Source organism: Paenibacillus sp. FSL R7-0163, assembly GCF_037969975.1.
In the GTDB taxonomy this organism is placed as follows: domain Bacteria; phylum Bacillota; class Bacilli; order Paenibacillales; family Paenibacillaceae; genus Paenibacillus_AQ; species Paenibacillus_AQ odorifer.
Map to the genome: position 1 here is coordinate 1,326,442 of NZ_CP150224.1, position 57,671 is coordinate 1,384,112.

Annotated in this window: 66 protein-coding genes (2 of these 66 only partly in view); 54 read left to right on the forward strand and 12 right to left on the reverse strand. The window is 45.9% G+C overall.

All coding sequences use genetic code 11. The features are described 5' to 3' along the window. The 13 genes from dxs to NST45_RS05745 form a co-directional block, all read left to right on the forward strand. Nucleotides 1-921 carry the final stretch of a 1-deoxy-D-xylulose-5-phosphate synthase gene (gene dxs / locus NST45_RS05685; RefSeq protein WP_038572528.1) on the forward strand. 984 nt of this gene lie to the left of the window's left edge, so only the last 921 of its 1,905 coding nucleotides appear in the window; its start codon lies off the left edge, out of view; its stop codon occupies nt 919-921. A gap of 45 nt (nt 922-966) precedes the next feature. Then, nucleotides 967-1,869, forward strand: a complete 903-nt coding sequence (locus NST45_RS05690; RefSeq protein WP_036682815.1) for a TlyA family RNA methyltransferase — start codon at nt 967-969, stop codon at nt 1,867-1,869. A gap of 265 nt (nt 1,870-2,134) precedes the next feature. Then, nucleotides 2,135-2,608, forward strand: a complete 474-nt coding sequence (locus NST45_RS05695; RefSeq protein WP_235219482.1) for a hypothetical protein — start codon at nt 2,135-2,137, stop codon at nt 2,606-2,608. A 31-nt stretch (nt 2,609-2,639) separates the two neighbouring features. Then, the gene (gene argR, locus NST45_RS05700) at nt 2,640-3,089 is read left to right on the forward strand and encodes a transcriptional regulator ArgR (protein WP_036682813.1); all 450 of its coding nucleotides are present in this window, start codon (nt 2,640-2,642) and stop codon (nt 3,087-3,089) included. A 46-nt stretch (nt 3,090-3,135) separates the two neighbouring features. Continuing rightward, the gene (gene recN, locus NST45_RS05705) at nt 3,136-4,863 is read left to right on the forward strand and encodes a DNA repair protein RecN (protein ID WP_038572526.1); all 1,728 of its coding nucleotides are present in this window, start codon (nt 3,136-3,138) and stop codon (nt 4,861-4,863) included. A gap of 114 nt (nt 4,864-4,977) precedes the next feature. Continuing rightward, nucleotides 4,978-6,114 carry a SpoIVB peptidase gene (gene spoIVB / locus NST45_RS05710; protein WP_036682809.1) on the forward strand — a complete coding sequence of 379 codons (1,137 nt, stop codon included), beginning with the start codon at nt 4,978-4,980 and terminating at the stop codon, nt 6,112-6,114. 197 nt (nt 6,115-6,311) lie between these two features. Continuing rightward, nucleotides 6,312-7,127, forward strand: a complete 816-nt coding sequence (gene spo0A / locus NST45_RS05715; protein ID WP_036682806.1) for a sporulation transcription factor Spo0A — start codon at nt 6,312-6,314, stop codon at nt 7,125-7,127. Nucleotides 7,128-7,427: 300 nt separating this feature from the next. After that, nucleotides 7,428-8,372: a tyrosine-type recombinase/integrase gene (locus NST45_RS05720; protein WP_076214634.1), complete on the forward strand. Its 945-nt coding sequence runs from the start codon at nt 7,428-7,430 to the stop codon at nt 8,370-8,372. A gap of 449 nt (nt 8,373-8,821) precedes the next feature. After that, nucleotides 8,822-9,160: a hypothetical protein gene (locus NST45_RS05725; protein WP_076214491.1), complete on the forward strand. Its 339-nt coding sequence runs from the start codon at nt 8,822-8,824 to the stop codon at nt 9,158-9,160. A gap of 48 nt (nt 9,161-9,208) precedes the next feature. Beyond that, nucleotides 9,209-9,643, forward strand: coding sequence for a hypothetical protein (locus NST45_RS05730; RefSeq protein ID WP_076214494.1), 435 nt, complete (start codon nt 9,209-9,211; stop codon nt 9,641-9,643). Nucleotides 9,644-9,842: 199 nt separating this feature from the next. Continuing rightward, complete coding sequence (locus NST45_RS05735) at nt 9,843-10,079, forward strand: DUF3850 domain-containing protein (RefSeq protein ID WP_076214499.1); 237 nt, start codon at nt 9,843-9,845, stop codon at nt 10,077-10,079. Between the two features lie 254 nt (nt 10,080-10,333). Next, nucleotides 10,334-10,486, forward strand: coding sequence for a hypothetical protein (locus tag NST45_RS05740; RefSeq protein WP_179086377.1), 153 nt, complete (start codon nt 10,334-10,336; stop codon nt 10,484-10,486). Between the two features lie 265 nt (nt 10,487-10,751). After that, nucleotides 10,752-11,222, forward strand: a complete 471-nt coding sequence (locus NST45_RS05745; protein WP_076214503.1) for a helix-turn-helix transcriptional regulator — start codon at nt 10,752-10,754, stop codon at nt 11,220-11,222. Nucleotides 11,223-11,793: 571 nt separating this feature from the next. Here NST45_RS05745 and NST45_RS05750 read toward each other — a convergent pair. From NST45_RS05750 to NST45_RS05760, 3 genes are all read right to left on the reverse strand, one after another. Then, nucleotides 11,794-12,030, reverse strand: a complete 237-nt coding sequence (locus NST45_RS05750; RefSeq protein ID WP_256721482.1) for a hypothetical protein — start codon at nt 12,028-12,030, stop codon at nt 11,794-11,796. Nucleotides 12,031-12,377: 347 nt separating this feature from the next. After that, nucleotides 12,378-13,010 (reverse strand): hypothetical protein, encoded by a 633-nt coding sequence (locus NST45_RS05755; RefSeq protein WP_076214507.1) that lies wholly within the window; start codon nt 13,008-13,010, stop codon nt 12,378-12,380. 206 nt (nt 13,011-13,216) lie between these two features. Next, on the reverse strand, nt 13,217-13,444 hold the full coding sequence (locus tag NST45_RS05760; RefSeq protein WP_076214510.1) for a helix-turn-helix transcriptional regulator: 228 nt from the start codon (nt 13,442-13,444) through the stop codon (nt 13,217-13,219). Nucleotides 13,445-13,784: 340 nt separating this feature from the next. Here NST45_RS05760 and NST45_RS05765 point away from each other — a divergent pair, with 340 nt between their 5' ends. The 9 genes from NST45_RS05765 to NST45_RS05805 all read left to right on the forward strand — a co-directional run bounded on the left by NST45_RS05765 (nt 13,785) and on the right by NST45_RS05805 (nt 20,676). Then, a complete protein-coding gene (locus NST45_RS05765) occupies nt 13,785-14,078 on the forward strand; it encodes a hypothetical protein (RefSeq protein WP_076214514.1) in 294 nt (97 codons plus the stop codon). Nucleotides 14,079-14,181: 103 nt separating this feature from the next. Continuing rightward, nucleotides 14,182-14,430, forward strand: a complete 249-nt coding sequence (locus NST45_RS05770; protein ID WP_076214519.1) for a hypothetical protein — start codon at nt 14,182-14,184, stop codon at nt 14,428-14,430. Next, the gene (locus tag NST45_RS05775; RefSeq protein ID WP_076214522.1) at nt 14,408-14,725 is read left to right on the forward strand and encodes a hypothetical protein; all 318 of its coding nucleotides are present in this window, start codon (nt 14,408-14,410) and stop codon (nt 14,723-14,725) included. Before NST45_RS05770 ends, NST45_RS05775 begins: the two co-directional genes overlap by 23 nt. A 966-nt stretch (nt 14,726-15,691) precedes the next feature. Next, the gene (locus NST45_RS05780) at nt 15,692-16,054 is read left to right on the forward strand and encodes a hypothetical protein (RefSeq protein WP_076214527.1); all 363 of its coding nucleotides are present in this window, start codon (nt 15,692-15,694) and stop codon (nt 16,052-16,054) included. 36 nt (nt 16,055-16,090) lie between these two features. Continuing rightward, entirely contained in the window at nt 16,091-16,915 is an 825-nt protein-coding gene (locus NST45_RS05785; protein WP_076214532.1) for a BRO family protein, read from the forward strand. A 67-nt stretch (nt 16,916-16,982) separates the two neighbouring features. Further along, nucleotides 16,983-17,960, forward strand: a complete 978-nt coding sequence (locus NST45_RS05790) for a hypothetical protein (RefSeq protein ID WP_076214535.1) — start codon at nt 16,983-16,985, stop codon at nt 17,958-17,960. A 337-nt stretch (nt 17,961-18,297) separates the two neighbouring features. Then, nucleotides 18,298-18,960, forward strand: a complete 663-nt coding sequence (locus NST45_RS05795) for a DUF2726 domain-containing protein (protein WP_076214539.1) — start codon at nt 18,298-18,300, stop codon at nt 18,958-18,960. A 210-nt stretch (nt 18,961-19,170) separates the two neighbouring features. After that, on the forward strand, nt 19,171-19,692 hold the full coding sequence (locus NST45_RS05800; protein ID WP_076214543.1) for a hypothetical protein: 522 nt from the start codon (nt 19,171-19,173) through the stop codon (nt 19,690-19,692). Between the two features lie 591 nt (nt 19,693-20,283). Then, entirely contained in the window at nt 20,284-20,676 is a 393-nt protein-coding gene (locus tag NST45_RS05805; protein WP_076214546.1) for a helix-turn-helix domain-containing protein, read from the forward strand. Between the two features lie 151 nt (nt 20,677-20,827). Here the strand turns inward: NST45_RS05805 and NST45_RS05810 are convergent, their stop codons facing one another. Next, on the reverse strand, nt 20,828-21,388 hold the full coding sequence (locus NST45_RS05810) for a site-specific integrase (RefSeq protein ID WP_076214549.1): 561 nt from the start codon (nt 21,386-21,388) through the stop codon (nt 20,828-20,830). A 791-nt stretch (nt 21,389-22,179) separates the two neighbouring features. Here NST45_RS05810 and terL point away from each other — a divergent pair. Continuing rightward, nucleotides 22,180-23,547: a phage terminase large subunit gene (terL, locus tag NST45_RS05815; RefSeq protein WP_305953814.1), complete on the forward strand. Its 1,368-nt coding sequence runs from the start codon at nt 22,180-22,182 to the stop codon at nt 23,545-23,547. Between the two features lie 8 nt (nt 23,548-23,555). Here the strand turns inward: terL and NST45_RS05820 are convergent, their stop codons facing one another. Next, nucleotides 23,556-23,903, reverse strand: coding sequence for a hypothetical protein (locus tag NST45_RS05820; protein ID WP_076214552.1), 348 nt, complete (start codon nt 23,901-23,903; stop codon nt 23,556-23,558). Between the two features lie 70 nt (nt 23,904-23,973). On the opposite strand from NST45_RS05820, the gene NST45_RS05825 reads away from it, so the two are divergent. The 20 genes from NST45_RS05825 (at nt 23,974) to NST45_RS05920 (ending at nt 42,592) form a co-directional block, all read left to right on the forward strand. Then, on the forward strand, nt 23,974-25,545 hold the full coding sequence (locus tag NST45_RS05825; protein ID WP_256721484.1) for a phage portal protein: 1,572 nt from the start codon (nt 23,974-23,976) through the stop codon (nt 25,543-25,545). Beyond that, the gene (locus NST45_RS05830) at nt 25,545-26,375 is read left to right on the forward strand and encodes a phage minor capsid protein (RefSeq protein ID WP_076214555.1); all 831 of its coding nucleotides are present in this window, start codon (nt 25,545-25,547) and stop codon (nt 26,373-26,375) included. The genes NST45_RS05825 and NST45_RS05830 overlap by 1 nt, the downstream gene beginning before the upstream one ends. A gap of 103 nt (nt 26,376-26,478) precedes the next feature. After that, the gene (locus NST45_RS05835) at nt 26,479-27,261 is read left to right on the forward strand and encodes an LAGLIDADG family homing endonuclease (protein WP_143763159.1); all 783 of its coding nucleotides are present in this window, start codon (nt 26,479-26,481) and stop codon (nt 27,259-27,261) included. Between the two features lie 118 nt (nt 27,262-27,379). Next, entirely contained in the window at nt 27,380-27,994 is a 615-nt protein-coding gene (locus tag NST45_RS05840; protein WP_076214563.1) for a hypothetical protein, read from the forward strand. 97 nt (nt 27,995-28,091) lie between these two features. After that, entirely contained in the window at nt 28,092-29,180 is a 1,089-nt protein-coding gene (locus NST45_RS05845; protein ID WP_076214568.1) for a DUF5309 family protein, read from the forward strand. Between the two features lie 15 nt (nt 29,181-29,195). Continuing rightward, nucleotides 29,196-29,414, forward strand: coding sequence for a hypothetical protein (locus NST45_RS05850; protein ID WP_076214571.1), 219 nt, complete (start codon nt 29,196-29,198; stop codon nt 29,412-29,414). A gap of 14 nt (nt 29,415-29,428) precedes the next feature. Continuing rightward, entirely contained in the window at nt 29,429-29,815 is a 387-nt protein-coding gene (locus NST45_RS05855) for a hypothetical protein (RefSeq protein ID WP_076214576.1), read from the forward strand. After that, nucleotides 29,815-30,135, forward strand: a complete 321-nt coding sequence (locus NST45_RS05860; RefSeq protein ID WP_076214579.1) for a hypothetical protein — start codon at nt 29,815-29,817, stop codon at nt 30,133-30,135. Before NST45_RS05855 ends, NST45_RS05860 begins: the two co-directional genes overlap by 1 nt. Before the next feature lie 44 nt (nt 30,136-30,179). Further along, nucleotides 30,180-30,512, forward strand: coding sequence for a minor capsid protein (locus NST45_RS05865; RefSeq protein WP_141118509.1), 333 nt, complete (start codon nt 30,180-30,182; stop codon nt 30,510-30,512). Between the two features lie 69 nt (nt 30,513-30,581). Next, nucleotides 30,582-31,112 (forward strand): hypothetical protein, encoded by a 531-nt coding sequence (locus NST45_RS05870; protein WP_076141597.1) that lies wholly within the window; start codon nt 30,582-30,584, stop codon nt 31,110-31,112. A gap of 59 nt (nt 31,113-31,171) precedes the next feature. Then, nucleotides 31,172-31,606: a hypothetical protein gene (locus NST45_RS05875; protein WP_036679098.1), complete on the forward strand. Its 435-nt coding sequence runs from the start codon at nt 31,172-31,174 to the stop codon at nt 31,604-31,606. 309 nt (nt 31,607-31,915) lie between these two features. After that, entirely contained in the window at nt 31,916-32,317 is a 402-nt protein-coding gene (locus tag NST45_RS05880; RefSeq protein WP_076179866.1) for a hypothetical protein, read from the forward strand. Beyond that, a complete protein-coding gene (locus tag NST45_RS05885; protein WP_076214587.1) occupies nt 32,314-36,081 on the forward strand; it encodes a hypothetical protein in 3,768 nt (1,255 codons plus the stop codon). Before NST45_RS05880 ends, NST45_RS05885 begins: the two co-directional genes overlap by 4 nt. Then, nucleotides 36,078-36,875, forward strand: a complete 798-nt coding sequence (locus tag NST45_RS05890; RefSeq protein ID WP_076214590.1) for a phage tail domain-containing protein — start codon at nt 36,078-36,080, stop codon at nt 36,873-36,875. The genes NST45_RS05885 and NST45_RS05890 overlap by 4 nt, the downstream gene beginning before the upstream one ends. Nucleotides 36,876-36,890: 15 nt before the next feature. Continuing rightward, complete coding sequence (locus tag NST45_RS05895) at nt 36,891-37,259, forward strand: hypothetical protein (protein ID WP_076214593.1); 369 nt, start codon at nt 36,891-36,893, stop codon at nt 37,257-37,259. Nucleotides 37,260-37,276: 17 nt separating this feature from the next. Next, the gene (locus NST45_RS05900) at nt 37,277-37,957 is read left to right on the forward strand and encodes a hypothetical protein (RefSeq protein ID WP_076214598.1); all 681 of its coding nucleotides are present in this window, start codon (nt 37,277-37,279) and stop codon (nt 37,955-37,957) included. A gap of 11 nt (nt 37,958-37,968) precedes the next feature. Next, complete coding sequence (locus NST45_RS05905) at nt 37,969-39,489, forward strand: SGNH/GDSL hydrolase family protein (RefSeq protein WP_076214603.1); 1,521 nt, start codon at nt 37,969-37,971, stop codon at nt 39,487-39,489. A gap of 261 nt (nt 39,490-39,750) precedes the next feature. Then, nucleotides 39,751-41,754 carry a phage tail protein gene (locus NST45_RS05910; protein WP_339825157.1) on the forward strand — a complete coding sequence of 668 codons (2,004 nt, stop codon included), beginning with the start codon at nt 39,751-39,753 and terminating at the stop codon, nt 41,752-41,754. A 45-nt stretch (nt 41,755-41,799) separates the two neighbouring features. Beyond that, entirely contained in the window at nt 41,800-42,336 is a 537-nt protein-coding gene (locus NST45_RS05915) for a hypothetical protein (RefSeq protein ID WP_076214611.1), read from the forward strand. Between the two features lie 85 nt (nt 42,337-42,421). Next, nucleotides 42,422-42,592, forward strand: coding sequence for a hypothetical protein (locus NST45_RS05920; RefSeq protein WP_339825160.1), 171 nt, complete (start codon nt 42,422-42,424; stop codon nt 42,590-42,592). Here NST45_RS05920 and NST45_RS05925 read toward each other — a convergent pair. Then, nucleotides 42,589-42,903, reverse strand: coding sequence for a hypothetical protein (locus NST45_RS05925; protein WP_076214615.1), 315 nt, complete (start codon nt 42,901-42,903; stop codon nt 42,589-42,591). The genes NST45_RS05920 and NST45_RS05925 overlap by 4 nt on opposite strands. Nucleotides 42,904-42,973: 70 nt before the next feature. On the opposite strand from NST45_RS05925, the gene NST45_RS05930 reads away from it, so the two are divergent. The 4 genes from NST45_RS05930 to NST45_RS05945 all read left to right on the forward strand — a co-directional run bounded on the left by NST45_RS05930 (nt 42,974) and on the right by NST45_RS05945 (nt 44,418). Next, a complete protein-coding gene (locus NST45_RS05930) occupies nt 42,974-43,168 on the forward strand; it encodes a hypothetical protein (protein ID WP_036679177.1) in 195 nt (64 codons plus the stop codon). A gap of 86 nt (nt 43,169-43,254) precedes the next feature. Further along, nucleotides 43,255-43,482, forward strand: a complete 228-nt coding sequence (locus NST45_RS05935; RefSeq protein ID WP_143763160.1) for a hypothetical protein — start codon at nt 43,255-43,257, stop codon at nt 43,480-43,482. Between the two features lie 2 nt (nt 43,483-43,484). Then, nucleotides 43,485-44,195 carry an N-acetylmuramoyl-L-alanine amidase gene (locus tag NST45_RS05940; RefSeq protein WP_076214623.1) on the forward strand — a complete coding sequence of 237 codons (711 nt, stop codon included), beginning with the start codon at nt 43,485-43,487 and terminating at the stop codon, nt 44,193-44,195. Nucleotide 44,196: 1 nt separating this feature from the next. Then, on the forward strand, nt 44,197-44,418 hold the full coding sequence (locus NST45_RS05945; protein WP_076214629.1) for a hypothetical protein: 222 nt from the start codon (nt 44,197-44,199) through the stop codon (nt 44,416-44,418). 61 nt (nt 44,419-44,479) lie between these two features. Here the strand turns inward: NST45_RS05945 and NST45_RS05950 are convergent, their stop codons facing one another. Both NST45_RS05950 and NST45_RS05955 read right to left on the reverse strand, forming a co-directional pair. Next, nucleotides 44,480-44,836, reverse strand: a complete 357-nt coding sequence (locus NST45_RS05950) for a hypothetical protein (protein WP_076106878.1) — start codon at nt 44,834-44,836, stop codon at nt 44,480-44,482. 108 nt (nt 44,837-44,944) lie between these two features. Beyond that, nucleotides 44,945-45,976 (reverse strand): tyrosine-type recombinase/integrase, encoded by a 1,032-nt coding sequence (locus tag NST45_RS05955; protein ID WP_076141580.1) that lies wholly within the window; start codon nt 45,974-45,976, stop codon nt 44,945-44,947. A 915-nt stretch (nt 45,977-46,891) separates the two neighbouring features. Between NST45_RS05955 and NST45_RS05960 the strand changes: the two genes are divergently transcribed. Further along, nucleotides 46,892-48,052: a YrpD family protein gene (locus NST45_RS05960; RefSeq protein WP_076141570.1), complete on the forward strand. Its 1,161-nt coding sequence runs from the start codon at nt 46,892-46,894 to the stop codon at nt 48,050-48,052. 60 nt (nt 48,053-48,112) lie between these two features. After that, nucleotides 48,113-48,556: a stalk domain-containing protein gene (locus NST45_RS05965; protein ID WP_076141569.1), complete on the forward strand. Its 444-nt coding sequence runs from the start codon at nt 48,113-48,115 to the stop codon at nt 48,554-48,556. A 366-nt stretch (nt 48,557-48,922) separates the two neighbouring features. On the opposite strand, the gene NST45_RS05970 is transcribed toward NST45_RS05965, so the two are convergent. The 3 genes from NST45_RS05970 to NST45_RS05980 form a co-directional block, all read right to left on the reverse strand. Further along, a complete protein-coding gene (locus NST45_RS05970) occupies nt 48,923-49,777 on the reverse strand; it encodes an IS3 family transposase (RefSeq protein ID WP_339824775.1) in 855 nt (284 codons plus the stop codon). 20 nt (nt 49,778-49,797) lie between these two features. Next, the gene (locus tag NST45_RS05975) at nt 49,798-50,487 is read right to left on the reverse strand and encodes a helix-turn-helix domain-containing protein (protein WP_036683516.1); all 690 of its coding nucleotides are present in this window, start codon (nt 50,485-50,487) and stop codon (nt 49,798-49,800) included. Between the two features lie 163 nt (nt 50,488-50,650). After that, nucleotides 50,651-52,393 (reverse strand): ATP-binding cassette domain-containing protein, encoded by a 1,743-nt coding sequence (locus NST45_RS05980; RefSeq protein WP_076141346.1) that lies wholly within the window; start codon nt 52,391-52,393, stop codon nt 50,651-50,653. A gap of 386 nt (nt 52,394-52,779) precedes the next feature. Between NST45_RS05980 and NST45_RS05985 the strand changes: the two genes are divergently transcribed. The 4 genes from NST45_RS05985 (at nt 52,780) to NST45_RS06000 (ending at nt 55,573) form a co-directional block, all read left to right on the forward strand. Beyond that, the gene (locus NST45_RS05985) at nt 52,780-53,253 is read left to right on the forward strand and encodes a hypothetical protein (RefSeq protein WP_076141345.1); all 474 of its coding nucleotides are present in this window, start codon (nt 52,780-52,782) and stop codon (nt 53,251-53,253) included. Between the two features lie 418 nt (nt 53,254-53,671). Beyond that, nucleotides 53,672-54,448, forward strand: a complete 777-nt coding sequence (locus tag NST45_RS05990) for an RNA ligase family protein (protein WP_076141344.1) — start codon at nt 53,672-53,674, stop codon at nt 54,446-54,448. Nucleotides 54,449-54,486: 38 nt separating this feature from the next. Beyond that, nucleotides 54,487-54,840 carry a cyclic-phosphate processing receiver domain-containing protein gene (locus tag NST45_RS05995; protein ID WP_076141343.1) on the forward strand — a complete coding sequence of 118 codons (354 nt, stop codon included), beginning with the start codon at nt 54,487-54,489 and terminating at the stop codon, nt 54,838-54,840. A gap of 337 nt (nt 54,841-55,177) precedes the next feature. After that, on the forward strand, nt 55,178-55,573 hold the full coding sequence (locus NST45_RS06000) for a DUF488 family protein (RefSeq protein ID WP_051490895.1): 396 nt from the start codon (nt 55,178-55,180) through the stop codon (nt 55,571-55,573). 277 nt (nt 55,574-55,850) lie between these two features. On the opposite strand, the gene NST45_RS06005 is transcribed toward NST45_RS06000, so the two are convergent. Then, nucleotides 55,851-56,270, reverse strand: a complete 420-nt coding sequence (locus NST45_RS06005; protein ID WP_036675981.1) for a hemerythrin domain-containing protein — start codon at nt 56,268-56,270, stop codon at nt 55,851-55,853. Between the two features lie 386 nt (nt 56,271-56,656). Here NST45_RS06005 and NST45_RS06010 point away from each other — a divergent pair, with 386 nt between their 5' ends. Continuing rightward, nucleotides 56,657-57,671, forward strand: partial view of a nitrate reductase subunit alpha gene (locus tag NST45_RS06010; RefSeq protein ID WP_036675985.1) — the 5' portion only. The gene runs 2,660 nt beyond the window's last position; only the first 1,015 of its 3,675 coding nucleotides appear in the window; its start codon is at nt 56,657-56,659; the stop codon falls past the right edge of the window.

The following is a 57,671-nucleotide window of genomic DNA, read 5'->3' on the forward strand; positions in this document are numbered from 1 at the left end:
CGTGAAGATTCGCGCCTGATTGCAGTTACCCCTGCGATGCCAGGCGGTTCAGGGTTGTTTCCTTTTGCGAAGGAATTTCCGGATCGCATGATTGACGTCGGTATTGCCGAGCAGCATGCAGCAACCCTGTGTGCAGCTTTGGCTATGGAAGGGATGAAGCCGGTATACGCCGTGTATTCTACCTTCATGCAGCGTGCCTATGATCAGATCGTCCATGATATTTGCCGCCATAACGCCAATGTTATGTTCGCCATTGACCGTGCTGGATTTGTGGGTGCGGATGGTGAGACTCATCAGGGTGTGTACGATGTTGCTTTTATGCGCCATATCCCTAATATGGTGATGATGATGCCGAAAGACGAAAATGAGCTGCGTCATATGATGAAGACGGCACTTGAATATAATGACGGTCCAATTGCTTACCGCTATCCGCGTATTAACGGAACAGGCGTGGCAATGGATGCTGAACTGCATACCCTTCCTATAGGATCATGGGAACGACTGCGTACAGGAGAAGGATATGCTGTGGTGGCATGTGGTCCTATGGTTCAAGTGGCTGAAGAAGCCGCTGATTTGCTGAAGCGGGAAGGGATTCAGGTGGGTATTGTGAATGCGCGTTTCCTGAAGCCGCTTGATAACTCCATGCTTCTTGATTTGGCTCATGCTGGAACCAATATGGTTGTTATTGAAGAGGCTTGCCAAGCGGGAAGTCTCGGCAGTGCGGTATTGGAATTCTACGCGGAGCATGAAATTTATGACGCTCGTGTACATCTGATGGGTGTGCCCGACATCTTCGTGGAGCATGGCTCCATTAAAGAACAACGTCAGCAAACAGGCCTTACCGTAGAAGCGTTATGTGCACGTATCAAGTCCATGATGGCTCTAAGTGCTTATAATTACAAAACGACTTCGTCTTCCTAAGTGGAAGCCGGAAATTAGTAACCCTTGAACGATCGGGAGATGACCATGGAACACCGTAAAGAACGGATTGATGTACTGCTTGTGGAGCAAGGTTTTTATGAAAGCCGGGAGAAAGCTAAAGCTGCTATTATGGCAGGGTTGGTGCTCGCGGATGAGGAACGTATTGAAAAAGCTGGCATGAAGGTCTCGCGGGAGTCTACCCTTAAGGTTAAAGGCTCTGTGCATCCGTATGTCAGTCGTGGAGGCCTAAAGCTGGAGAAGGCTCTTCGCCAATTTAATATTGATCTTACCGGACGGAACATGCTGGACATTGGTGCTTCCACTGGCGGCTTCACAGATTGTGCGCTTCAGAATGGTGTAAGCCATGTGTATGCCATTGATGTTGGCTATAACCAGCTGGATTGGTCACTGCGTAATGATGAGCGAGTGAGCGTCATGGAGCGTACGAACTTCCGGTATATGACACCTTCAGATTTGCAGGGTCCTGTTCCGGACTTTGCCAGTATTGATGTTTCTTTTATATCCTTAAAAATAATTCTCCCACCCCTCAAAGCCTTGCTGCAACGTCCAGCAGATATCGCTGCACTCATCAAGCCGCAATTTGAGGCTGGGCGTGAGAAGGTTGGAAAATCAGGTGTGATTCGTGATTCCGCGGTCCATAAAGAGGTATTGATTAATGTACTGACTATGGCTGCAGAGTTAGGATTCGGTCTACATGGATTAACCTTTTCACCAATTACAGGCGGAGAAGGCAATATTGAGTTTCTTGCTCACTGGAGACTGACGCCAGAAGTGGTGGAAGGCGAAGAAGTATCCGTACAGCCGGCAGCTGCTGTTGCAGCAGTCATTCCAGTGGAGGACTTCGCTTCCCTTGCTGATGAAGTGATTAAGCAGGCTACGAGTACTTTTAATGTGAGTTCTACTCATGGAAACTCCCCGCGCCGCTAGAGCTTTATGAACACCCCGTCAACCTCAAATGGTCAGCGGGGTGTTTTGCAGATTTGCTCAAATGGATTGAATTTATTAAAATAAAGACCCGGTATAAAATCCGGGTCTTTATATTTTGAATCTTTTTTGGATTTACTGTGCTCGTTGTAATTGTAAAATGCTGAATTAGCGAATAATATCAATTATGCGGAAAGCTCGTAAAAAAACAGCTTAGAAGCAGGATTTACCAGGGCTTCACGCGAATAAATCACCGAGGTGATTGATAGTGGCGGGTAGCTCTGACAAGGTCGTTATGGCGTTTATTGGGGTAGCATTATCGATTTTTATAATATATCGGGTATATGTATGGCTGCAGAGTTCTCCGCGTTCTTTTATGAAGGATCAGATTCCGTTCAATAAAGTGATTATTCCACATCCCTCTATTGATATACTTGAGGATGAAGGATATGAGGTCGTTGGAGGGAAATTAAAAATCCCCTTGTCTTTCAACGTAAATGGGGCGCAGATGTATAGCCGGTTATTTATAGATTATGTGGCGACAAAAGAGGAAGGATCGTTATATTTAGTTATCCTTTCCAGACCACGCAAGCCTTTGGATTTCACTGGCAGCGGCTTACGTGATACCTTGCTTCCCTACCTGCTGATCTATCCGGAATGCAGCGGCGTTCTATATGTTAATGTAGCAACAGCATCGATCCATGTAATTAAGCTTGGCAAAGACGATGGAGAATCAAACTGAGTCCATATTTTTTATATACCAGGAGGCAACAATGAAGGGACAACGACATATTAAGATTCGTGAAATTATTACACAAAAGGATATCGAGACACAGGACGAGCTTGTGGAAGCCTTGCGTGAATCAGGTTTTCAAGTTACTCAAGCCACAGTATCTCGAGATATAAAAGAGCTGTTGCTCATCAAGGTACCCATGGATGATGGAAGATATAAATATTCACTTCCAACGGATCAACGGTACAATCCCATTCAGAAGCTTAAGCGCGTTCTTGTGGATAATTTTGTGCAGATCGATTCCTCGGCTAATCTTGTGGTGATGAAATGTTTACCAGGTACGGCTAACTCTGTCGCTGCTTTGATTGATAATATTGACTGGCCGCAAATTATGGGAACCCTTTCTGGTGATGATACAATCCTTATTATTTGCCGTTTACCTGAGGACAGTAAGACTGTAATTTCACAAATCATGGGTTATATTTCTTAATTATAATTAATCAGATGCCTGTCATCTTCTCGGAGGTGCTCTATTAGTGTTAGAAACCTTGTCTATACGCAATCTTGCCGTCGTTGAGGCGGTTGATGTGCATTTTTATCCTGGCTTCCACGTGCTTACGGGAGAGACCGGGGCAGGTAAATCCATTATTATTGATGCGCTTGGATTGATTGTTGGAGGCCGCGGTTCAGCGGATTCCATTCGTTATGGTTGTGAAAAAGCGGAGATGGAGGCGCTCTTCAGTCTTCCCAGCGGTCATCCCGTTTGGGAGACTTTGGAGCGTCTTGGCATTGAGGCCCAGCGCGAGGAGCATCTTATTATACGACGCGAGCTTACCTCTCAAGGTAAAAGTACATCACGTGTAAATGGACAGATGGTCAATCTTACCATGCTTCGCGAGATCGGCGAGCAGCTGGTTAATATACACGGCCAGCATGAGCACCAGAACTTGCTGAAGGCGGAACGGCATCTGGGACTGCTGGATACATACGGAGAACCGATTATTGGTCCGCTAAAGGCAGTTTTTCAGGAAAGGTATTCTGCCTTCGCGAAGGTGGAGAAAGAGCTGCGAGAGCTGCAGGAATCCAGCCAGAAGGCATACCAAATGCTCGACTTATATCGTTTTCAGCTTGAAGAAATTTCATCCGCCGGATTAAAACCGGGAGAAGATGAATTACTTACCGAAGAACGGGTCAAACTATCCCACAGTGAGAAAATGATGGATTCCGTATCGGGTGCATATGAGCTGCTTTACGACAGACAAGGCTTGGAATCGATCGGTAATGTCATTTCCAGACTTGAGGATGCAGTTCGTTACGATGAGAAGGGTCTGCGAACAGTGCTCGAACAGCTGCAGTCCTCATATTACCAGCTAGAGGATGCTGCTTTTCAGCTTCGTGATTACCGGGAAAATATCGAGTTCAATCCGATGCGACTTGAAGAAATCGAGAATCGTCTGGATTTGATCACTGGACTCCGACGTAAATATGGAGAGAGTGTAGAACAGATTTTGGCTTATTATGAACAAATTCACCGGGAAACTGATTTGCTTGAGAATAAAGATGAATATCTGGAGAAACTGACGGCGAAGCGCGATTCGCTGCTGTCTGTATTAATGGAAGCAGCTACGGAATTAAGTGAAGCACGCAAGCTTTGTGCTGCTGATCTGGCCACCCAAGTGGAGGGTGAGCTTAAAGACCTTCAAATGGAAAGAACCTCGTTGCAGGTCAAATTAGACACGCTGGAGGACCCCCGTGGAGTGGAATACAATGGTCGGCGTATTCGCCTCACAAGACAAGGGATAGACAGCGCAGAATTTATGATATCCCCTAACCCGGGCGAACCCCTGAGACCTCTTGGCAAAATCGCCTCTGGTGGTGAGCTGTCGCGTATTATGCTGGCAATGAAAAGTATTTTTGCGCGCCATGATGCAATTCCAGTTCTGATTTTTGACGAAGTGGATACCGGTGTCAGCGGCAGAGCCGCTCAGTCCATCGCAGATAAGCTGTTTAAGCTATCCTCTACCTGTCAGGTGTTCTCCATTACTCACTTGCCGCAGGTGGCTTGTATGGCTGACCATCAGTACTTAATCCGCAAAAAGGTTGAGGATGGAAGAACCATGACTGAAGTGGAATCCCTAACAAACGATGGACGTGTAATGGAGCTGGCCCGGATGCTGGGTGGCGTAGAAATTACCGAAAAAACATTGCATCACTCGCAGGAAATGCTTAATCTGGCCGAGGCAAGTAAGGCTGCAACAAGCTAAGCGGAGCAATGATTGACAGTAATAAAAGCCTGGGGGCAAGGTTATCTTATAGGTACGCAATTGGCGACCACCTTTTTCGTCAAGCGAAAGAAGCAAAAGGGAGCGTGACAGCCATTGAAGCCTAACCTCAGGAAGTTAATGCCAGGCCTTTTATTTGCCTTCTTTCTTAGTTTATCGGGCATAACGGGAACAAATCTAAGTTCTGCTGCACCACTGCATGGTGAACCAGCCAAGGTGACTGCACAAGGAATTCATTCCGAGCTTAAGGTGATCCCGGGAGGTCAAACGATCGGTGTGAAAGTGAAATCAGCAGGTGTTTTGGTTGTTGGTCATCATCTGATTGAAGTATCAGAGAAATCTAAGCTTTCCCCAGGAGAGGTCAGCGGTTTAGTGCCGGGTGATCTGATGATCTCCATGAATGGTGAGAAATTGGATGAGTTGTCCAAGGTGGCCAAGCTGGTGGATCGTGCTGGTAAAGCGAATAACCCCTTGACCATTGTCTTCAAACGCGGGGGTAAAGAGCATACAGCTAAGCTAAAGCCCGCGTATGACATTCATGACAAAGTGTGGCGGTTAGGCCTGTACATTCGTGATTCAGCAGCGGGTGTCGGCACATTAACTTTTTATGCTCCCGAGCAAGGTGTATATGGAGCTTTGGGACATGTGATTACAGACATGAATACCGGTACCCCAATTGTTGTAGGCAGTGGTCATATTGTTCAGTCCAGTGTAACCTCCATATCCAAAAGCCAGGATGGCGATCCGGGCGAGAAACGAGCGCATTTTTTGAAAGAAAGCCAAGTGCTTGGAAATGTGGAGAGTAATACTGACTTCGGCATCTTCGGTAAAATGAGCTCCAATCCCGAGCACAGTCTTTACAAAGAACCGATTCCCGTGGCGATGAGTGATCAAGTCAAGGAAGGTCCTGCTGAGATCCTAACTGTAGTTGACGGACAGCAGGTGGAGCGGTTTAAGGTTGAGATCATTCATGTAGCACATCAGCAAACGCCAGCCACTAAAGGAATGGTGCTGCGAATCACCGATCCACGTCTTATCGATAAGACAGGCGGTATCGTTCAAGGCATGAGCGGAAGTCCTATCGTACAGGATGGCCGTCTCATAGGGGCGGTAACTCATGTATTTGTAAATGATCCTAAGTCCGGTTATGGGTGCTTCATCGAATGGATGCTTCAAGATTCAGGTGTGACCAAACAGGAGAATAGGTATTCATTAAATCTTAAGGCGGTTTAGCCTTAAGATTTTTTGTCGAACGATTACGAAGAACCTCGAACATTGAGATAAAATATTTAATTATAATCCAACGCAGAAAAAAAATAAAGAAAAATAATTTTCGACAGAAGGGAATTCGATCTCCATGTCGAAAACGTAAGAGACAAGAAAAAAATGTTATTTTCGAATAGCAGATATAATTAAGGAGGAAGCAGCCAGTGCAGAATATTGAAGTGTTGTTGGCCGATGATAACAGGGAATTTACGAATTTGCTTTCCGAGTACATTTCTGAGCAAGAAGATATGACCGTAACGGGTATCGCCTACAATGGTGAAGAAGTGCTTCAAATGCTTAGCGAAGCGCGTAAAATTCCCGATGTTCTTATTCTTGATATCATCATGCCGCATTTAGACGGCCTAGGTGTATTGGAACGTCTACGTGATATGGATCTGAATCCTCAACCGAAGATCATCATGCTGACTGCTTTTGGTCAGGAGAACATCACTCAAAGAGCTGTACAGCTTGGTGCATCCTATTATATTTTGAAACCGTTCGATATGGAGGTCCTGGCAAATCGTGTACGTCAGCTTGTCGGCTCTCAAGGCAGCATGAGCTCCTCCTCCAACATGTACAATTATTCGTCGACGTCCAGATCGAATGTAGTGCCGCTCTCTAAGGGCAAGAACCTCGACGCTAACATTACCTCGATCATCCATGAAATCGGTGTCCCAGCGCATATCAAGGGCTATCAGTACCTGCGTGAAGCGATCACCATGGTATATAACAATATCGAGATCCTTGGTGCGATTACGAAGACGCTCTACCCAGCAATCGCTGAGAAGTTCAAAACCACGCCTTCACGCGTAGAACGCGCGATCCGCCATGCGATTGAAGTGGCTTGGACACGTGGCAACATTGACTCCATTAGCCATTTATTCGGCTACACCATTAATATCTCCAAATCTAAGCCTACTAACTCGGAATTTATTGCCATGGTAGCGGACAAGCTGCGGATTGAGCATAAGGTTAGTTGAAACGCTGGTGTTACGCGGAATAAGGACGTTTGATAGAACGTTTGTTCACGTCAACTTGTACGTTCGTTGATCGGAGATTCCGATAAACTATCGGTGTGCGACTCCGTTAAACTTTCCGTATTCGCCTAATGTAGAAGCGCTAATTTATCGGACGTTTAGCTAAAGTAAATCTTAACGTAAGTTCAGGGTATATACAAACATGCGTCAATCTCTCCGGAGGTTGGCGCTGTATTTATGTTAGGGGTTGTCGTCAAATTTAACGACATCTTTAAATATCAGAAGGCGGAGGTGGGGATACTAATGTCACCTATAAAACGTTCAAATCCAAAAAGTAATCGTCCGTTGCTTGAGCTTCTCGATGAGTTTATGCAGACAAAGAAGTTACAAGGAATTAGTCCACATACATACGATGACTACGTACGTAATGTTAATTTGTTTATTAAACGATACCCTAGCGCATGGAGTTCTCATATCGCTCTTAAGGCGTCTTTAATAGAACACCTTTCTCAAGAAGGAATTGCCCCCTCAACATTTAATAACCGACTTGTCTATTTAAGGACATTCTTTAAGTGGTGTGTTGGTGAAGGGTACCTTAAAGAAAATCCTTTAGGTAATATAAAAAAGCGTAAAGAATGCTCTCGAATTGTAGCTATCGATTTAGAGGTCTTACAGGAACTTCTGAGTGTGCCTGATCAATCTACTTTTGTAGGTATGAGAGACTACACTCTTATATTGTTAACTTTGGATACAGGAATAAGGCCTTCTGAAGCACTCGGATTGTTACCAGACAACCTTAATTTAATGACGGGGAGTATTTATATACCTGCAGCAAAAGCTAAAACGAGGGTAGCGCGCACATTAAGCATTTCCGAAGTAACAAAAAATGCACTAATAAGACTCGTTCAATTACGTCCGAGGTTTTGGGCAAATAAAGTACCCGTATTTTGCACCGAGTCAGGAAACAAGCTTAACCGTCACGTGTGGGGTGATCGTCTTGAGCAGCATAGTAAGAGTCTTGGTGTTCATATCCGCCCTTATGACTTAAGACATGCATTTTCACTAGAGTTTATACGTAATGGTGCGTCAGCCTTTTCGCTACAAAGAACGCTCGGGCATGTTGATATTACAATGACTAAACGATATGTAGCATTAGTAGACGATGATTTGAAGATAGAGCACGCAAAGGCAAGTCCCGTTATGAAACTAGTGGATACGAATAAACGGAATTCTAAGGTTAAAAAGTAGGATGAGCGCTGGTCTCTTTGGAGGTCAGCGTTTTTGCCGATATCATCGAGCATTATACGAAGCGAGAGTGTAGTTAATGGGGCAGTTAACTAACGAAGATATATCCGTGGGTTTAATCTGTAGTTAAATGATAATCCACGTTATCAAGTGTTAAGCTGGCGTGATGCAGTCATGGTATTTCAAGAAAAGTGTAAAAATGAAAATGTGCGTGCGGCGTAGTATTCGGGAGTAAACGGGAGAAGAACGGTATTTCGTACACTGCGGAATTGTACGGAAATATTAGATTAAATAGAACGAAAGGAACATTGAGATGACAAAAATGTACAGTGAATCGTACAAATACGCGGTTTTTCGTACTCTACGTAAATCATGTATAGAACACTTAATCGCCGAATTTGGCGTTTTACGATTCGCAATCTATCAATTTATAATCGGAGGTGCCTAGCGGAATGACGAAACGATTGCCATTCTTTATCGGTTATCGACCACAGTTTTATTTCCGGACTACTCAGGAGAAAGCAAAAAGCGACGAGTTGCGTGCGTGGTTTGACGAAGAGGCATGCGCACGATGTGGGCTCAATGCTCCCGTTGCTGGATACGACTGGTGCGTAGAGTGTCGCCCGGAGTTACTACCTAAAAGTAAGGAACAAAGAGGTAACACACAGCTACGTAAAATCGTGTTAGTCTTGAAAAGAGGGTGCAAAGAGGGTGCACACGGTTTGGTTGCTGGGTGGTATTATATTTTTATCGACGACACTACGAGGCTGCGAAAGAGAGTACAAAGATAGTACACAAGGCAAAGTTTTAACATGATAATATTGTGAGGTGAACTACAAATGGTGACGAAGAAAGCGCCGCCTAAACCGAAGATTACCGCAGAGCAACGTAAAGACTGGCGCAATCTACCTCTCGCGGATTGGAATACGCTGACCTGCCATACGATGATTATCGAATTGAACGCGGAGAAGTTCGGTGTGGAGAAATACGTACCGATGTGCGGCTGGCAGTTCGAGCAAGGCGTCCTCAAGCGCGCACTTACGCTGTACGGTGCGGAGGCTCTGCGTGAAACGATCGAACGTGCCTTCGCAGAACATCGCGTAACAGCGCAGTATCCGCAGTTGACGGCGGGATTTTTGATAACGTACATGTTACCAAGAATAATGCCGCAAGTCCTGGCGGAAAGGGCAAAGACGCAGCAACGTAAGGAACGGACGGAGCAAGCGGTAGTAAATGGCGGGATGACTGCGGAGGAATTGGCGGAGTTTTTGTAAAAATACGCAATAGGAAGTTAATTCTATGACACATTATTTGGTAAATATGGTTGTGATAGAGCTCATTTTATTCGATTTAAGCCTAAAAGCGCTAAAAATAGCTTAAATATGGGCTTGTCAAGCTACAATTTCAAACCATATTTGTTGAATGACAGTTGTTTATATCTGAGATAAAGTAAATACAGAAGGAGGCCGCGTAATGATACACGGGTTGAAACTCGTACAACCGCATTTCGACGCTGTATGGGATCGCCGCAAGACATTCGAAGTACGCAGGAATGACCGCGATTATAACGTAGGTGATGAACTTTCGCTTAGCGAATATGACCCGGAAACTCAAACGTATGGTGAGCGGACGGCTATCCGCGAGATTACGTATATTCTTAGCGATCCAGCGTACGTAAAAGAAGGCTACGTTATTTTAGGAATGGCGTAATAAGGCGCATGAACGAGCATCAGAGAGATTTTTCCACACTGGGGCTTGCCCCGATGTAAGAAAATCGGCGTATTTTGAAGGATGCATATGCCAGATCGAAATGATATATTATGGCTACGAAAAGGAGGAACGCTATGTCACACGCTAAAAACTGCATACTATCCGCGCAGTGTACGTTGCGGATACCGCCGGAGTAATTAACTCGTATATTATCCGCCATTATATCGGATTTCACCAATGAAAAGGGGCAACCGTTGGAACGTCCGGCTTACTTTTTCGATGTGAATGCGCTCCTGGAGTTATATACAGAGTTATCCTACCAAAACCGTACCATCGCGGTTCTTGATGAGATCGGAGTTCGCGTAGCTTCGGACAGATTCCACACAGCGGAATTAGTTATCGTGTGATGAACAACGTGCCGGCTGTATGCTTTCGAATATAGCGGTCGAAGATTTAACGGAGGTATTCGACGCGAGTTTAGCGGATCGTATACCTTCCGAATTGGGGCATCGTACAGGAAACGGATTTAGCGGATGAGGCTGCGAAGTTTACGGAGGCTAGTGGATTTTGATTATTTCTGTGTCCTTGACGAAACAATGTGTTTACAAATGACACAAACCGGTGTATTCTGTGTTCATGAGGAAACACGATTGTTAGGGAGGACACAGAGCGATGGGCAACCAGTTCGGGGAATATATCAGATTGACGCGTAGTATGAGAGGATATACACTCCGGGAATTAGCGGAAAAGTCAGACATCAGCTTCTCGCAACTAAGCAAGATAGAGCGGGGAGAAAGCGCACCTTCTCCGGCTACTGTAGAGAAGATAGCTTACGCATTTAACGAAAATAAGTACGAGCTGCTCACGATTGCCGGTTACCTGGACGCAGAGGTTTTGGAAGACATATCTCAGCCCAACGTCAGGCCGTCAGTCCTCGTCCCTATTCGTAGGAGTAAGGAACAAAACGGGAGTAAGCAGTTTTTTGAGGCAAAGCGCGTCAGTCTGACGGAAGCGTTATTTGAGTGGGCGATAATCAATGAGGATGATCTTGATCCCGGCCAATTGGCCGACCTTTTACAAGAGCTCGAAACTTATTATGAGGTTCGAAAAAAGTTTATGCTCTCAAGGAAAAATGAAAGTTAAAACCGAGTTTAACCGCTACTTATTTTAGCGCAGTGGAGGTGAATTTATGATCGTAATTAATCACGAACTTTTTCTCGCAGCCGTCAAACGCTATCCCTGGCGCAATCTCCTTTACGCCGACGACCGTCTAACTTCTGTCAGAGCGTAACATCAAGTATTACAGTATCGTCGGATTATGTTGCTGAAACAAGCGTAGGATTCTTTATGGGATTCAATTAACAACGAAGATTCGTGCTAATTAAAGGGGGTGAGGAAGATGTTGACTATAAACGAGGCTCTAACGTTAATGATATCATTCGCTTCATTGGTATTAGTTATTGACAGAAAAAAGCGGAGTTAAGATAACCGACCATCCGACCAAAGATTCCGGTAATCACTCCACTATTTAATACTTAAAGCCATTTTACGCTTATTTCTCGTCACACACAACAGGGAGCGTCAGGAAAACGGAGAGATAGTCCGTGAAACTGGCGCTCTTTTAACAATCCTTACAGATGCTGAATACGTGTGAAAATACGAAATTGGACTCGCGCAGGTATGTTGCGGAGTCCGGTATTACGGAGTTTATCGTTTAGCTGGCGTATTTAAACGTGCAGGTATCGCGCATATAATACTCGCCGCGTACCCTAACGGAGGCTGACGTAATATCTTCGATTACTCCGCTGCACATAAGTTCGTTGTCGACGAACACGACGATCGGTACGCGCTCAAGCTGCGCGGTATAAAGTTGAACGTTAGAGGTTAGCGGCTTCATAAATCGGCTCATAAGCGCAGTCCTTTCGTAGGTTAGTCCGTACACTTTCGACAAAATAGCGCCATTTCCTTCCGGGGAGGTGGCGTTTTTATTTGCGAAAAGGGGATCGTTTGTGGGTGTGTTCGTTTCTCAGGGGAGAGCATTGTAATTTCGTAGATTGTTACTAGGACGCATGCTAACATGGTGAGAGTTGGACATATCGAAGCAACATGAATGTTAGGCTATCCAGTTAATACAATCTTCAACTAATGAAATCAGGCCGGAAAGCCTACGCAGGCCAACCGGCTTTTTTCGTTCTAAGAATCTCTACGCAGGCTGACGCGAATACTCGCAGTCACAGAGCGTTACTTCTTGCGCTGTCGGGGCACATACAAAAAATCGCGTTAATATCCTCGCTTATTTTATGCGATTTCGTATTCCTTACCATCTTTGAAGTTTAAGAAAACTACATGGTATCCATCCTTTTTAACTTGGTTAGATATTTGTTTCTTATTAGGCATGTCAATGAAATCATAGCAACGCACACCCTCAGAGTTCGTTGCGTAATAAACGCCGTCACGCCCACTCAAAAACTCTATGGCTTCATCAAATGAAAAATGCTTGGAATAGTAAGGGCTTTTTGAAGATACGAGTAGAGCTTGGCCCATTCGATGGCGGCTGCTTTCGCTCATATCTAAAGCAAATATCAATCGGCTTTCTCCGTGTGTATCTAAAAGATGGCGTACATGTTTAATTTCATCATCGGACGGAACTATTTTATATAGCGTTTCGAGTATATTTACTACGGTTTGAAGCTCCTCTTCGGAGAACAGGTGTGGATAACACTCATTTATAAGGAGAATAACTCCATGCTTAGCATACAATGCTGTTAAAATACTATCTTTATCTGCTTCTGAAACGTAGTTACTTGCAACTGCTTCACCTTGTTCGTTTAGAATTTCTATTGAAATTCTCTTATTTAAAAATTGTTGGGGGAGCCCGCCTGTGTTTACGTCTACCCAGCCGTACGTTGCCCCTCTTATGTAACTGTGCATATGTTATCCTCCTAATCGTTATCAATCCGTCTGTAATTTCTACAGTAAAGGTAATATTCGCCAGATTGGTTCAGTTTCCTTCCAGGAAGAAGTGAGTTTTACGTTATGTGCGTACGTTCATTAGCTCCCCTTGGTTACGTTTTGGTTTGGTAGAGTAAAAGAAAGACCGCAACCTCTATCCGGCGCGGTCTGCAAAACATCATATTTCATTCACCGTTAGAACTTGCTTCTTCTTCATCCACATATTGGATCAATTCTCCAGGCAGTACCTTTAGTGAGCGGCATAGTTTGTCTAGCGTCGGAAAGTCGATCCGGTTATTCGCGTTATTAGCGAGCGCCTTAATAGTATTGCGATTTATGCCAGAAATTTCGACGACGTCTTTCTGTTCGAGTCCCCGTTCTTTCATGAGCTTATCCAAAGAAAATTTAATCACAAAAATTCCTCCAATAAATTCCTGTAAACTAGTTGACTTCATTACCGATAAGGGGTAATATGAGTACAAGTTAACAAGTAATCTAGTTTACATGATATCTAGTTAAGTATTTATACGCAGAGTATAACACAAACGTTCCAAAAATATAAAGGAGGATTCAAAATGTCTACTAATATCATTGAAGTTTACCCATACCCAAGCCGTGCACTTTCTAGGAGTGCCATTCGAAGCCGTCGCTCGATGCTTAAGTACGCTATTTGGCCGTTCGTAAAAGCCTTCGTTACTCTCAGCGCAATTATTATAAAAGAAATATTCCTATAACAACGGAGGGAATGCGCAGATGAATAAAGTAACTATTGTCACCCAAATGTGCGATGCACACGAAGGATCAATCCGATATGAATATCCCGGTATTCTAGTTGATGCTTGCCACGCGTTTTATCTCGACGCTGAATACAACACTGTTATCCTTGAGCGCGTTAACCGTGTCTATGGCGAGTACCACACAACCGGTGGTCCTGGTGCAGTCGGATTTGATCTAATCGTTGACGACGCTACCTTTTTCGAACGGATTACGGAAATGTCAGCCGTTGAGCTCTTGTCTGCGCTGATTCGTCGTAACATCTCCGCTTGATAAGCTGCCGGAGGGATACCGGCCGAAACGTGTAACGGCGTCGTTACACTTCGCGGAAATCCGCAAAGCAATAATACAAACCATATTAGGGAGGCTTCATCGAATGAACGAAATCGGATACTGCATCTGTGCCCGTAGCGGCAATTACATCGCAACATGGATCAACGCCCCACGGCGTCCCCAACAAATCGTAGTCCTCACACGTGTTTTTCTCCGCAATTTCCCCACAACAGACCGCCGCGTCATCAGCGGCAGGCATCTTGCAAAAACATCTCAACTTGAAGACCTGGGATTCCTTGTTCCACCAGTAGAAACGGAGGCAACTGCCTATGAATACGCCGTTTCAGCATAAACCGATTAAAATTCTCTGGGAAGCGGAGCCAGATAGCGGATGGGATGACGAATACTTTGACGGTATCCTCGTACGCGATAACGGAGCGCTATATCACTATAAAGGTAACGCCTGTCTCGCGATCGTTGCACCGACGGAGACTGACGGCCTATATCGTATTGATGGTGCTGACTTGCCACTATTCTCAAAGAAACCGCTTAAGGAGATATTCCGGATGCTAAGCGAAATGTCTGCGTTGGATTTCCTACTGAAAGTGATGCCTTACGTTATGTTGCCGGATGAAATGCCAATATGATCGGAGGTGAATGTAGATGAAGTATTCGCGTAGACTCGCCCGTAAAGACCGCCGCCGACTGTACATCCGCGAAGTTAACGATAAGTGGGCGGAGATTAAACTCAATCCCGTAGGTGTACGCCTCGGATAACGCTTATGTACTTGCCTTCGATGAAACTCGGGATCCCGTAATCCCAAAGGCGCGTCAACGCCATATGTGGAGAAGATGTTCGATAATTTGATTGCGCCAACGCTATGTGAACGTCCGTGTCCTGCGACTTGAAACGTGGGAACCGTCACTCGGACAACTGTTTTACCCCGTACTGTCAGCGCTAACTGACGGACCGTCATGCGGGTTGCTTTGCCGAACTGCGCTAACAGTTCGTGTAACGACCGTACGTAGCGCCAACTACTGCGGAACACTTGCGGATAGCTCCTTTTATCGGGCGGGGGCTGTCCGTTTTGGTTTATACAGGGTTATACGGAATGAGGGGAACATACGTTTCATAATAAACTTAAGTTCACAATTTGTACACAAATATCGAGAAAAGCACGCTCCAACTTATGTAATTAACGTCCCTATATACAGTATAGGTTTTTATTTTCCGTAGAAGGTGCGGGAAGCCTCATAGACTACGAATAATATAGTATAAGCATTTTATTCTCCGTAATAGGTGCGCGGCGGTGTGCAGCCTTTCTATATTAACGAAGAAGGTGCGCGAGGCCGAAGTCATTACGGATATTTTCGCAGAGTGCGTGCGGATCGCTTGAGTACGTCGGCTGTATATATATGACGTCTGTACGGAATGCGGTCGACCCACCTTATATCAATTATATGGATAGTGTGCGAAAAAGTAGTCTGCGGCACCAAGTATAGTAAGGGCGCGATTTTCTCCGAAGGGTGCGGGAGGGTCGGCGTTTACATTGATAATCATAGGTAGAGGTTATCCGCTATCTATAAAACTAACGAGAAGGGAGGACGCTACTTTGAACAATAATCATTGCGTTGTTGGACGTTTTGGCTCGGCGACGTTTACGTTAGGACAAGCTGCACTAGTGCTCGGATGGGACGAGCGTACCATGCGCGAGTTTCTGTATAGACGCAAGGTGCTGCGTAAAAAAGGTCTGCCACTAAACCGTTACGTTCCTAAGTACTTCGTAATCCACGAGTTTGAAGTAACGGAGACGCCAGAACCTCCGTTCATTATGCGTTACACGGGCGTGACTCCTGACGGCGTCCTTCTAATACGGAAAGTACGCGAGGGCGAGGACGTTAACGTGCGAGATGATAGTGGGGAGATTCGGGTTGTGGCGGATCAAATACCGATTCGGCTACCTTCCGTGGCTTAGTCGTTTATATACAACCAAACAAAAGGAGGCGTCGTAATGGAGCAATTGGCGAAATTATTTACGCATGAGAGATTTGGGAACGTTCAGCTATTAATTATCGAAGGGAAGGAGCTGTTTGCAGCGTCGCAGGTTGCATCCGCACTTGGATACTCAAACCCACGTGATGCACTTGCAAGACATTGCCGTGAGGAGGGCGTCGTGATTCACGACATCCTTACAGATGGCGGTGTTCAGAAAACGAAGTTCATAAACGAGGGTAACGTCTACCGCTTAATTGTTCGCTCAAAACTACCGGAAGCCGAGCAGTTCGAGCGTTGGTTATTCGACGAAATACTCCCGACGATACGCAAAACAGGCGGTGCGGTGGTAAATGACGCGCTCTTTATCGACACTTACCTGCCTTTCGCAGATGCGGCTACTCGCGCGATGTTCGCGGCGACACTCGAGACTGTCCGGAAACAGACCGAACATATTGCGGTTATACAGCCGAAAGCGGACAAGTATACGGAGTTTCTCGATTCCGAGGGATTAACGGCGTTTACAACGATCGGTAAACACTTCATGGGCGGGGCAGTTGGTGCGGAGGAAATCACGACTTTTCTACAGAAGCACGGCGTTCTTTACTCACGTAAAATTGACAGATGCTTTCCGCCGCGTAAAGGTTACGAGAAGTTTTTTCGTGTAGTTCCTTATTTCAAGGGCGGGTTTCTACTTAATAACACCGTGAAGGCTACTGCAGAGGGAATAGACTTAATTGTTGATATGTATCAACGTGTTCGGGACGGGTCACCCGCGGTATCCAAACCGCCAATCTCACACATATCACGGCCTATGAAGGTTAGCCTGCGCTTGAATGCGTAACTAATAAGAGAGGTATCGGCTACTTTGCGGTGCCTCTATTTCATAAACAAACGGAGGAGGAATACGGATGGAATTTGTCCAGGCAGTAACCGCGTACCAAATGACCGGCGATCGCCACATAATCGACGTAATACTAGAAGATGTCGAAAAGGATTTCTTAGCGAACACTTCACGTAGATATAAAACGAACTTCACGCACGACATTTCGATTAATCTGACAAGCCCGGAGGAATATATCGCTTATCGGATAAAGGCGATCCGCGAGAAAGCCGTCAAGCGCGTGTTCTATATCCGTAAAGATTCCGGATGGGCTCACTCGGAGATTAACCGTTATTTATCCATAATGGTACTAGATTTACGTATGCGTATCCCATTCAAACCAGTGCGCCATAACGATTTCGGCTATGAGTACACGTTAACTCCCGAAGTTACCGCCTGGCTAAGAGAAAAGAACGACCGCATAGAGCGAAGATTCCGCGAAGAAGGATTCGGCAGTTCATTTACGCAGTACCAACGCGCCCTAGACGTTGCGGAACGTACTGAACGCGAAGCCGTGATTGAAGAAACGCGTATACGGGCGGAAGTTATGACGGACATGGTCGGCGCACTAGAATACGCGATAAAACACGTCGATGTTAGCCGCAGTCCGAGGGAGATCGTCACTTACGTAAATAAGGCGCTGTTAACGCGTTACTATGAAGCCCAAGCGCGCCGAAATGGGATGCGGAGAGTCACCGTAGACGGACGCCGTAGAATGATCGCGCCTTATTATGAGGGGGCTATTCGAACGATATTGGGCGTTAACTCTACGGAAGATTACGTATATAGACGCGTATCCAGTAAACAGGCGGAATTCATGCGTGAGCTCATCAGTATTGTCGAAACGGACATGGCTGCGGGGGATTGCTCGGCATATCACGTACTTCCAAACGGGGAGTACCGTCTCTCACGAAAATACGCGGCGGAGAAGCTCGGATTACCTTACTTAACCGTGAAAATGCGGCTATTAAGAATCCGAAAATTAATTACGGAAAGGGTCGCGTAAATGTATCTGTAAGGATGTATATTTTGATACTTTGCAGGAAGAAATAAGGGAGATCGCTGCCGCAAAACCCCCGCATAAACCAAAGGGATAAAAGGCGAACGAGTCATGCGGCGGATTACGTTTAAGTTTATTTCTTCCGAAGGTTGCTTTTATGTGATTTCTTATCGGGAGACATAGAAAGGCACATTTATTTTTTTGATACCTGTATTTTGCGCGCACAGTTACACACATATATGAAAGGACTGCTTTCGAGCGGTCTAATTCCGTTTGGATTACGAATGTTGCGGATATGCTCCGCACGTCCTTACGTTATTTTAACGATGGAGGGGATGGTAGAGTGGGAGCTTTAGAGAAGACGATAGAGGTGAGTCTAGTGTTCAACAACAGACAGTACTACATAGACAAAGGGTACTTTATAGGACCTGGCGTAAAGAAGCTAGAGGTATTGGTAGAAGACTTACCGCGAGGGTGCGAAAAGTTAGTTACACCTATATGTGATGCTTGCGGTATGGTAGGGAGACCTCGGAAATGGTCTTTTGTTAGAAGAGATCGCATGTACGGCACCGATCTATGTGCAAAGTGTATGTACGATATAAATGTCATCATTGATCATGGCGATAGTGAGTCTGTCGGTGAGAAAACAGTAAAATACTGGTTAGACTATTACCAGTTAGAATATAGAACGCAAGTGCGCAGAAAAGGTGTTACTGGAGTTTGTAGGAGACCTCTACTATTCGACTTCGCAGTGCTTGGCCTCTCCGGAGAGCCTATCGCGTTTATAGAATACGATGGGGAACAACATTACCGTCCGGCGGTATTTGACGGGGGAGACCCAAGTAAGGCCTGCTATAACTTTGCGTTCCAGCAGGAGTATGATCGGATAAAAAACAGATATTGTGCAAAGGCGGGCGTCCCCATGATTCGCATAAAATACGCACTGTCTGTACAAGAGATCGGAGAAGTTATAAGAAGTTTGAAAGGGGAGTTGCGCGCTGCCTAGTAATTACCTTTATTGTTATTCGCCTGCTATGTTCCATTTCTTACGTTCTGAAGGACACCGTTATATCTGCGTAGGGATTAACGAAAAGACTGGTGGACGCTTCTGGCTATACGCAAAGGATGACGCGGTTAAGCGTACGCTCGACGAATATGACGCAATTAAGTAAGTGCAAGTGATCGCAAATAAACGTAGCAAATGGAGGTTATACAAATGACTGAACAGGTGAAGCCGCTACCCAACGATAAGCGCGATCTATTAGACGGACCGGGCGGATACGAGACGTACAACCGAGAGCTCATTCGTAAAGTTTTTCCGCGCATCATTAACGAGGCGTACGACGAAGTGTTTGCGTCCTCTAGACGTAAGCCGGAAATACGCGATATTGTTGCGCTATACTTTCTACTACAATCGTACATTGACGGAAATCACATGCGCGCAGACGGGACGTATAACGACCGTTTTGGCGCGTGTTTCCTTTCGTATGAGGCGATTATGAGTGCGCTGCGTATCGACAGACCACGCGTTAAGTTGTTGGCGGATATCCTTGATACTAACGGGATTATACGGACGGCGAGCCACTACGAGGGTACGCGGCGGTTTAAGTGGTACTTTCCGAGTTACTGTCCGCGGATTACAGAGGACGGGTATATTGTGGACGAGGACGGGGTTATTATACGGCCGGATTTATCCGTGTATAAGCCGAGACGTAGAGCAAAAGAAGATGCCGCTTAAGTAAGGGTAAATCACAGTAGTATGTCCAGGACACACGACCGGTAGTATGCGCAGGACACATCACGGTTAGTATGTCCTAGACACACGGTAAAGATAGAAAGGTGTAAGAGAGAAAGCTGTAAAAGAGAAACAAAACATTACCGCATCGGATTAATTTGCTACGCTCATGAATCCTCGCGGAGCTTATATAATTAATAGATTAATCGCGTATAAAGATAGTTTCGAGGGAACATTAGTGACTGAGATAGGTTTTGCAAAGGACTGAACTCTTACCTATTCATGATGATTAATCAAAGCAGAATCTCATGTAGGCAAAGACATGGAATAGCGCGGATGTTAAGAAACGTAGTTTACTTCGCATGTATAGCGCTATGTATCGAACTATTAAGCGCTAGTATTACGTTAAGAATCGGATATGCAACGCACATAGATAGCGCTATTCTTACGCTTTGCTCGGGCGTAGGAATAGCGCTATTTAAGTGCATATTTTTATCGTTAGATATACGTTCATATAGGCGCTTAGGTGGCGCAAGAGTACAAAGACAAGGACGCGCTTTAGAGGCGCTAATATATGGGAGGGATTAAGGTACAATGGCGAACACATTATCGGCGGAACAGTTAATCGCGATCGACTGGTTAGCGCAACCAAAGAAGGGCGGTAAGACGTACGAGGAAATTGCAGAGTTATGCGGTGTAACAGCGCGTACGCTGGAGAACTGGCGTAAGAATGCAATGTTTGATGCGGAGTTTAGACGCGCACTGCGGCGTAACAATGACGTAAGGCTGCCGGAGTTGCTTCAATCATTGGCGGACATTGCTATCCGCGACGGAAACGCAGCAATGGCTAAGCTGGCACTGCAGGTTGGCGGAGTGTTGACGGAGAGCATCGAGGTAACGAACAAGGACGGAGAAGGAACGGATATCGAAGCGTTGAGACTTCGGGTAGCATCGCTATCACAGCGTCAATCCGAAATGAGCGAGTAATTGGCGCTATTATATGAAGGAAGACGCGGAAGGGATTGCGGAAACCTTCGGATTAGGTGCGAATTTCCTGCACGGCGGACCTGGCGCGTGACCCTCCGAGAATTTTCGGAGCGGCGAAAAAGGTACGCATTATCTACGTACCCTACGCTTCCTATAGCTTAAAACCTTCGAGAGACTCGTCGATCTCGTCTTGACGGATGCCTATGTAACGCTTCGTTATCGATGGCGCAGAGTGGTTGAATATCTCTTGCAGCGCGGCTACATCCTTATTGCGTTTGTAGTGGTGATAACCGAAAGTCTTGCGCATTGTATGCGTGCCGATATCCGTACGGCCGATCATCTCGCCAGCCTTTACGAGCGCTCTATACGCTTGTGTTGGCGTGATGTGGCCGCTGCCTTTACGGGAAGGGAACAACCAGTCTTCTGGGCTCATACCACGTATATACACTGTAATCTCCGGCTGTATCGACTTGAGGTTGACGTTGCGAACCTTACCGCTTTTCTGTTCGACGATTCGTACGTGCGTCTTTTCTTTGACGTCCGCAACCTGGAGCGTAACTATATCCGATACGCGAAGGCCCGTATTGATTCCAAGAACAAACATGAGTAGATCGCGCTCACTACACCATCGACGGAGTGACTGTTTCATATCTTCAATTTCACCGCGTGTTCTGAGAGGTTGGACATCGTATATAGCTTTTTTATCGCTCATTTTGTCACGTCCTTTTTATACATAATAGTACTTTTAATGTACGATTACGTTATCGTATGATGATCGTATCACATAAACCTAGGTAAATCAACGTTTTGAATGTACGAAAACATACAAAATCGTACATTCATATGAAAAATAGCAGCCTACCCCCAAGTGGTTACTAAAAGTAAGTGAAATCTGGTGCTACTTCAATCCGGATACAAAAATAAACATTTGGGTTTCGGTAACCAAACGCAGCAACACGTAATTTACACGTAGAATCACCGTTAATTTAGCGCGTTTCGTCCCTGCAGAGTATTAGCGCTAGGGTAACGCACTAAACACGCTAATTTCACGGTGAAAATCAACCAAACGGAAAGGGGGCGGTATCTATCGCATGGATTAACGGTAAGTGGATCACACGAGAAGCGCGTGCGGATATACTGTCTCCTTACCGCGAGATATACGAAACTGTTAGGTGCGCTGACTTCGATTGGGGTAGTATCACTGAGGCAGAGGCTCCGGAGATTGATCGTGCAGTGAGCGAGTATGAACGGTTAGCACGGATACAGCGTTGCGAAACGGACCTACTCGAATTTGCGCTCGAATATTTCAGTGAAACGCGCAACCCCGGCAACTCCGGTAATTGGGACGGATTCGATATCGCAGACATTGCGGATGCGCCCGCGTTTCACCGTGAAATCTGCGACGTTATGGACGATGTATCTAACGTTAATGTAAATGATAAGGTCGCGGTCGCAGCGCCCCGTTCTCACGCGAAATCAACGTATTTATCGAAGGCGTTCCCGTTGCGCGAACTTGTTTATCGTAAACGTAAATACGGAATTATCATATCGGAGACTCCGGCGGTATCAAGCGGCAACCTCGATTGGATATCGCTGCAGCTCAAACACAACGCAAAGCTCCGGCGGGATTTTGGTCCGCTGTTATCGCCGAAGCAGCAAGAGAATCCGAAGGATAATAGTTCGGAGTTTATCGCCTGGGAACGCAACGAGGACGGAACGCAGCACTTACTCGCAAAGTTCGAAGCTGCCTCCGCTAATCAAGCGTTGCGCGGACGTAACTGGAACGGTGTGCGACCGGATATACTCGTTTGTGACGACTTGGAAGACGTAAAGTCTAATGCGGCGACTCCGGAATTACGGAAGAAGATGCGCGACTGGTTTGCGCAGACCGTTGTACCACTCGGAGATCCGAAGGGGAAACGGACAGCGCTCGTATATATGGGAACAACGGTCCATCACGAAGCGCTACTCGTTAACGTGCTTACGAAACGCTCAGACTTTAAAACGCGTGTTTATCGCGCGATTATCGAATGGCCCGAGCGTATGGATTTATGGGAAGCGTGTCGACTCGTATATGTTGACCGCGATAATCCTAATAGGGCTGCGGACGCAAAGGCGTTATACGAAATGAATCGCGCGGAAATGGATCGCGGTGCTATCGTGTTGTGGCCGGAAGTTCAACCGTTGTGGAAGTTGATGACGTGGAAATGGGATAACGGATCGAAGGCGTTTAACACGGAGTATATGAATAATCCGGTCGATGAGGAATCGATGATATTCAATCCGGAGTCATTTACGTATTGGGATAGCAGTGCGCTTGCTGATACGTTAACTAGGTATGCACGACCTTCACATGTTGCGGATTTTGATATTTACATGGGCGTAGACTTCGCGATGGGTAAGACGCGCGGCGACTATTCGGCGCTTGTAACGATCGCACGCCATAAGAAGAGCGGAACTGTCTACGTGATTGATGCTTATGGCGAGCGTGTTAAGCCGGATGAATTTATGCGCGTGATCGTCGAGAAGACGCTACGTTATCAGCCCTCAGGAATTGCGGCAGAGGCGCAGGCAGCGCAGGAGTTTTTCGTAATGAAGTTAAAAGAAGCGTTGAGAGCAGCGGGATACCCTGCGCAGACTCGCGTTAAAGAAATACACCAGAGATCGCGTAAAGACTTACGCATAGAAGCGCTGCTCCCGGATATCGAGAGCGGCGCTATTCAATTTACGCGTAAACATGCGTTGCTGATCGAGCAATTCGAGCTCTACGGAAGTGGTAGCCACGACGATTTACCGGACGCGTTAGAGATGGCGGTCAGCATTTCGAAGAGTGGACGGAAAAAGGTACGGAACAAGCCGAGTGGTATGTAAATATCCACTCAGGCAAGCTGTTCTAGTTTTTCTATGACCGTGTCTAATAATAAGGCCCTGTAATCTGTATGTTCTTGACGTGTGCCTTCGATTTTTTCAAGCAGCTCACGCATCAGGATAGTTACTTTCGTATACTTAAGGTCAAATACGATAAGTAGTCCATCAGGGGATTCAAGTACCTCGCCTGTGAGGTGTAGCGAACCTTGAGCCTCAGTATTTACGTTTATAAGTGCTTTGCGTATAGATTGGATGTGTTCGTGTTGTTTTTCAAGTCTTTCACTTTCAATTATAGCATTTGCTGCCCGCGCGTCCTCTAAGTTTCTTACAAGGGATGCGATAGTAGAAAACTGTTTCATTTCACTTCTACCTCCATGTTTTATTTTTTCAAAGAGTAAATACGTAGATAAAGAGAGGAGGGTTCAAACTTTGACGAAATTATTCGAAACTGGCGAATATTATCCACCACCTGCACACATACCGCGCCTCGCCAACTATAAACGCGGCAAGACGATATTTGATGGACGCCATCCGGAAATCTACGATCGCGCCTCGTCTCTACTAAAAGATACGCCACACGCCGCGCAGCTTAAAACGCTGTTCATCGCGGTTAACTTGATGGATATATTGTTGACGAAGCCGGCGGATTTGCTGACCGGAGAGCCTCCGACATACGAAGCAGGAACCGGCGCAGGCACGCGCGAACAAGAGCGCCTTGACTCGATCGTCGAAGAAAACGACTTGACGCAGATGGTTCACGAAATGGTAATCGGCGCGGGCTATCGGGGCGATTCGTTTATTAAGACGTATTATGACGCGCGAGCTGACGTCAGTGAAACGGAGGCACTCGGATTAGAACCGCCGAAGCCCATACTCGAACCAATTATCGAATCTGTACGCGCGGATATTGTATTTCCGGAATTATCGACCGGCTCGCGGAAGAAGTTTAAGGCGATTAATATCGCATGGGTTGATTGGGTTGAAGAACCTGGCGGAAAAGTTGTACGCTGGCTCTACGGTAAGGCAGCGTCATACGTACCATATCTCGTAGTCGAGCGCCATATTCCAGGTTATATCGTACATGAGCGTTATGAGCTTTCAGAGGCTGGCGTTAACGGCGAATGGGGGGTTCCGATCTCAACGTATTTAATCGGCGATAAAATTGCGACAGGACGCGAGGAAGACATAGAGCCTACCGGAACTGACCGATTACTCGTGCATCATATTCCGTATAAAAGCGTTGATGACCGTTGGGAAGGGATTAACGGAGTCGAGAAGCTGGAAAGCGTATTGAGCGCGATTAATGAACGCTTAGCGCAGATCGACTATATCCTCTGGAAGCACAGCGACCCTTGGATGTACGGACCGGAAGACATCGGGGAAGATGGCGAAGATAATGCGGGAACAATGCGCGGGGGCGGTCGTTATATTCCGGTTGCAAAAGAAGACGCGACTCCCGGCTACATGGTGTGGGAGGGCCAACTCAACGCGGCATTTACGGAGCTTGACGTATTACTCGGACTCGTATACCAAATGAGCGAAACGCCGCAATGGTTATTTGGTACGACGCTCGCCTCGGATAAGGGCGGAACCGGCACGTCACATACGGACAGCGGCGCAATCAAAGCGCGATTCATGCCGATACTGGCGAAAGTTAACCGTATCCGTTCGCACGTTGACCGCGCTTTACGAGACGCGATATGGACCGCGATGCAACTTGAAAACTACGCGAATAAGGACGTAACTAGCTTCGTAAAGTACGAGCCCGTTTATCCGCGCATTAACTGGCGCGATGGCGTTCCAATCGACGAAAAAGAAGCCGCAGAAGTGGCGCAGATTCGAACCGGTAATAAGCCGACGCTCTCTGTACAGGACGCAATTAAGACGCTTGACGGAGTAGACGACGCAATAGCAGCCGAGATTATAGCGCGGATCGATGCGGATGAGACGCGGACGCTCGGAACGGTCGACTCTACGATATTTAACGGAGATGCAGCATAATGGAGGCGCCAACGTACGATTATAGCGTCAACCTTCTCGTCCGCGCATATAAAAACGCACTATTGGCGATATCCGCCGAACTTTCACGTTTAGATTTATCCGCAATGTCTCGCGCTAATTCGAAAGCCGCCCTCGCCGAGGTTGCGGCTATTTTGCGTGGGCTAAATGCGGAGTCGGCTGCGTGGGTTGATCGTTATATTCCGCTGGCGGCTACGGACGGCGTGGCGCTCGCTATCGTTCAGCTCGGCGCGGCGGATACGTTAGAGGATGCGCAGAAGATCGTTAAGTTTAACCGGATCAATCGCGAGTTTGTAGCGTCAGCCGTTGCGGATACCCAAGCGGATTTACTCGCGGTAACAAATAACGTTAGTCGACGCGTTAAGCAAGTCGTCCGCCAGGTAACCGCCGATTCGATGCGTGCGAACCTGACGCGCGGAATTAACGGTAATCGCACGCTCAATGCCGATATACTGGCGCGAATGAAGAAGACGCTCGGCAGCGCGGTTGATACCGGAATAGTGGATAGCGTGGGACGCAGGTGGTTGCCGGAAAATTATGTGAAGATGCTTACCCGTACGAAGATGGCGGCAACACAGCGCGAGTCTACGATTAACGAAGCAGTAGGACGCGGTGCTTATTACGGAGTCATATCGAAGCATAACGCGGTTGATAAATGCCGCGGATACGAGGGAATGATCGTTAAACTTACGCCGGATGCGCCGGGGAATTACCGTTATATTGGCGACTTACCGCGCAACGAAATTTTCCATCCTTGTTGTGCCCATGTTGTAACCGCGATACGAGATCCGAAACTACTGACCGCCGAATAGGGCGGTTTTTCCTTTGCCGCGATAGGCTGATCACCGAAAAGGCGTGACCTTGACGCTCTGCGCGGCTTTTACTCAAGGAATCGAGCCGAAGGGGTTTGGTAATTTGGGGGATTTAATACGCAAGATACACAGTGTTAATGAGGATTTCTTTAAGGTGTGGAATAGAGAAAACGCTTGGGTGTTTGGGTGGTTAGTTACAGACGGCTCTGTTAATGAGAAGAGTGGGCAGATTCGCCTAATGCTTAAATCGCATGATATTGACGTGCTCGAAAAGATAAAAAAAGCAATGCGATTTACTGGCCCTGTTTTCCAGGGAGAGCATGAAGATGGTAGACAGTTCGCTTATCTTCGGATTTGTCGCAAGAGTATGACTGAGGACTTATTCACACATGGAATGGCGAGGAACGATAAGACGTTCAATACCTCCGTACCCAATCTTCCCGATTTTCTATTCTGGGACTTTACGCGGGGCGTGTTCGAAGGTGACGGAAATATAAAACACGGAAAACAGTGGAATGACCTTCAACTCTCGATATGTGGTGCGACAAAGAACTTCTTTGAGGAGATGCAGGAGGCGCTTCTAAAGAGAGGGATTAATACAACGCTTAAAGAGCACCCCTCCGGTCAGTCAGGTCGTAAAAGCCCACTATTTACGTTAACTACCAAATCAAACGCCGACGCTTTACGTTGGTGTCTTTTTATGTACGCAGATACTCCGAAATACTTACGCCTGGATCGTAAGTTCCAAGTATTCACGAATTACGTGCACGGATACTACGATCGAAACCGTAGATCGCGTCCCTGCATTGAAGCTATCGAACTCATCCGCAACTCAATTCCGGAATGCGCCGTAACTACGCAAACACCGGAACTACTCGCAGCTTAATAGGAGCGCTAGGCTCCGCGTCCAGACGTGAATTGACGCGATAAACTTTACGGTTATTGACGCAACCTGCGTCAGACATACGATAGCCGACGGGCTTTAAGCGGACGGAGGACATGCGATGGAAACCGAATTTAAACGAATTAAACGCTCACGATATCCGATGAATCTGCAGTTATTTGCGGAAGGCGACGCGGATCCCGATCCGAACCCAACGTCAGACCCAACGCCCGATAAGACTTTCACTCAAGCGGATCTAGACCGCATTGTTGCCGACCGTCTCGCGCGTGATCGCAAAGGCCGCGAAGATTACGACGATATCAAGACGAAGCTGACAACGCTCGAACAAGCGGACGCTGCTCGGGACGCGGCGCTTAATACCGCAAATCAACGTTTAATTGCCGCGGAATTTAGGTCGCTGGCGCGCGATGCTAATATTCCTACTGACCGAATGGCCGCTGCGTTAAAATTGGCTGATTTGACAGGTGTTACGTTGGACGGTGAGGGGAATGCAATCGGCGTTAAGGAAGCTGTCGAAGCGCTGATAGTTGCAAACGCCTATTTAGTTGAAAAGACCCAGCCGAAACCGATCGGTGGTGCCAGTGGGGCGAAAACTGACCCACCGGACAAGACAAAGGAGCACCTTCTTAGGGAAGCCGCAGACAAGGCGCGGAAGACGGGGCGGATTGAAGACCGGATGGCATATGCGGCACTTAAAGAAGAGTTACAAAAATAACCACATTTAATTACAGAGATAAAGTCGCGAGTAGTTGGCGGCTTATTTTATTGCGCGGATTTATCCGTAGCACTCAAATTACAGGGGGAAATACAACATGCCTAAAGTTTACAATTCTTCAATTGTGGGAAAACGCGAGTCCGTAGTAGACGAAATCCTGCTGCTGAATCAGCATCAAACTCCGCTATTGAACTTACTAGGATTTGCTGAGCCAATTAATGCGGTAGAACACGTATGGTACGAGGATGAAATGTTCCCGGACGAAACCTCAACTACTGAATCCGCTCTAGTAGGCGCGACCTCAATCGTAGTCGCCGACGTTACGCCTTTCCGGGTTGATTCCGTAATCAAAATTGCGGACGAAATGCTGAAAGTTACCGCAATCGATGCGGGCATAAAAACGCTGACAGTTACCCGTGGATATGCTTCAACAACCGCTGCTGCGGTAGCTTCTGGTGCACGTGTAGAGTTCCAGTTTGACGAGGGTGTAGAAGGCGCCGACGCACGTGCTGCTCGCTACAAAGCACGCGTTCGTAAGTCCAACCTAACACAGATTTTCACAGATACGGTAGACCTTTCAGGTACTGCACAGGCAATCGCACAATACGGAATCGACAACCTGTACGAGCATGAGAAGCAGAAGAAGCAGCTCGAGCTCGCGTTACAGCTCGAAAAGGCCGCAATCAACGGTATTGCGTACGAAAACGGCCAGGTTCGCCAAATGCGGGGTATCCGTCAGTTCATTAAATCCAACGTTACTAACGTGGGTGGCGCACTCACTCTTGGCGCTATTAATACCCTAGCTCAGACGATTTATGAAGCTGGCGGGTTTGCTAACGGTGGCGATTACAAGGTAATGGTGGCTGCTAAGCAGAAAATGGCGCTTTCCGGAACCGACAGCAACAAAATTACGCTGACTCGCGGCGAAAACACACGAGGACAGTCCGTAGAAAAAATCGTTACTGACTTCGGAGAGTTTGAGGTTGCACTGAATCAAAACCTTGCGCCTGACGAACTACTTCTTGTTGATGCCAATCGTATCAAGATTCATCCGCTGGCAACTCGCGAGTTCGGACATACTTATCTCGGTCTAGTCGGCGACTCGATGAAAGGCCAAATCGTCGGAGAGTACACGTTGGCTCTCGAACAAGAAAAAGCTCACGGCCGTCTGAAAGGTCTGTCGTAAGAACGGAGGTATACGATGGTAACTTACGAATCACCACGCTATCCGCAGCTCGGATTTTACGTAGACGGAGGCTTTCGCAGATTTAGCGGAGGCCTTTTTCATACGGACGATCCCGCTGAGATAGCCGTACTCGACACGATAACTGACGTTGCACGGATCGACGAAGAAGTACCGGAGGAACCCGTTAAGCCAGCGCCTAAGCCGCGAAAGGCTGCGAATACCTCCGCAAAATAACGGGAGGTGGGCGTATGGTTTCGGTAGAAGACGCAACAGCGTATATAAACGTGAACTGTATTAGCGTTGAGGATTGGGAATCAGCAGACGACGCCAAAAAACTACGGATAGTTAACGTGGCAGGACGGACGCTTACGAACAAATACGCTCAATATACGATACCGGACGCGGCTGTATACGAATATGCGAACGAACTCGCGATCGCGTTTAACGATACGAACGCGCTGCAGCAACAAGGCGTAGCGAGCTTCGGATTAACGGGCGTCGCGAATTTTACGTTTAAGGATTGGGCGAAAACGGGCCTCGACGCATGGATACCGGACATCGCGCTCGAACTCATTAGCGCGGAAAATGGCGGCGTTAAACTCGGACGTAAGACCGCGAAGTGGGTGACGATGTAATGGCGCTCATACCGCTGAGACAAACGGTCACAATTACGCCGTTTACCGGATATGATCCGGATTATAACGAGCCGTCATACGGTACTCCTTACGCGCAGAAATGCCGCTTTAGTGAGGCGGTTAAACTCGTACGCAATCAACATGGCGCGGAAGTCGTAAGCGTCGGCACGTTTTACTTCGATAAGCTCGCGGACATTTCGCTCGACGATCGCCTTACGTACACCAACGAACTATTAGCGGACATAACGTACACGCCACTCGCAATCAGCGTTAAACGGGCGCTCAACGGTAAGCCGCTAATAACGGAGGTGGACGTATAATGGCGCTAACTTTGACGGGTTTAACCGCAGCGGTGCGCGTGGCAATGCCGGGGATCACCGTAGTCGGCAACGACTTTATTGCAGATAATCCGGATGAATGTGCGTATGTGCGAATAACAGGCGGACCGCCTCCGAAAGAGTGGTCGTCCGTTGCATATCCGTCATTTCAAGTCGTGATTCGCGCGAAGTCATCCGCAACGGCTGAAACGAAGGCTAACGCTATATTCGAAGCGCTACACGGTAAGGCGGAATTTATGATCGGGACTACGCGCGCCGTTAAGTGCCTGGCGGATCAGTCGGCGCCGTGGTATCTCGGTCCTGACGCGAATAACCGAGCGCTATATTCCGTTAATTTTACGTTAACAACATCGCTATAAACGCAGGGCTGTCCGTTACTGGGCGGCTCTTTTTGTTGTGCAAATATAAACATAAGGGGACCTGTGAGAATGTCACAAAACTTTAGCAAGATCGAGGTAGGCCCGGCGATAGTCGAATACGGCACAGGACTAACGGCGGTCAAATTCGAAACGACCATCGGCGGCGTCGTCTTCACAACGGAGACTACTTATCGCGAACAGAAGACGGACCAAACCGGTGAGACCATCGTCGGTAAGCGCGTAACCGGACGTAATGTAAGCGTGACGGTACCGTTCGGCGAGTATGATCTGCCAACTATTCCGAAGATTATGGCGGGCGCGGAAGTTGTAACAGGCGCAGGTGGTTCGAAGGTTGTTGTTAAGACTGGCGTAGGCCTTAACTTGATTGACACCGCAAAGCAAGCCGTCATTAAGCCATTGGCGAAACTGACTGATCCGGACTTTTGGATTACGATTCCGCTGGCGTACAGCGAGACGGATTTATCTTATTCGTTCAACAACGAAAATGAGCGCATCACAAACGTAACACTCCGGTCAACTCCGGATGAAGACGGAGTTATTGCGATTCTCGGTGACGAAACAATCACTGCAACACCGTAAATATCACGTTGAAAGGGGCGCTTAATTGCGCCTCTATTTCTTTATAAGGAGCGAATATAATGCAGATTTTTAAGCGTTCAGATAAAGCGGAAGTACCCGCGCCAAATATCGTAATTGACCCCAACGTAATCCAGCTCGGAGACAGAACGGTAAAGGTGCGGAAGGTAGCGGTCGGACAATGGCGCGAACTATTTGCCGCTGTTAATATGCTACCGGAATTGATTATGGGCGTTATGTCAGCGCCAGCCGAGAACCGCGTAGCTTACTTATTCGCGTTCATCGAGCACGCGCTAAATGACGTCGTTCAAGTGGTCAGCGTATTGACCGGATTCGAACCGGAGTGGATCGAGGCAAACGTAGCGCCGGACGAATTGATGGAGTATTTTACCGCCGTTGCGCGCGTTAACAACTTCGGCGGCCTCTTAAAAAACGTGCAAGGCGCTCTGCAACTCGCGAACCTGCAGACGGGAGTAGCGGAAGCGAGCGCCGAGTAACGATAGACGAATTTTTTATTGACGCAGCCGTACGCCTCGGTAAAACGCAAGTTGAGTTCGAGCGCGGTTATTACGTTATGGATTTACTCGACGTGTTGGATGCGGACAAGCGACGTAAGGCTGGCGAAACACTCGACGCGCTAAACGTTAACGTTATGTCGCACACGACTAACGTAGAGGATTATCGCAAGTTTACGACGGGATTACAGCGTGAAGCCGGATTCACAACGCAGAGCAAGCCGAAGTTTGACGAAGCCGGATTTAAACTATTACGCGATCAGATGAGCGCGGGGAGGGTGTGACGGACGTATGGATTTTCGAATGGAAACGGCGGCGCTACGTCAGTTTTTAGAGCGCCAGAAAACGCGCGTACTTGACGGAGCGACAATCGGATTACACGACGCTACCGACCACCTACTCGCGGCATCACGTAATGAGGCTCCGTTAAAGTCGGGTACGTTGCGGATGACGGCAGGCAAGGAAGTCGTAAATAGGGACGGACGAATATACGGTGAGGTATTTTACTCCGCAACGGAAACGGGTCCCTCTGGTGCGCGCTTTAATTATGCGCTACGTGTACACGAGATGGGCGAGTATAAGAATCCGACCACTCCCGGCACTCGTCCGAAGTTCTTATCGCGACCACTCCGAACGAATGAACGGATATATAAACAGTTTATCGCGGATGCAGTAAGGAGGGCGCTAAGATGAGTACGGGCGGCACAAACGTAGGTGAAATTCAAGCGCGGATCACGCTTGATATAGCGGAGTTTCGGCGTAACTTAGACGAAGCAAGGCGCCGGATACAGGAACTCGAAGATCAAAGCAGACGCGGTGCGGACGGCATGAAGAACTTTGGCTCCGCGCTTGCTGGGCTCGGTGCTGGCGCTGCTCTAACGAAACTTGTACGCGAGATGCAATCGGTAGTTGCGGAAGCCGCGAAGTTGTATAACGCGTTCCAGGGACTTAACGCGGTAGCAAAGGGATTCGGAATTCAGACGAAAGACGCACAACAAGCCGCGCAGGATTTAGCCAAGCGCGGTTTTTTATCGTTGACTGAGGCGGTATTAGCTTATAAAACCGCCATGTCAACCGGACTCGATCTTGAAGAGTCAACGAATCTTATCAACTCACTCGCGGACTCAGCCGCATACGGAAGGCAATCTTTTTATACGATGGGCGGCGCTATCCAAGCGTCACTTGACGGTATCAAGAACGGTAACTCGGTACTGTCCGATGCGGTCGGCGTAACGAAGAATCTATCCGTTATGCAAAAGGAATACGCGGCATCGATCGGAACAACGGTCGGAAGATTAACGGACGCACAAAAGATCGAAGCGGCTTACTACGGGTTTATGCGTGAGGGTGCGATCTTTACCGGAAACGCAGACGAAGCGATGCAGGGATTCACCGGTACGCAGAACCGTTTCGCACAAGCTACGAACGAAGCGCGCGTTGCACTCGGAGAGTCGTTTACTCCTGTTGTACAGAAAACGCTTGAATCGCTGACTCCAACGATAATCGCACTCGCGGATTTTGTAACGGAAAATAAGGCGCTTGTAGCTGGTCTCGCAACAGGAACAGCCGGAATGCTTGCATTTGTGTCCGTGCTCACAATGTTACCGCCGTTATTCGCGCTGATTAAGACCGGGATGATGGCGCTAGGAGCTTCCGCAGGTCCTATCGGATTAGCGATCGTTGCTATCGGAGCGCTGGCGGGCGGAATCGGAGCGTTGGTTGCGAAAAAGGGAGAAGACGCAAGAGCAACGCAGGACATGATGAAGGCGCAAAAGGAACTTAACGCGCTACTCGATAAAGCGCCAGTCGACCAATCGGCCGCAGATATCGAAACGCTCACAGCCAAAACGAAGGAGCTTACGGAGGCTCTTAATGAACGAGCGTCGATGGAAAAGCGACTCAGCGAAATACAAGCGGCAGGCGAACAAGGGCTTGGAAATCCCGCGATGATGTCGGAAGCGATGGACATTAACGAAGCGCTCGGCGAGATGGATGATAAGCTGCGCAATATGGGATTCGACGGCGTAGAGGCTGCAACGTCTAAACTCGAAGAGATGAATAAAGCGCTCAAGTATTCGGTAGACTCAATATCCTCGCAAGATAAAGCGGAGTTTGCCGCACTGGCAACGAAGAAGGCAACGCTCGTACAAATGAGCGCATTAGCGACGCAATTTAAAGAGCTATCCGGACACCAAACGCTGGACGCCACGCAAAAAGGGCGTCTCGTTGACGTAACGGAGAAGTTGATCGAACAGTATCCGGAGCTCAATGCGCGCCAAGGCGAAGACGGGCGTATACGTGCGGATAATATCGACGTAATCATCGATCAAATCGCCGCGGATAAGAAATTTACGGATCTCGCCGCCGACCAAGCTGCGCAACGGATTCGTAACTTTGCGAAGGAAAACAAGGCGCAAGAGGAATCGGTTAAGACGCAGATTAAGAACTATACGCTGCTAATCGAAGCTATGGCGAAAGTGTCCGGAGCAAAGGCGGATACATTTGCGGAGTCTGTAGCGCAAGGCGAAGAACGTATGAACGGTAAAACGCCGAACGTTATGGACATCGTAAACAACGATTACCTTACGAATAAAGTTACGGAGGAAGCGAAACAGGGGCGTGACTTAGCGCTCGCACAACAGCAGAAATACTCGGACGCAGCGCGCGAGATGGAGAAGTTAGCGGCGGAGGTTGAATCCGGAGCTCAGACGTTTACGAAGGATATTATTCCGCAGGATGCCCCGAAAGCGGCGAAGGAAAAGAAAGCGACGGGCAAGACAGCCGCAGAACTTGCCGCCGAAGCACGCAAGGCAGCGTATGACGCCGATATGAAAACCGTCCAGTTCCAAGCGGACTTTTACGATATGACGGCTGATGCGCAGATTAAGAAATATGAAGAGTTGCGCAAGAAGCACGCTACTTTCCTCAAAGAGTCCGTAGATGATGCGCGCACACTAGCGCTACAGCTTAAACGACTCGGAGAAGACAGCGCCCAATCACGCTATGACTTTTCGGTTACGTGGATTGATGCGGAGTCGAAACGGATGGAGGACAGCGGTAAGTCGGAATTAAAGATCGCGGAAATGAAGCTCGCTAGCTGGACGCGATTACGTAATCGTTACGCGAAGGACAGCGCAGAGTACATCGCCGCCGACGATCAAGTCCGCCAATCACGCAAGAACGTAGCCACCGCAACCGAAGCGGAAGCGCGCGCTCAGTACAACGCATCGTCGAAGTGGATTAGCGCAGAGGAACGCCGCATGTCTGACGCCGGCAAATCGGAGACAGAGATCGCACAAATGAAGATCGACGCGTGGACTCGTGTACGTAATCGCTACGCCAAGGACTCGGAGTATTATGCGCAAGCTGACGAACAACTGTACAACCTCCGCAAGTCACTAACGAAGCTTACGCAGGATCTCGCAACCGACCTCGTTAAGACGCAGAAAGCCGCAATTAAGGACGCGAAGGACGCGGAACTCAAGGCGATCGAGGAACGTAAGGACGCCGCGTTAGCTGATTATGACGCGCGAATTGACGCTATTCAGCGTTTACGTGACGCCAACAAAGAGCTTAATGTTGACGCCGATTACGCAACGCAATTAGCGGAGAAGCAAACGCGCTTAGCGGAGTTATCGAGCGCGGTCGGTCCGGAAGGAATAGCGGAGCGTGACGCGCTGCTTAAAGAGATCGCGCGCATGCAACTCGAACACGACCGCGAATTAACCGACCGTACACTCGCGGATCAGCAAGACGCGCTCAAGGAAGAAAAGGACGCGCAGACGAAAGCGTACGAAGCGGAGAAGACCGCAGCCGAAGCGCAGTACGACGCATTAACGGCGGCATTTGATGCGTACTCAGGCGATATCAAGTCGATAGAGGACGGAATCGCAGCGTATCGTGTTAGCGCAAGTGGCAGCGCGAATACTACGATCCTTACGGAGCTTGACGGCTTTCTTACGCAATATCGCGCGAAAATGGCGTCGATTACGCAGATTAATGCGGAGTCGAAGAAGGCGTCCGACCTCGCTGAATACAACGCGAATAAAAACGCATGGACAGCGGCGAAGGCGAGCGGTAACACGGCGGAAATGGCGCGGCTTAACGCGCGTAACGAGGAGCTGCGGAAACTGTACGGAGTATCTTCGGATACTGGCGTTTTGCAGGCGTTTAAGGACGGCGGCATCGTTAAGGGCGCACCTGGCGCGGCAGTTCCGGTTATAGCGCATGCTAGCGAGATGTACCTTAATCCGCAGCAACAAGCGACGCTATTCGATATGATCGCAAGCCCGCGTATGACGCCGCAAGCGCCGGCGTCAGTTACGAATATTACGAATAATATCGACATGGGAGCGGAGAATGTTACGCTGACTGACCGAGCCGACGTGGAAATGTACTACGACGAGAAGGCGCGGGCGTTTGCGCGGATTCAAGCGGCGGGGGTGAAGATCGGTTGAAATACGATGTTAACGTAAACGGAATATGGTTATCTACGGTAGGGGCGGCGCTTTATGAGCGTCGTCTTCCCGTTTTACCGGAGACCGAAGATAACACACTTAAACTCGCGAATAGGGACGGCGTGCTCGACTTTGGGTTTACGTACGGACCGCGAACGCTGACGCTAACCTTCGAGATTACGTCGAGCGCGGCAGAGTTTAACGGGACGGTGGCGCAATTAGCGCACATCTTTAACGCAAGGCGCGGTGTGCTGGCGTTAGAGTTTGCGGATATGCCGGATAAGAAATGGCGTTGTGTCTACGCAGGTACACTTCAACTCGGCGCTACTGGCTCGCGCTTAATTGACGTGCAATTGCGGATGAACGATCCGTGGCCTGAAAGCACGCAGTCAACGGAATTACACGAATACGGTGAAGGGCTAACGTTCGGCGAGGGTTATTTTTATACGGATCACAGCGTTGAGATCAGCGCAAGTGGTCAGGTATTAACGATTAATAATGCGGGTTATAACGAAGTCGGGCCGTTAATCCGGATATATGGCGCGTTTACAAACCTATCGCTATCCGATGGTTACGAAACGCTGACGCTTACGGGATCGACCGGAGTTAATGACATAATCGAAATCGACTGCGCGGTGAATAAGCAGACGGTGCATAAGAACGGCGCGAATGCATACGCGATGAGTAACCGTGTGTTTCCGTTGTTGCAGCCGGGCGATACGGAATTTACAGTGACGGGTGCGTCGGTTAATGTGCGGATTGAATTCGTATTCCGCTATAAATATCTATACTAACGGAGGTAGTTGCGGATGGGATTTGTAAGACGCGTAATATCAGGCGCGCTGGACCTCGCGAATCTAGCGAATCATAACGCAAACTTTGCGGATATTGAAACGGATTTAACTGAACATCGCGGACGGTTTGTGGAAGTGGAGACGAGCCTCGCAGATCAGGACGTTCGGATCACTAATCTGATTGTTAATGCGGGCGATAGTGGTCCGGAGGCAAGGGACGCCAGGGTGAGCAGCGCAACGGGAACTGCCTACCCAACTCTCAAAGATCGCCTTGACATAGAAATGACGAGTTTGATGGCTTTTCTAAACTACATGCCCATCAATGGGGGCTCCTTTGATGGTAATGATCCGACAGGGCCTATCATTGACGGTGGGACATATTAACAAAGGGGGCAACATCCATGGCAGTCATTAAGATTAAACGTGGTCTATCCGCAAATGTCTCTGGTCTCGTTCTTGAGGCCGGAGAATTAGCGTTGGCTACAGATACTGGAAAATTATACGCAGGCAACGGGACAGGTCGTGTACTGCTCAATCCGGACCAAGCTGCTGCTGAGACGGCGGTTAAACTCCAAACTCCGCGCACAATTGCGATCACCGGAGATGGAGCAGGAACAAGTTCTGGTTTTGACGGGTCCGCCAATGCTTCTATTTCGCTGATCCTCGCAAATAGCGGAGTAACAGCGGGGTCTTATACAAAGGTGACTGTCGATGCTAAGGGCCGCGTAACTGCAGCCTCGCAAATGACAGCGGCGGATATTGCGCTGGGAAACGTTACAAACGAGAGCAAGACTACAATGTTTATTAGTCCTGCGTTTACAGGGACTCCGACAGCACCGACAGCCGCAGCCGGTACGAACTCTACCCAACTCGCGACCACCGCGTTTGTCGAAGCAGTCCGTGTAATTCTAGCGGCGGCAGATGCGCTCAAGGCTCCGTTAGCGTCACCGGCCTTTACCGGAAACCCAACAGTACCAACACAGGCCACCGCAGATAACAGCACAAAGGTAGCGTCTACGGCATTTGTTAAGTCGCAGGGATATCTATCAGCATCCGACACCATCGATGGCGGTACATTTTAAGGAGGTGCGTTATGGCAAATAAAATACAGTTACGACGTGGGACTAAAGCGCAATTAACGTCGCTCGGTCCGTTGGCAGTGGGTGAGCCGGGATTTACTACGGATACGAGAGAATTGTTTGTAGGTTCCTCGAGTGGGAACGTCCAAATCGCCACAAGTGACGAGGTCAGTGTCCGAGCACAGAAAGGCACAATGGCTGCCGATAGATTCCGTCGGGCAGCACGTGATATAACTAAAGAACAAGCATTTTACGTCATCGGAGATTCAATAGCAGTCGGAGCCACCGCCACAGATTACCAGAATGATGCGTTTGTTGGGATTGTACGCAAGGCATTAAATATCGATTATGCTAACAAAAACTTCGGCTTCGAAAGTATTGGTATTACTACTGGAAAAAATCATTACCATGTCCTGGGAACATTTAACTTCAACCTGGAAATGAATGCTGCTTATTATGGGGGACAGGTGGCTCGTAGCACGGCATCTGGGGGTTATATCACGGTTGATTATGTGGGAAAGGACTGTAAACTTGTTTATGGGGGCAGGGCAGACGGCGGTAAGTTGAATGTAAGTGTTGATGGGGCAGCTTGGGGAACGATCGATACTAGCGTAATTGGAGCGTATACAAATGGCTCTATATCGTTACCGATAATTACATCTGGATGGGGAGCCCATCAGATCATTTTCCAAAAAGTTGATACAAAAAACACTGACATCTGCGGATTGATGTATGCAGACTATTCCGCAGGGACTCCGCAGCCTATCTTGCATAATGCAAGCAGATCCGGTATCTACCTTACACAAATACCAGATACTGTGCTAGATCAATACACCGACAGCGGTATGGTTATTTTGGCGATGGGTGTCAATGATAACCTACAGAGTACCCCGATTGCGACTTTTAAAAGTAAAGTTGAATATATTGCGTCTCGGGTAGATTCCCGTGGTGGGTCAATGCTTATTTTAGACTTTATGTATAATACCCTCAGCAATACCTACAAGACCGTACTCAAAGATGTAGCAATTAAGTATCCTCAGTTTGGATACGCCGATTTTGGGGCCATTTGGTTTGGTGATTCTACAAAAAATATAGCGGCGGGATTACTTAACTCAGACGGGCTGCATCCGACTGACTATGGACATGAGCAGATAGCCCAAGTGATACTCCGGCATTTAAATTTACCATACTCGAAGCAAACGGTTAATTTCGTACCGGATAGTGCTTGGATGCCGTTGGAGTTTGCAAATGGGTGGTCTGCATTTGGAGTGGCAGGGGATATACCGTCCTACAAACTGTATCATAATGGTACTGTCAGATTAAGAGGTATATTAAAGGGTGGAACAATATCTGTGGGTGTGGTAATGGCGAAATTACCTGTAGGACGTCGCCCGAAAATGTTGAAGGTTATGAGCACAACTGCAAACGGCCTTCCAACAGAAATAAAAATAAATCCAGACGGCACAATTGTCTTATCAGGCTCCAATGGTGCCGGATTTGTCACATTAGACAATATAAGTTTTGAACTGGACTAATTTTCATTTAATAGATGCGCATACTTAAATGCAAGCCTTGACGATCCTACTCACGGGGCTTTACGCTTTCCCCAACGAAAGGAGGAATCCACTATATCGACGCTACTCGCACTCGACCGCCACTTCACGCCAATCGGCGCACTCGTATCCGCAGACGACGTCGCACGTACTCGCCGTACCAACGCTGACTATTCGCTCGGCTTCACGGTCCCGATGTCATCCGCTGATTATCGCGAAAAGTTACCGCTAAAAGGCCACATTATGGATGAACGCGGTCAGTATTACGTTATCAACAAGCGCCAGCGTAACCGCGATAATCGCAAACTAACCGCGCAGATTACATGTAACCACGTCATGTTCAAACTTGCGGATTATAAATTTCCGTACGCGTCATATATACGCGAAGCTTACGGAATCCATATTACGCAATTAACAGCGCTCATCTCGGTGGCAACCGGGGGGCGCTTTTCTATTGCGGTCGATGACACGTTTGACCTCGCGGATGTTAAAGCGTTCGGCGGCGGCAACTGTCTCGAAGCGCTCAACGCGGTTATAAATCTGTACGGCGCGGAGGTCAATCCGGATAACTTTACGCTTCATTTGCGCAAAAAGATCGGCGACGTTAACTCCGCGCTTCAATACCGCATCGGCAAAAATATCGTAAGCTCAACGTTTACAGACGACGGTGCTTCATTATGTACGCGGTTATTTGCGGAAATGAAGGACTCGCGGACTTGGATCGGTCAGCCTGCATCGATATTAACAGCGGATGAGCGTGCACGATTATTGGCGGCGGACCCGAACGCAATTACTGACGGTATTATCCGCGTCAACTATCTCGTGTCTCCGTATGCCTCTGCGTGGGCTTCAGACAGTGTTCCGTTTTACGACGATCTACTAACGGAGCAAGACGTAACCGATCCTCTTAAATTGCTCGAAGCTGCGCGAATCCGTTTAGCTGAGCGTGATGTTCCGGCGCTTGAAGTTAGCGTATCGGCAGCGGATTTGCACAAACTCGACAGTATGGAACCTCAACCTGGACTCGGCGATACAGTTACGCTGGTCGATCCGGACATGGAGCTTACGCACATAACCGCACGCATTACAGAGTTAACGGAGTATCCGTTCGCAAAAGATAAGCATACGCAAGTTACGGTTGCCAATGTAATGCGGCGTGATTATGCGCAGATTATTGCGGACTTAGAGAGCGGACGGCGCGCGGTTGAGAATATATTTAGCGGCGGACGGATTCGTGCGGAAGTATTTGAGGAGTTCGCGCGGCTGGCGGTTAACGAGATCAACGCGAGTAAAACGGAGATCAAATACGATGAGCGCGGAATCGTCCTGCAGTCGAAAACGGACCCATCCGATCAAGTTATACTAACGTCAAACGGACTTATCTTAACGACGGATGCCGGAGCTACAGCACGTATAGCGATGACGGCGACCGGAATAGCAGCGGAAGTAATCGCGGGGCAACTCGGTAGTTTCGTATCGATGGTTATCGGCAGCGGCAATAACGTAGTCAAGATTAATACGAACGGAATTAGCGCAGGGCACGACGATTTCAACTCCGCGCCTTTCCGTTTGGATATGGCGGGCAACGTCGTACTCAATAAGCTGACCGCAAACTCCGCGAATATCTTATCGTCCAATTTTACGAATGGCGCGATTGTCGGTTCGTCAATTAACGTCGGTAACGGGGTATTCACGGTAGACACCGCCGGTAATATGCGAGCGACGAGCGGTGACTTTAGCGGATTTATTAGCGCATCCTCCATTAGCGGTACGACTATTACGGGCGGTACGATAACGGGTGCTAAGATACAGACGTCCGCATCTGTTTATCCGCGTGTCGTGATCGATCCGACAAGCGTTGCGTTCGGTGTATATGCAGGGCCTAACGATGGGATACTGATTCCCGCGTATGATGGCGGGGTTAGTAAGATCCGTTTTATGGCGAATGGTAACGAGTCTACGATATATAACTCACCTAGCGTCGGGCTTGCGTTGAGTGCGTACGGGAACCTTACCTTAGCGGGAACTAACGTTGATTTACAGCCTAGCGGTAGTGTAAGGTTGAGCTCGTGGTCTAAGCTTCGAATAGATAACGGGACAACGCTGCAGGGAGAAATCGACGCTCTCTGGAACGCAATCGCTACAAAAGCCAGCGTATCTCACTCGCATTCTGTAACGTTGCCTTCTCATAATCATGGGAACCCTGCTAACACGAATAGTGGAGGCGGAACCTATTCAGTAGCCTAACGTAATGGTATGATAGGGTAAATATACCAAACGGAGGTTATTCTCGTGAAAAAGTTTATTTCTGGAATAATTGTCGGAGTGCTATTATTTACGGGCGCTTCTGCATTTGCGGACTCAGTGGGTCTAATAGGACAAAAAGTACAAGGGATATTTACGGTTGAAAAAGGCGGAAAAAAAGTAGCTGACGCCATTATTATAAACGGAACAGCATACGCTCCAGTTCGCGCGGTATCTGAGGCGACGGGTGCGATACTAACCGTGGAGGGGAAAAAGATCATTATGGGTGACGTGGTAGTAGGAGGAGTCTTACCTAGTAGTGACGTGAGCGTTTCCAGTGAGTTGAGTACGAAGCGCGATGAAGTGGTCGCTGAGATTGAAAAGAAAGCACAACAAATCGCTAATCACAAAGAACTTCGAATAAAGGTGTGGGAGACCTTTATAAAAGAAAATCCAAACTCGACAACTATACCGCAGTGGCAGGCTTCTTTAGACGAAGCGAATACTCAGTTAGTACAATTTGAAAAGGAACTCGCATTCTATCAAGCAGAGTTAGCGCAGATCAACGCCGCACTCGGCGAATAATATACGCAAAATAACGAAGAGTCTCGTGCTACGGACGTAACGTCCTACGCATCGGGGCTCTTTTTTAATTAACGGAGGGATACGAATGAGTGTCGGAGAAATCAAAGTTAGGATCGAGCTTCCATGGTTACACGAACTCACCGCAGCGATAGTCGAAACCGGAGAAATGCGAGCAGACCGCCGCGAGAGAGAGGCGCATGTAGTTAGATTCATTGAACATAACGCAGGCAGGGCGCAGATAACTCAAATTAACTAAAGTCCTAACTGACGAGCAACTTGTTCCGCGACAGCCTTCGTCTGGAATTCGTTCCAGTTTGAGAACTTAGTGTGCTCAGAAATGTAGGCGTTAAACCTAGGGCCGATTATCTTTTCGATGTCCTCAAGACTGGCGACTGCATACCCGCCCTTATCGAATAACTCATCAATAGATTGAAAGTCAGTATACTTGCGCATAAATGAAGAATTAAAAAGTTCATCTAAAGTAACATGCTGCCCTTCGGATAGCTTGTCCGCTTTACGTTGGATATTATCGAACAAATTTGAACTAGTAAATTTAGCTTTTACCAATCACTTTACCTCCCATGTATCTGCGCCCTACCTTATTTTAACATCTAACTCAATCAAAAGGGGTTTTACTATGAAAGTACGCGCATTACTCGAATGTACGATAGATACCGCTAATCCCGCGCCAGAACTCGCCGCAACTATTAGCGCAGTCCTAGCCGCACTACCTAACGCTGAATCCCGCTTATCTGTACTCCAAACGCTCGACGACGAGATCGGCCGCGCGCTAGCGGATTATCTTGCGCCTGAAACGGAGGCGACCGCTTGATGGACGGAACACTATGGGCGGAGGTCGCCAAGAACGGAATATTTGCGGTAGCAGCCGCAGTTATCGCGTGGACACTATGGAAAGAGATGCGCCGAATGTCCGACGAAGCTCGAGCACGTGAAGAACGTATCAGCACGGAAGCCAAGACGGAACGCGAACGGATGCACACGGAGTCCCTTGCGCGTGAAGACCGCTTGATGAAGCTGGCGGAAGGACTTACGGATCGATTCGAAGCGCTGGCCGGTCAATACGAGAACCTGGCGCTCGATGTCCGCGATATTAAAACGATAGTACACGGAAAGGATGCTGCGTAAATATGGGCGATTTTAATTACCGGAAGGATTATATACCGAAGACAACCGCGTGCAATCGGCGGCCTGGATACGCTATGAGCGCGACGACTATTACGATTCACAATACGGGTAATCCGGCGTCCTCGGCAGCGAATGAACGCGCATGGCTAACGAACCCAACGAACGCGCGCCAAGCTTCATTCCATATCGTAGTCGATGAGCGCGAGGCAATCGAATGTTTACCCCTGAATGAAAACGCATGGCACAGCGGAGACGGCAGCGCAGCAAAGTCCGGCAACCGTACGTCGATCGGCGTAGAGATATGCGAAAGTGGTAACTACGCAAAGACGCTTGATAACGCGGCGGTCCTCGTAGCATCGATGTTAAAGGAACGCGGATGGGGCGTGGATAGACTGCGCCGGCATTACGATTGGTCCGGTAAAATATGTCCGCGGCTTATGTATGATAGCGGAAAATGGACCGGATGGACAGCGTTTAAAGCACTAGTAGAGGCGAAGTTAAATCCGATTAAGCAGGAGGTCAACGACATGATCGTATATAAAGCGAACGTTGTAGTGAACGGATGCAAGGCGAAGGACGGCGTTTTGATTGACGGAGCGGTGTACGTTCCCTTGCGCGAGATGTCCGATCAGTTTGGCGCGGCCATCGCGTGGGATAACGTAACGAAGACGGCAACTATAACAGCTAACGCGCAAGCTAAGGAGGGCGCATAGTATGAATAAGAACGATATCCTACGCAAATTATCATCGCGGAAGTTTTGGGCGTTACTCGCTGCGTTGGCTACTTCGGTACTTACGGCTTCGGGTGCGGGTGATAATACGGTGCTGCACGTAACCGGCGTTATCGGCGCGGTTGGTGCGTGCGTTGCGTATATGTTGGCGGAGGGAATTTCTGACGCAGCGCGAGGTACAGGCGGAGATAAGGCGGAGGATTAACGATTTAAAAGGCGCAGTTCTTACGGGAGTGACTCCGTAGGGGCTGCGCCTTTTTTTGCGTTTAAAATTTCAATAGCCTCCGCATTAATTCCGCTGCTTCTTCCGCGACCTCCGTATCTGGTAACGCAAGATCTCCGAAGAAACCCCGGCATTGATAACGCACCAAAAGCCCGCCGTCTATGCGCTGTTTACTCGTCATTCTTATACCGCGCCGAAACGCTTCGTTTTTAATCTTGCGCGCCTCACTAGCTAACCGTTCACGAGCTTGCGCTAACCAATCTACGTAAGGGTCCGGTGTTTTTAAGTTAAGGAACACGTTAGAATCACGCTCGAATGCGGCCTGCACCATCGGTAAGATAACATAGGGCTTAATGAGCGTGCGGTCCTGTTCGGTAATACTTGCGGGTACTGTGGGCATTCGATTTCCTCCGTTCATATGCGAATGTATGTTCGTATTATATAACGCTAGATTTATAAACGCAACAATAAGCCCGCCAATTAATGACGGGCCTATTACTTTATGTGTTTATTTAAATACTCTCTTTCCGCGCTTTTTCTCATTCCCACTGTCTATTAATTGCATAACTGGCGATGCCTTATCGTGCTGCTCCTGTAAGTCAGTACCTGTAAAGCGAACATAGACTTGAGTCATATCTAACGAGACATGCCCAAGGATGCGGGATAAGGCTATTGTGTCGCCACTACCTCGTAAAAATTTCACGGCAAAATAATGACGAAATGTGTGAGGGGAGACCCGCGGTCCAATAACACCCACCCTCTTAGCGTATAACTTAAGCATCTTTCCGAACGTATCCCCTAAATACCTTTCTCCAAATTGGGTCAGCCAGAGGTAATCTGAACCTTCAACGTCCATGTACGAAATCAACTTTTCTAGTTCTTTTAATGTCCGCTGTGAAACTGGTACGACACGTGTCGTATTGGACTTAGCAATCTCCGCACGAACTACAATTTGGCGGAGTTTGAAGTCTACGTCTGAGACACGCAGACCGGTTAGTTCTTTTATACGCAGACCGCAGTCGACAAGAACGAGCATCATGCAGTAATCACGACGGCCGGTGTAGACCTTCCGATTAGGTGCGCTGAGAAGCCTGATTACGTCCTCGTCTGAGAAGACTTCAAACCTACCTTTTTCCTCACGCTGATAACTTACTGAGTCCATTGGTGAGTGCGTTATGACATGCTCTTTAATGAAGTAATTAAAAAAGATACGCAAAATTCTAATAACGTTGTTTACCGTTCGAGGCGATAATCCCACACTTCCGCTAGGACTTGTAGGATGGTCGTCCCATTTCGTTTTACTAAACGTGAGATATTCGATATATTCACGCAGAATTTCCGTAGTGAAGTCGTTATACTCTGTAGCATCGTACCATTTACGGAATTGATCAAGCACCTGTTTATATGCTAGTATCGTCTTAGGTGAGCGATTTTCTAACCGTTTGGAATCGAGAAATTGCGTAATATGCTTAGGGAGCGATAGTTTAACGCCCTTACCCCCTCTCGATACAAACGTAAATTTAGGATCTTTTCGTACCATTTGTCTGCGTCTCCTTTAGCGATAAGTTTTCGCTAAACGTTCCGATAAAGGTGCGCAGTATTTAACGCAATAGCGAAGTGTTCACGCCCAACTTTCCGCGTCGTTGTGCGTTTTGTGAGCGAGCTTGTCCGGAGTGAACTCGGAATTTATTGCCATGGTAGCGGACAAGCTGCGGATTGAGCATAAGGTTAGTTGAAAGGGTTAGGGGCAGTGCGGGGTAAGGGATTGTGGGTTGCTGGAAGGTGTTTACAGACAGTATATAAAAACCGATAGACTTGTTTTGAATCCGATAAACTTTTTCCATCTCACCCGATAAACCTTTTTGGTTTATTGGGTTTTGTTTTTGTAGGAAAAGAGATGGAGGATTTGTATGGAGTTATCGGATTTGGAGTTTTTTTTAGAAGACTTTTTAGATTGTCAAAACAAGAATTTATCACGTAAGACCGTTAACTCTTATGAACAATTTTTAAAGTTAATTCTTAAAGAATCAGCATGATGTGAATAAGGAGAATTATTTAAAAATCCTGTTGAGAATATCTCACAAATAAAAACTGTAAGAGGATAGAAAAGGGGATATGTTAAGAAGAGTTTAATTGATTATTTAAGCACTGTTTCTTATAGAGGAAGCGAGATTGCGATAAAACCACTTAATGATTCAAAATATCTGCTGAGTTTTCACCCGAAGCAATCTGCAAAGTAGCTCTGATTTCACTGATTTCTTTACGATGAAATTGGGCTTTTATTATATAGCGAATTAAGAAAAAAATTTAGGATTTAATATATTGACTATTAGATAATAATATAGCGAAAATCGCATTATTATAGTCAAAAATACAAAATATTACAAGGAAATATATTCTATTTTATTTATCTGATATGACATACAATTATCTCATTCCAAAAGGAGGTAATTATATGAATTATAGTAAAAAAATATTAACTAGTCTTCTTATTTCAAGTTTTGCGGTTTTCCCTGTTTCAGCTTTTGCTGACGACACATTACCAACTTCAAGTCTGGAGTTGGCAGAGATTAATGTGGTGCATCAAGAGACTCAAAAGGTTGCCGATTATCAACTTGCTGCCGTACTACAAATTGCTAAAAATGCTGTTGAAGAAGAAAGAGATAGTAAAGTAGCTTTTGCAAAAAGTGCTGACCAAACTACTTATGATTACATTACTTTCGATGAACAATATACTTATTTTTATGAAGAGTCGGCTAATGCTGCCCCAGAATTATGGGTAGTAGATAAGACAGATACTAATGTGGAAAGTCTTCTAGCGGGAAATGTTAATGAATTTAATGAGGCTAACAGTATTAACGTCGCTCCTAGAGCTGGATTTATTGGGGATGGTGTAGGCGGTAGAATGAATGTTAATACTACTGGTAGCTATCTTATGGCACTAATGCAACTACCATTAGCGGACAGTAATATAGTGAGTCTGGATAGACCGAATCATATTGCTTTTAACTATGGTGGATTTGAATATACTACGACTGTTACCGATGGTATTGGTTCTTGGGCAGCTGACATGGGTGTGGAACTTTATAATAATTTAGGGCCAAGTGCTACGTCTTATGGATGGAAACCAGTAATAATTCTCAAGAAAAAAAATCGTCCATATGTAAGTGAGACAAATACAGGTTGGGATCAATATCAAAGCGCTACTTTCGATCCTAGCTATAATCAAGTACAAACAAAAAATGGTTATAAACCTGGCACAGCTCCATTAATGTATTTTTGGTACAATTATAATGGAAAAGTAAGAATCAAAATTGATGGAACATCTATTTGTCCAACACTCGGGGGCTATTCTCTTCAAGACACACCAAATATAACAATAATGGAATCAAATGCAAGCTGGAATATTGCCTCAATAAGCAGATGGAAACTGTTATCAACTGTTTGGTCTAAAACTGATACAGGAAAAAATAGAACGACTTTTTCTAATATCAAAGTTGACGGAACACCTATTTCTAGCAGTGCATTATCAGGCCCACTGAACGATCATTCGAATGTCACTGTCAGTGGAAATAATGTAATTACAATTGTTGTAAATAGTGACATTTACAATTAAAATAATGGACAGTAGATACTTTTGTGTCTATTGTCCATTATTATTTAAAGGAGGAATCGTATGAAGGTAGTTTTTAAAGCAATCTTACTTACATCTGTTATTACGTTAATGCTAGGAGGGACTGGCGTAAACGCTTCACGCAGCAAGCCAGTCATTTACATTAATGATGAAAAGTTAGACATTTATGCAAATGTCACTTATCTTGGAACAACTCTTGTCCCTATGCGACCCATTTTTGAAAAGTATGGAATGTCGATTGAATGGGATAATAACACAAAAACTGTGACAGCATCAAAAGATAATAAAGTTATAGTGTTAACAAATAATTCTTATGATGCATTATTAAATGGAGAAAAAGTTGTATTAAATCAAGCACCATCACTTGAACCTACGAGTAATATCTTTTATGTAAATCTGAGATTTATTTCTGAAGCATTGGGGGCAAAAGTGAATTGGGAAAAAACAGAGAATGATGCTAAGATTCACATTGATTTTGCAAAGTAGTTTTTATTTATTATCATAAATATCAAATAATAAATGCCTACCGTTGATATGGAATGGCGTTTATTATTTGCGTTATATTATAAATTTGGTAGTAATTTAAAATGATTAGTTAGAAAATATCTCCTGCTTAAAGAACGTATGCTCGGTATATAATGCATATACAAAAAAAAATATTCTATAAGGGGGATGTTGGCATAGATTTCTAATGATAAGTGAACCACTGTCCGCGGCAAGAGCTATCAACAAATCAATGCAGCAAAAAGACACTGAGAATCTGAAGTGCTCCCTGTCAAGTGGACAGTGTAAAAAACAAAAATAGTTAGTTTAGATACCTCAGTTCGTATTGCCAGAACTGAGGTATCTTCGTTATGCAGCTCGTCGGTATTCGCTAGGTGACAAGCCATCCAAACACTCTGTGTAGCGGTAATTATTGTAGTAGTGAATATATTTGCTAACCTCTGTAAGGACATCATCATAGGTGTCATACTTTGTAAGATAATAGCTTTCTGACTTGTATGTACCCCAAAAACGCTCAATAGGTTGGTTGTCCAAACACCGACTCACACGAGACATGCTTTTCTTAAATCCGTATTTTATATGAAGTCGGTTGTACTCATGAGACGTGTACTGGAAGCCTCTGTCGCTTTGTAAAAGAGGGGATACGCCAGGATTCTTTGCGTAAGCCCTCTTCAACGTATCCATCACGAGTTTATTGTTGTTGGAATGGCTTAATACCCATGAGACAATGGAATTATCATATACATCAATAATAGCGCTCAAATAGGCTTTGCGTCCATTCCCGTACTTCAGTTCAGTCACATCTGTACACCATTTTGAATTAGGAGAATTGGCATCAAAGTTACGGTTCATTACATTTTCAACTACATGGATCTCCGTAGCTTTCACATAACTCGCTCGTTTTCTGCGAATGACTGCTTTAAGCCCAAGAGCACACATAATTCGGTAATAACGCTTTTTGTTGTACTGCTTTTTGAGCTTTCGGTTTAATTGCGTGCGCATTTGACGATAGCCAAGAATCCCTTTTCGCTTGTCATATCGTAGCTTTACTTCTTTCGCTAACGCACGAGTTTCAAGTTCTATGCAAGAGGGTTTCCATTTTAACCACTTGTAATAGGCAGATCGAGCAACCCCAGCTAACGCACACAACTTCGTAATTGCGTGACCTTTTTCTTTGTTCAGTTCTTGAATCGCTTGATACAAGTTTACTTGTCGAACGAGGGTTAGCGTGTATTTCGTCGCTTGATCTCCGCCAACTTTTTTGCGAAGTCATTCTCCATCTCTAGGTATTCATTTCGCGCTTCTAGCTCTTTAATCCGTAGTTTAAGGCGGTCATGCTCATCTAGTTCTTCTACAGGCTTTTTGCGACCGCGATTGTCCTGAAGAGCCTCCTCGCGGCCAACTTGATATTTCCGGACCCATGCGTAAACTTGCTGATAAGATACTCCGTACTTTTCAATCGCTTTCTGATAATCCAATCCATTAGCGATGGTATATTGTGCAATTTCAATGCGTTCTTCGAAAGTTGTTTTACGTCCTTGGTTCATATGAGATAGTCCTTTTCCTGTATGTGTAGGTTTCAATTCTATCTCATTAGTATACTTGGTAATCCATTTTGTCAAAACACTTCTGCTTGAAATATAATGCTTGTTTGTCACCTCTTCAACGGAGCAACGACCAGACAACACTTCGTTAACAGCAGCAAGCTTCAATTCCTTTGGGTATGATTTCCATGTTCTCGATTCCCTCAACCCGTCCAAACCATCTGCTTTATATTTCCTAATCCATTCTCTAACTGTGTGTGAACTAAGACCTAGCTGCTTTGCCTCATAGTTTGGATTTGACTTGTGCTCAAGGCACAGCCCTACGACATGTAATTTTACTTTTAAAGATGTTGGACTTCTATTAGACATTAGAAAAACTCCCATCATTGTAGCAGTAGAAGTTTTTGTTTTTTCTACTGTCTACTATGATGGGAGCTTATCAATCTATTCATCAGTGTCTTTTTTGTGGATACTTTTCCACCAACATTTTATTTCATCGTTCTTGTAATCATTTCATTCAGAAGGTTGGAATTTAAAGTAACTTAATCAGCTCTTCTAGCTCGTCAACCATACCTTTCGCAAGTTCAAAATTATTGTCTTTTAAAGCTAATTCTATTTTCATTTCAACTGCTTTTTTATTTTGTTCATTTTCTAAATAATCTTTATCAAAATGACTGGCATAAATCATCTTTCTGAATTTTCGCATACTCATTTTTCTAATCGTCTTCTCGTCAATGATTAGTACATAATCCATACCATTTACTACGGAATAGAAATCATGAGAAATCATGAGAATCGCACCTTTATAGTCTTCAATGGCTTTCTCCAGTGCGATTTGTGTATAGGTGTCTAAATGGCTTGTCGGTTCATCAAGAAGCAATAAGTTTGCTTTGCTAGCAGAAACTTTTGCCAATTGCAGTATATTTTTTTCGCCACCAGATAAAGATTCTATCTTTTGATTAAGAATTTCTCCTTCAAAGCCATAGTTTGAAAGATGTGCTCTAATCTCGTCATAAGTTGCAAACCCGGCATCGATGAAGTCTTCTAGTATGGTATTAGAATCCTTTAGCACTTCGTCTTGAAGCTGAGAAAGATAAGCCACTTTAATATCAGAATTCATTTTAATTGAATCATGATTATTTTTAAAGATATCTCGGAGTAAAGTCGTTTTCCCGGTACCGTTTGGACCGATAAGGGCTACTTTATCTGTAGGTTTCATCTCAAAGTTAACATTTTCTAAAATCAACTCATCAAAGGAAACACTATAATTATTCACATTTAAAACAGTGATGTCTTCTTCAAATTCATTGTCCACACCAAAACTGATTTTTGGTTGCTTAATATCAACGAATGGCGCTTTAATTTTTCGCGCTTCCAATCTTTCTTGAAACTTAACCCTAGCTTTTAACGCTCTCCCTCTAGATGCTTCTGAATTATAGGTTGCGATCGCTCTAAGATTATCAATAATGTTATCGTATCTCTCTATCTCTTCTTGTTCAGCGACTGCGATTTCTTGTAACTCAATTTTCGTCTGAAGTAATGAGAAGTTATACTCAATATATCGCCCATCGAACTCTTGGATCTCCATATTTTCAAGGTGTATAATTTTGTTAAAACAATGATTCAATAGATAACGGTTATGCGTAACCACTAGCAATATTCCTTTGTGAGCATTAATAAGATTTTTAAGTGCATTTAGGTTTTCAAAATCTAAAAATACATCGGGCTCATCCATAATCATTAAGTCTGGATTAGTCAGCATTTCCTTCATCACTTGAATAAGCTTAAATTCCCCACCACTTAGGTCGGATACCCTAGCATCTTTTAGCTTCAAGAGGTTGGCTAAATTTAGTTTCTTATTAATATTGCTTTCAAAATCATTTCCATCCATTAAATCAAAGGCATCTAGAGCTAATTGATACTTTTCGAGTAATGAATCAATATCTGATGATGTTTCCATTTCAGTGAGGATAGCTGTTATTTCATTTTGTATCTTAATAAATTCTTCTCCTATATATTCAAAAACGGTTGTTTCTTTAGATTTGTCTAGTTGCGAAAACTGACTTACATACCCAATTTTGCAGGTTGGGTCCATCTCTAGCTTGCCTTCGAACAAATATTTTTCTGGATCCATTAGTATATCGATCAGTGTACTTTTACCACTGCCGCTTGTTCCTATAAAAGCGCAATGTTGTGCCTCTTCAAGCGTAAATGAAATGTTTTTATATAGGTCTTTTTGCGGGAATGCGAAGGATAAGTTATCAACTTTTATCATAGTGTTACCTTTCTTAACTAAAAATAGTGACTATTATAAGATGTATTGAAGAGCACAGATTTTGAGTTTACCGTTGATAGAGTAACACTGTTTACAAGCAACTTCAATCATTTCGCATTAAAGGTGTTAAAATCATCTGATAATACAATCTTACAGACTATTAAATTATGGTCATAAAACCTATAAATACCTTATGGCTACAACTCGGAATTTATTGCCTTGGTAGAAGATAAGCTGCGGAAAATATTCCATTTAATGTTATAGTGGATTTAGTAAGAATAAATCCTTTGTTTTTTTTAAGATACGTACATGCTTGAATTTATTAAGGAGAATCATAGCTACAGATGTAAATAACTTAAGTGTAATATTAAAATTATGGAGGGAATATGAAATTTCATTTGAGATATGTAATTCTATCTTTTTGTGTATTCTTCTTTTTGTCAGGATGTAGCTGGAATGCAATCACTGAAAAAGAATTAGATCAATTTATCGAAAATGAAAATTTGGATTATGTTTCTATACAAAAGTTAAACGACGAGGAATATTACATTTTTAGCTTGCCCTATATTTATATTTATCGTAGTGCTTCTGACTATACTAAATCTACGGGTATGATACGAGATGAGATCGTTATTGGTGGTTTGGAGAAAGGTTCAATTGGCCTTGTAATTAATAATACGCAAGTTTTAAAAGATGCTAAAACATTTTCAGTAGTGATTGACAGTAAAACTCGTGAGTATGAATATACAGGTGGAAAATATCTAATTATAAAAGATAGTAGAATTTGGAATCCGACTGCTCAATTAAAAATTATTTTCTCAAATGATAAAAACGAAACAATATTTGAATCAGATTATTAAAGAAGATTTATTAGTTTTTTACAACTATTTTCATGTTCTTATTTTGCTGATTTTCTATTACATGAGTATCACTTGAAAATACATATAAGAACCCTCTTTGCTGCTCCAACATTACCATTAACGGATGATGAAAAGAATGGGTAGAAGATTATGAAAATATTAATTTGTCGTATTAGTGAATGTAACGTATTGAAGGTATAAACCTCATGCGTAAACCACAAAGTGATTTCGTAGATTCTGATGATACCTATCTTCAAAATTAAATTGGTAATCAAATAAGGAGAACTCTTTATGACAATCCCATCAGGAATAACATGTGAACACGTAATCAGTGGTAAAATATTCCTTGATTATCTTTGGTTTATGTTTATAAGAGCAAGAGTCATATAAACTGAATTTGAAAGTGGGAGAATAGTTTATGGATTTAAAGAAAATTAATTCTTTAACAAAGTACCCTAGCATTCTTACATATCATCAACTAGGTGAACGAGGTCGGTTAAATGATGTTTTAACGGAGTCAAGAGGCTTCGCAGAATTAGACGATATTTTTGTTTACGAAAAAGTTGATGGTGAAAATTCAAGGATCATTTTATTAAAAAATGATGTTAATGAAGTTGATTATCTAATTGGTTCCAGAGAAGAATTGTTATATGCAAAAGGAGATAGAATCGGTAATCCTTATGGGAACATTGCGGAATTTCTTAAGCCGTTAGCAGAAAAAGTAATTGCAGATATCTTTCCTAAGGCTGACTGGGCATTAACCGTAATTTATCAGGAATCTTATGGAGGAAAAACTAAAGCATCCAAGAACTATTCTGACAGAAAAACTCAAGGGTATCGTGTATTTGATATGTTCTCCTTGAATAAGGATGAATTATATAGACTTCTTGAGTTATCGCAGGAGAAAATTGCGGTGTGGCGTGATCACGGAAATCAACCATTTTATGATGAAATTGAGAAGAAGAGATTTATTGAAAGCATGGATTTGCAGTCCGCACCACTTCTTGAAACCATAAAGGGTTCCGAGTTTCCAACTTCTCTTGAGAGTACATATTCTTATTTAAAAAGATTCGAGAATACTCAAGTAGGAATCGACGCAACAGGCAAATCAGAAGGAATCATTGTTAGAACAACGGATCGTAAACAAATTAGAAAAATACGGCTTGAAGATTATGAAAGAACGTTTAGAAAGTAATAGAAAAATAAACATTTTGCCAAAAATTGAGGTTCGATATGATAAATGTTTATCTTGATGACTTACGAGACTGTCCAGAAGGATTCACCTTGGCAAGGACATTTGAAGATGCTGTTAAACTATTTGAAAATAATGAAGTGAATATCCTAACTCTTGACCATGATTTAGGTGAAGGCGCCGATGGAATTGAACTAAAGAATGGGTATGATTTCGTAAAATACTTTTGTGAGCATGGTTTAAGGGCGAATAAGATATATCATCATACGGATAATCCTGTAGGAAGAAGGAATATGTACGAGACCTTATTGGCTGCTCAACGTAGAGGTTTTATAAATGAAGATATAGAAATTTACTATTATCCCGTAACCGTTAATAAATATAGTGGAGATTAATAAGAGGATTCTTTATTATGGAATGAAGCTATTAGTACGAAACAATAAAAAAACGGAGTGGAATAATATTATTAGTTCTTTTAGCAACGATGGATATGATAATAGTTCTGACCAGTAAATGCAATTCTGTGAGGCTCTTCTACATGGTTTAGGATTTAATCGGCAATCAACCTGCTTACGGTACCACATTCCCTCCAAGTTACTGTCTTTGGCAGGAAAATTTGTTCCATGGTATATTCAGTGTACTAAGAAATCGCTCTTTTGGAATAGCTGCCGCACGTTCGATACAGCATTGGACAACGGTCCGTTCCAGTATGGATGCCAGGAGGGAGACTACATGTTGGAGAATACCTGCCGCAATTTAGATGAACATCAGTACTCTATATGTCTGAAGCGGATTTATGAGCCGGCGGCTCCGGAGGACGGGTACCGGATACTGGTGGACAGGCTGTGGGCACGCGGAATTACGAAACCGCAGGCGGCATTAGACGAATGGATGAAGGAGATTGCTCCAAGCCCGGAGCTGCGCAAATGGTTTGACCACATGCCGGAGCGTTTTGCGGCATTTAGTGACCGTTATATCCGGGAACTGGAGGAAGATCCGACGCGCGTGAGACTTGCAGCGACAATCCGTGAACGGGTGCTGAAACAGGATGTTACGTTGGTATATGCCGCGAAAGACCCAATACATAATCATGCGAATGTATTATATAAATGGCTGCTTTCCAGATAAAAAGCACACGGATCTCCCCCGAATCGTTAAGGATTTCGAGGGAGGCCCGTGTGCTTTTTTTAATAAATAAAATTAGATGCTGGGTGAATAGATTCATAATTAAATTGTTGTTCAATTGGAGTGCCGGTCCGAAAAACTCATAATGAATTTGCTCTTCTTTCATCCCGAGCCTGGGCAGTTCGCCAATCATCGCTTCCATTGTTGGGCGAATACACGCTGCAAGAATTACTGATTAACAAAGCTGATTTGCGTGCCATCCTGCAAGCTAGAAATGAGGTCACGCCTCCTCAAACAGAAGACGTTCTTCATCCCGGCTATGAATCGCGTTCACAACCAGCAGCGCGTGGAACTGGTGAAGCACCTCCGGAGTGAGGCCTTCTTCCGCAAGCAATGCTTTGACATCTTTTACTATAATCCGCAATAATTCATGATCACGTGTAAGCCCGAGAACTGCGTCTTGCAGGTTAGGATTCTTCCCGGCCATTTCCTGGTAGAACCCGTCTTCCTCCGCGTCAGCATGGCTGATAATCCGCGTCTCCCAGTACTCAATTAGATGTTCGGCGGCCTGATGCGCCACTTCAAATTCCTTCGCTTCCAGCAGTTCTTCCACTTCTTCGGTCTTGGCTACAGCGCCGGAGAGCCCGCCCTGATGAATGGCATGGTGGGCATGCAACTGGCGTAGTGAGGGTCCTGGCATGTTGCTTCATCCTCCCGTTTTTCGAAAATATAAAATCTATATGTTTCATATGATAATGATCATTCTACTTCTCGCTGAAACGGTACCGTCTTCAGAAAAGGACGGTAAAGCCGTTTCCACTTGCCAGTATAGCACACGAATTTGCAGAGGAATTCCCGCTAAGGAATTCCCCGGACCAAAAAGAGGGAAGTCCCTAATGGCATCCTCTGCCCGGGAAGTAAACGGCAGGAACACAGCTTTTCTCCTCAGTGGGAAAGGCTATTTGCTTTTTATTCAGATCGAGGGAATTCCCGAGGTTCAATAGGTGTTTCCCTAATGGGAAGCACGGCCGGGTAGATCCATAATGGTATTAATTGAATAAATTTTGAAGGGAGTGTTCTGGATCGATGAAGAAGAAATTCGGACTTAACTTTTTTAAACCGGTTGAAAGCTATTCCGGAAACTGGTCCATTCTTGAAGAGAAAAATAGAGATTGGGAGAATATGTACCGCCAGCGCTGGTCTCACGATAAAGTAGTGCGTACCACTCACGGAGTCAACTGTACAGGCTCCTGCAGCTGGAAGGTGTTTGTGAAGAACGGAATCATTACTTGGGAAAATCAGCAGATCGATTATCCTTCCTGCGGACCGGATATGCCGGAGTTTGAACCGCGCGGTTGTCCCCGCGGAGCTACCTTCTCGTGGTACGAATATAGTCCATTGCGCGTGAAATACCCGTATATCAGAGGGAAACTGTGGCGGCTGTGGCAAACGGCGTTGAAGGAGCATGACAATTACATCGATGCCTGGGCCAGTATTGTTGAAGACCCCGAGAAGGCTAGCCAGTACAAAAAGGCGCGCGGTAAAGGTGGACATATACGTGTAGCCTGGGACGACGCGCTGCGGCTGATCTCGGCCCAGCTGATCTACACGATCCGGAAATACGGTCCCGACCGCATCGCCGGCTTCACACCGATTCCGGCCATGTCCATGGTCAGCTACGCATCGGGGGCGCGATTCATATCACTACTAGGCGGTCAAATGCTCAGTTTCTATGACTGGTATGCTGATCTTCCTCCGGCTTCCCCGCAAATTTGGGGCGAGCAGACGGATGTTCCAGAATCTTCGGATTGGTACAACGCCGGTTACCTGATGATGTGGGGCTCTAACGTACCGCTAACTCGGACGCCGGATGCCCACTTTATGACTGAAGTACGCTATAAGGGAACCAAAGTCGTGTCGGTGGCACCGGATCTCGCAGAGAACGTCAAATTCGCCGACAACTGGCTGGCCCCGAATCCAGGGTCGGACGCTGCGCTTGCCCAGGCCATGACGCATGTCATCCTGCAAGAGTTCTACCAGGAACGCCAGGAGCCGATGTTCCTGAATTATGCGAAGCAATATACAGATATGCCTTTCCTGA

What these genes read in the sequence shown, in the direction of transcription:
- NST45_RS05690 (WP_036682815.1), top strand. Translation starts at nt 967, where the DNA reads ATGGAACACCGTAAAGAACGGATTGATGTACTGCTTGTGGAGCAAGGT.
- argR (WP_036682813.1), top strand. Translation starts at nt 2,640, where the DNA reads ATGAAGGGACAACGACATATTAAGATTCGTGAAATTATTACACAAAAG.
- NST45_RS05720 (WP_076214634.1), top strand. Translation starts at nt 7,428, where the DNA reads ATGTCACCTATAAAACGTTCAAATCCAAAAAGTAATCGTCCGTTGCTT.
- NST45_RS05725 (WP_076214491.1), top strand. Translation starts at nt 8,822, where the DNA reads ATGACGAAACGATTGCCATTCTTTATCGGTTATCGACCACAGTTTTAT.
- NST45_RS05730 (WP_076214494.1), top strand. Translation starts at nt 9,209, where the DNA reads ATGGTGACGAAGAAAGCGCCGCCTAAACCGAAGATTACCGCAGAGCAA.
- NST45_RS05735 (WP_076214499.1), top strand. Translation starts at nt 9,843, where the DNA reads ATGATACACGGGTTGAAACTCGTACAACCGCATTTCGACGCTGTATGG.
- NST45_RS05745 (WP_076214503.1), top strand. Translation starts at nt 10,752, where the DNA reads ATGGGCAACCAGTTCGGGGAATATATCAGATTGACGCGTAGTATGAGA.
- NST45_RS05755 (WP_076214507.1), bottom strand. Translation starts at nt 13,010, where the DNA reads ATGCACAGTTACATAAGAGGGGCAACGTACGGCTGGGTAGACGTAAAC.
- NST45_RS05765 (WP_076214514.1), top strand. Translation starts at nt 13,785, where the DNA reads ATGAATAAAGTAACTATTGTCACCCAAATGTGCGATGCACACGAAGGA.
- NST45_RS05770 (WP_076214519.1), top strand. Translation starts at nt 14,182, where the DNA reads ATGAACGAAATCGGATACTGCATCTGTGCCCGTAGCGGCAATTACATC.
- NST45_RS05775 (WP_076214522.1), top strand. Translation starts at nt 14,408, where the DNA reads ATGAATACGCCGTTTCAGCATAAACCGATTAAAATTCTCTGGGAAGCG.
- NST45_RS05785 (WP_076214532.1), top strand. Translation starts at nt 16,091, where the DNA reads ATGGAGCAATTGGCGAAATTATTTACGCATGAGAGATTTGGGAACGTT.
- NST45_RS05790 (WP_076214535.1), top strand. Translation starts at nt 16,983, where the DNA reads ATGGAATTTGTCCAGGCAGTAACCGCGTACCAAATGACCGGCGATCGC.
- NST45_RS05800 (WP_076214543.1), top strand. Translation starts at nt 19,171, where the DNA reads ATGACTGAACAGGTGAAGCCGCTACCCAACGATAAGCGCGATCTATTA.
- NST45_RS05805 (WP_076214546.1), top strand. Translation starts at nt 20,284, where the DNA reads ATGGCGAACACATTATCGGCGGAACAGTTAATCGCGATCGACTGGTTA.
- NST45_RS05810 (WP_076214549.1), bottom strand. Translation starts at nt 21,388, where the DNA reads ATGAGCGATAAAAAAGCTATATACGATGTCCAACCTCTCAGAACACGC.
- NST45_RS05820 (WP_076214552.1), bottom strand. Translation starts at nt 23,903, where the DNA reads ATGAAACAGTTTTCTACTATCGCATCCCTTGTAAGAAACTTAGAGGAC.
- NST45_RS05830 (WP_076214555.1), top strand. Translation starts at nt 25,545, where the DNA reads ATGGAGGCGCCAACGTACGATTATAGCGTCAACCTTCTCGTCCGCGCA.
- NST45_RS05840 (WP_076214563.1), top strand. Translation starts at nt 27,380, where the DNA reads ATGGAAACCGAATTTAAACGAATTAAACGCTCACGATATCCGATGAAT.
- NST45_RS05845 (WP_076214568.1), top strand. Translation starts at nt 28,092, where the DNA reads ATGCCTAAAGTTTACAATTCTTCAATTGTGGGAAAACGCGAGTCCGTA.
- NST45_RS05850 (WP_076214571.1), top strand. Translation starts at nt 29,196, where the DNA reads ATGGTAACTTACGAATCACCACGCTATCCGCAGCTCGGATTTTACGTA.
- NST45_RS05855 (WP_076214576.1), top strand. Translation starts at nt 29,429, where the DNA reads ATGGTTTCGGTAGAAGACGCAACAGCGTATATAAACGTGAACTGTATT.
- NST45_RS05860 (WP_076214579.1), top strand. Translation starts at nt 29,815, where the DNA reads ATGGCGCTCATACCGCTGAGACAAACGGTCACAATTACGCCGTTTACC.
- NST45_RS05865 (WP_141118509.1), top strand. Translation starts at nt 30,180, where the DNA reads ATGCCGGGGATCACCGTAGTCGGCAACGACTTTATTGCAGATAATCCG.
- NST45_RS05870 (WP_076141597.1), top strand. Translation starts at nt 30,582, where the DNA reads ATGTCACAAAACTTTAGCAAGATCGAGGTAGGCCCGGCGATAGTCGAA.
- NST45_RS05875 (WP_036679098.1), top strand. Translation starts at nt 31,172, where the DNA reads ATGCAGATTTTTAAGCGTTCAGATAAAGCGGAAGTACCCGCGCCAAAT.
- NST45_RS05880 (WP_076179866.1), top strand. Translation starts at nt 31,916, where the DNA reads ATGGATTTTCGAATGGAAACGGCGGCGCTACGTCAGTTTTTAGAGCGC.
- NST45_RS05885 (WP_076214587.1), top strand. Translation starts at nt 32,314, where the DNA reads ATGAGTACGGGCGGCACAAACGTAGGTGAAATTCAAGCGCGGATCACG.
- NST45_RS05895 (WP_076214593.1), top strand. Translation starts at nt 36,891, where the DNA reads ATGGGATTTGTAAGACGCGTAATATCAGGCGCGCTGGACCTCGCGAAT.
- NST45_RS05900 (WP_076214598.1), top strand. Translation starts at nt 37,277, where the DNA reads ATGGCAGTCATTAAGATTAAACGTGGTCTATCCGCAAATGTCTCTGGT.
- NST45_RS05905 (WP_076214603.1), top strand. Translation starts at nt 37,969, where the DNA reads ATGGCAAATAAAATACAGTTACGACGTGGGACTAAAGCGCAATTAACG.
- NST45_RS05910 (WP_339825157.1), top strand. Translation starts at nt 39,751, where the DNA reads ATGGATGAACGCGGTCAGTATTACGTTATCAACAAGCGCCAGCGTAAC.
- NST45_RS05920 (WP_339825160.1), top strand. Translation starts at nt 42,422, where the DNA reads ATGAGTGTCGGAGAAATCAAAGTTAGGATCGAGCTTCCATGGTTACAC.
- NST45_RS05930 (WP_036679177.1), top strand. Translation starts at nt 42,974, where the DNA reads ATGAAAGTACGCGCATTACTCGAATGTACGATAGATACCGCTAATCCC.
- NST45_RS05935 (WP_143763160.1), top strand. Translation starts at nt 43,255, where the DNA reads ATGCGCCGAATGTCCGACGAAGCTCGAGCACGTGAAGAACGTATCAGC.
- NST45_RS05940 (WP_076214623.1), top strand. Translation starts at nt 43,485, where the DNA reads ATGGGCGATTTTAATTACCGGAAGGATTATATACCGAAGACAACCGCG.
- NST45_RS05945 (WP_076214629.1), top strand. Translation starts at nt 44,197, where the DNA reads ATGAATAAGAACGATATCCTACGCAAATTATCATCGCGGAAGTTTTGG.
- NST45_RS05950 (WP_076106878.1), bottom strand. Translation starts at nt 44,836, where the DNA reads ATGCCCACAGTACCCGCAAGTATTACCGAACAGGACCGCACGCTCATT.
- NST45_RS05955 (WP_076141580.1), bottom strand. Translation starts at nt 45,976, where the DNA reads ATGGTACGAAAAGATCCTAAATTTACGTTTGTATCGAGAGGGGGTAAG.
- NST45_RS05960 (WP_076141570.1), top strand. Translation starts at nt 46,892, where the DNA reads ATGAATTATAGTAAAAAAATATTAACTAGTCTTCTTATTTCAAGTTTT.
- NST45_RS05965 (WP_076141569.1), top strand. Translation starts at nt 48,113, where the DNA reads ATGAAGGTAGTTTTTAAAGCAATCTTACTTACATCTGTTATTACGTTA.
- NST45_RS05975 (WP_036683516.1), bottom strand. Translation starts at nt 50,487, where the DNA reads ATGTCTAATAGAAGTCCAACATCTTTAAAAGTAAAATTACATGTCGTA.
- NST45_RS05980 (WP_076141346.1), bottom strand. Translation starts at nt 52,393, where the DNA reads ATGATAAAAGTTGATAACTTATCCTTCGCATTCCCGCAAAAAGACCTA.
- NST45_RS05985 (WP_076141345.1), top strand. Translation starts at nt 52,780, where the DNA reads ATGAAATTTCATTTGAGATATGTAATTCTATCTTTTTGTGTATTCTTC.
- NST45_RS05990 (WP_076141344.1), top strand. Translation starts at nt 53,672, where the DNA reads ATGGATTTAAAGAAAATTAATTCTTTAACAAAGTACCCTAGCATTCTT.
- NST45_RS05995 (WP_076141343.1), top strand. Translation starts at nt 54,487, where the DNA reads ATGATAAATGTTTATCTTGATGACTTACGAGACTGTCCAGAAGGATTC.
- NST45_RS06000 (WP_051490895.1), top strand. Translation starts at nt 55,178, where the DNA reads ATGTTGGAGAATACCTGCCGCAATTTAGATGAACATCAGTACTCTATA.
- NST45_RS06005 (WP_036675981.1), bottom strand. Translation starts at nt 56,270, where the DNA reads ATGCCAGGACCCTCACTACGCCAGTTGCATGCCCACCATGCCATTCAT.